This window comes from Paraburkholderia phymatum (assembly GCF_038900715.1).
In the GTDB taxonomy this organism is placed as follows: Bacteria; Pseudomonadota; Gammaproteobacteria; order Burkholderiales; family Burkholderiaceae; genus Paraburkholderia; species Paraburkholderia phymatum_A.
Genome location: NZ_JAYMRZ010000038.1, coordinates 1 through 56,894, shown reverse-complemented (window position 1 = coordinate 56,894; position 56,894 = coordinate 1). Strand labels below are relative to the sequence as shown.

General features: G+C 58.8%; 46 protein-coding genes and 1 pseudogene. 23 read left to right on the top strand and 24 right to left on the bottom strand.

Going from position 1 to position 56,894, the window contains the following annotated elements:
- The 7 genes from VSR68_RS39855 to VSR68_RS39825 form a co-directional block, all read left to right on the top strand.
- On the top strand, window positions 1–244 hold a 244-nt coding region (locus tag VSR68_RS39855; protein WP_342944964.1), incomplete at its 5' end, for a hypothetical protein.
- Between the two features lie 242 nt (window positions 245–486).
- On the top strand, window positions 487–768 hold the full coding sequence (locus tag VSR68_RS39850; protein WP_342933320.1) for a hypothetical protein: 282 nt from the start codon (window positions 487–489) through the stop codon (window positions 766–768).
- Window positions 769–831: 63 nt separating this feature from the next.
- Entirely contained in the window at window positions 832–1,182 is a 351-nt protein-coding gene (locus VSR68_RS39845) for a carboxymuconolactone decarboxylase family protein (RefSeq protein WP_342933319.1), read from the top strand.
- Window positions 1,183–1,256: 74 nt separating this feature from the next.
- Window positions 1,257–1,934, top strand: a complete 678-nt coding sequence (locus VSR68_RS39840) for a cupin domain-containing protein (protein ID WP_342944963.1) — start codon at window positions 1,257–1,259, stop codon at window positions 1,932–1,934.
- A complete protein-coding gene (locus VSR68_RS39835; protein WP_342944962.1) occupies window positions 1,931–3,076 on the top strand; it encodes a flavin monoamine oxidase family protein in 1,146 nt (381 codons plus the stop codon). Before VSR68_RS39840 ends, VSR68_RS39835 begins: the two co-directional genes overlap by 4 nt.
- A 23-nt stretch (window positions 3,077–3,099) precedes the next feature.
- Window positions 3,100–4,122, top strand: coding sequence for an alcohol dehydrogenase (locus VSR68_RS39830; RefSeq protein WP_342944961.1), 1,023 nt, complete (start codon window positions 3,100–3,102; stop codon window positions 4,120–4,122).
- A 165-nt stretch (window positions 4,123–4,287) separates the two neighbouring features.
- Window positions 4,288–5,484, top strand: coding sequence for an MFS transporter (locus VSR68_RS39825; RefSeq protein WP_342933836.1), 1,197 nt, complete (start codon window positions 4,288–4,290; stop codon window positions 5,482–5,484).
- A gap of 28 nt (window positions 5,485–5,512) precedes the next feature.
- Here VSR68_RS39825 and gcvA read toward each other — a convergent pair whose 3' ends face one another.
- Window positions 5,513–6,430, bottom strand: a complete 918-nt coding sequence (gene gcvA / locus VSR68_RS39820) for a transcriptional regulator GcvA (RefSeq protein WP_342933315.1) — start codon at window positions 6,428–6,430, stop codon at window positions 5,513–5,515.
- A gap of 540 nt (window positions 6,431–6,970) precedes the next feature.
- On the opposite strand from gcvA, the gene VSR68_RS39815 reads away from it, so the two are divergent.
- The gene (locus tag VSR68_RS39815) at window positions 6,971–7,744 is read left to right on the top strand and encodes an SDR family oxidoreductase (protein ID WP_342944960.1); all 774 of its coding nucleotides are present in this window, start codon (window positions 6,971–6,973) and stop codon (window positions 7,742–7,744) included.
- Between the two features lie 169 nt (window positions 7,745–7,913).
- Here the strand turns inward: VSR68_RS39815 and VSR68_RS39810 are convergent, their stop codons facing one another.
- A complete protein-coding gene (locus VSR68_RS39810; protein ID WP_342933312.1) occupies window positions 7,914–8,855 on the bottom strand; it encodes a helix-turn-helix domain-containing protein in 942 nt (313 codons plus the stop codon).
- Between the two features lie 491 nt (window positions 8,856–9,346).
- Between VSR68_RS39810 and VSR68_RS39805 the strand changes: the two genes are divergently transcribed.
- Window positions 9,347–10,816, top strand: a complete 1,470-nt coding sequence (locus VSR68_RS39805; protein WP_342944959.1) for an aldehyde dehydrogenase family protein — start codon at window positions 9,347–9,349, stop codon at window positions 10,814–10,816.
- Window positions 10,817–11,090: 274 nt separating this feature from the next.
- Window positions 11,091–12,173: a porin gene (locus VSR68_RS39800; RefSeq protein WP_342944958.1), complete on the top strand. Its 1,083-nt coding sequence runs from the start codon at window positions 11,091–11,093 to the stop codon at window positions 12,171–12,173.
- 112 nt (window positions 12,174–12,285) lie between these two features.
- On the opposite strand, the gene VSR68_RS39795 is transcribed toward VSR68_RS39800, so the two are convergent.
- On the bottom strand, window positions 12,286–13,194 hold the full coding sequence (locus VSR68_RS39795) for a LysR family transcriptional regulator (RefSeq protein ID WP_342944957.1): 909 nt from the start codon (window positions 13,192–13,194) through the stop codon (window positions 12,286–12,288).
- A gap of 188 nt (window positions 13,195–13,382) precedes the next feature.
- Here VSR68_RS39795 and VSR68_RS39790 point away from each other — a divergent pair, with 188 nt between their 5' ends.
- The 3 genes from VSR68_RS39790 to catA all read left to right on the top strand — a co-directional run bounded on the left by VSR68_RS39790 (window position 13,383) and on the right by catA (window position 15,853).
- The gene (locus tag VSR68_RS39790) at window positions 13,383–14,519 is read left to right on the top strand and encodes a muconate/chloromuconate family cycloisomerase (protein WP_342944956.1); all 1,137 of its coding nucleotides are present in this window, start codon (window positions 13,383–13,385) and stop codon (window positions 14,517–14,519) included.
- Between the two features lie 29 nt (window positions 14,520–14,548).
- Window positions 14,549–14,839, top strand: coding sequence for a muconolactone Delta-isomerase (gene catC / locus VSR68_RS39785; RefSeq protein WP_342933307.1), 291 nt, complete (start codon window positions 14,549–14,551; stop codon window positions 14,837–14,839).
- Window positions 14,840–14,917: 78 nt separating this feature from the next.
- Entirely contained in the window at window positions 14,918–15,853 is a 936-nt protein-coding gene (gene catA / locus VSR68_RS39780) for a catechol 1,2-dioxygenase (RefSeq protein ID WP_342933306.1), read from the top strand.
- 100 nt (window positions 15,854–15,953) lie between these two features.
- Here catA and VSR68_RS39775 read toward each other — a convergent pair whose 3' ends face one another.
- Window positions 15,954–16,940, bottom strand: a complete 987-nt coding sequence (locus tag VSR68_RS39775) for an AraC family transcriptional regulator (protein ID WP_342933305.1) — start codon at window positions 16,938–16,940, stop codon at window positions 15,954–15,956.
- A 314-nt stretch (window positions 16,941–17,254) separates the two neighbouring features.
- Here VSR68_RS39775 and antA point away from each other — a divergent pair, with 314 nt between their 5' ends.
- The 6 genes from antA (at window position 17,255) to VSR68_RS39745 (ending at window position 24,542) form a co-directional block, all read left to right on the top strand.
- Window positions 17,255–18,643, top strand: coding sequence for an anthranilate 1,2-dioxygenase large subunit (antA, locus tag VSR68_RS39770; protein WP_342933304.1), 1,389 nt, complete (start codon window positions 17,255–17,257; stop codon window positions 18,641–18,643).
- Window positions 18,644–18,646: 3 nt separating this feature from the next.
- Entirely contained in the window at window positions 18,647–19,135 is a 489-nt protein-coding gene (antB, locus tag VSR68_RS39765) for an anthranilate 1,2-dioxygenase small subunit (protein ID WP_342944955.1), read from the top strand.
- Between the two features lie 15 nt (window positions 19,136–19,150).
- On the top strand, window positions 19,151–20,179 hold the full coding sequence (gene antC / locus VSR68_RS39760) for an anthranilate 1,2-dioxygenase electron transfer component AntC (protein ID WP_342933302.1): 1,029 nt from the start codon (window positions 19,151–19,153) through the stop codon (window positions 20,177–20,179).
- Window positions 20,180–20,336: 157 nt separating this feature from the next.
- Window positions 20,337–21,899 (top strand): methyl-accepting chemotaxis protein, encoded by a 1,563-nt coding sequence (locus VSR68_RS39755; RefSeq protein ID WP_342944954.1) that lies wholly within the window; start codon window positions 20,337–20,339, stop codon window positions 21,897–21,899.
- Between the two features lie 81 nt (window positions 21,900–21,980).
- Complete coding sequence (locus VSR68_RS39750; protein WP_342933300.1) at window positions 21,981–22,673, top strand: sensor histidine kinase; 693 nt, start codon at window positions 21,981–21,983, stop codon at window positions 22,671–22,673.
- A 630-nt stretch (window positions 22,674–23,303) separates the two neighbouring features.
- Window positions 23,304–24,542 (top strand): MalY/PatB family protein, encoded by a 1,239-nt coding sequence (locus tag VSR68_RS39745; protein WP_342933299.1) that lies wholly within the window; start codon window positions 23,304–23,306, stop codon window positions 24,540–24,542.
- 186 nt (window positions 24,543–24,728) lie between these two features.
- Here VSR68_RS39745 and VSR68_RS39740 read toward each other — a convergent pair whose 3' ends face one another.
- From VSR68_RS39740 to VSR68_RS39730, 3 genes are all read right to left on the bottom strand, one after another.
- Window positions 24,729–26,027 (bottom strand): transporter, encoded by a 1,299-nt coding sequence (locus VSR68_RS39740; protein WP_342933298.1) that lies wholly within the window; start codon window positions 26,025–26,027, stop codon window positions 24,729–24,731.
- Between the two features lie 357 nt (window positions 26,028–26,384).
- Window positions 26,385–27,371 carry a D-2-hydroxyacid dehydrogenase gene (locus VSR68_RS39735; protein WP_342944953.1) on the bottom strand — a complete coding sequence of 329 codons (987 nt, stop codon included), beginning with the start codon at window positions 27,369–27,371 and terminating at the stop codon, window positions 26,385–26,387.
- A gap of 18 nt (window positions 27,372–27,389) precedes the next feature.
- Window positions 27,390–28,583, bottom strand: coding sequence for a mandelate racemase/muconate lactonizing enzyme family protein (locus VSR68_RS39730; RefSeq protein WP_342944952.1), 1,194 nt, complete (start codon window positions 28,581–28,583; stop codon window positions 27,390–27,392).
- A 452-nt stretch (window positions 28,584–29,035) separates the two neighbouring features.
- Between VSR68_RS39730 and VSR68_RS39725 the strand changes: the two genes are divergently transcribed.
- Both VSR68_RS39725 and VSR68_RS39720 read left to right on the top strand, forming a co-directional pair.
- Window positions 29,036–29,380 (top strand): carboxymuconolactone decarboxylase family protein, encoded by a 345-nt coding sequence (locus tag VSR68_RS39725; RefSeq protein WP_342933295.1) that lies wholly within the window; start codon window positions 29,036–29,038, stop codon window positions 29,378–29,380.
- Between the two features lie 90 nt (window positions 29,381–29,470).
- Window positions 29,471–31,720, top strand: coding sequence for a molybdopterin-dependent oxidoreductase (locus tag VSR68_RS39720; protein WP_342944951.1), 2,250 nt, complete (start codon window positions 29,471–29,473; stop codon window positions 31,718–31,720).
- A gap of 102 nt (window positions 31,721–31,822) precedes the next feature.
- Here the strand turns inward: VSR68_RS39720 and VSR68_RS39715 are convergent, their stop codons facing one another.
- From VSR68_RS39715 to VSR68_RS39700, 4 genes are all read right to left on the bottom strand, one after another.
- Entirely contained in the window at window positions 31,823–33,430 is a 1,608-nt protein-coding gene (locus VSR68_RS39715) for a tannase/feruloyl esterase family alpha/beta hydrolase (protein ID WP_342933293.1), read from the bottom strand.
- Window positions 33,431–33,701: 271 nt separating this feature from the next.
- Window positions 33,702–34,064 (bottom strand): hypothetical protein, encoded by a 363-nt coding sequence (locus VSR68_RS39710; RefSeq protein WP_342933292.1) that lies wholly within the window; start codon window positions 34,062–34,064, stop codon window positions 33,702–33,704.
- A gap of 16 nt (window positions 34,065–34,080) precedes the next feature.
- Entirely contained in the window at window positions 34,081–35,532 is a 1,452-nt protein-coding gene (locus tag VSR68_RS39705; RefSeq protein ID WP_342944950.1) for a hypothetical protein, read from the bottom strand.
- A gap of 10 nt (window positions 35,533–35,542) precedes the next feature.
- Complete coding sequence (locus VSR68_RS39700) at window positions 35,543–37,006, bottom strand: hypothetical protein (RefSeq protein WP_342944949.1); 1,464 nt, start codon at window positions 37,004–37,006, stop codon at window positions 35,543–35,545.
- A gap of 356 nt (window positions 37,007–37,362) precedes the next feature.
- Between VSR68_RS39700 and VSR68_RS39695 the strand changes: the two genes are divergently transcribed.
- Window positions 37,363–38,403 (top strand): LysR family transcriptional regulator, encoded by a 1,041-nt coding sequence (locus VSR68_RS39695; protein WP_342944948.1) that lies wholly within the window; start codon window positions 37,363–37,365, stop codon window positions 38,401–38,403.
- Window positions 38,404–38,588: 185 nt separating this feature from the next.
- Here VSR68_RS39695 and VSR68_RS39690 read toward each other — a convergent pair whose 3' ends face one another.
- The 10 genes from VSR68_RS39690 to VSR68_RS39645 all read right to left on the bottom strand — a co-directional run bounded on the left by VSR68_RS39690 (window position 38,589) and on the right by VSR68_RS39645 (window position 52,104).
- Window positions 38,589–40,028 carry an FAD-binding oxidoreductase gene (locus VSR68_RS39690; RefSeq protein WP_342933288.1) on the bottom strand — a complete coding sequence of 480 codons (1,440 nt, stop codon included), beginning with the start codon at window positions 40,026–40,028 and terminating at the stop codon, window positions 38,589–38,591.
- A gap of 23 nt (window positions 40,029–40,051) precedes the next feature.
- Window positions 40,052–41,365 carry an MFS transporter gene (locus VSR68_RS39685; protein WP_342933287.1) on the bottom strand — a complete coding sequence of 438 codons (1,314 nt, stop codon included), beginning with the start codon at window positions 41,363–41,365 and terminating at the stop codon, window positions 40,052–40,054.
- Window positions 41,366–41,543: 178 nt separating this feature from the next.
- Window positions 41,544–42,488 carry an electron transfer flavoprotein subunit alpha/FixB family protein gene (locus tag VSR68_RS39680; protein ID WP_342944947.1) on the bottom strand — a complete coding sequence of 315 codons (945 nt, stop codon included), beginning with the start codon at window positions 42,486–42,488 and terminating at the stop codon, window positions 41,544–41,546.
- A 14-nt stretch (window positions 42,489–42,502) separates the two neighbouring features.
- Window positions 42,503–43,252 (bottom strand): electron transfer flavoprotein subunit beta/FixA family protein, encoded by a 750-nt coding sequence (locus tag VSR68_RS39675; RefSeq protein WP_342933285.1) that lies wholly within the window; start codon window positions 43,250–43,252, stop codon window positions 42,503–42,505.
- 72 nt (window positions 43,253–43,324) lie between these two features.
- Window positions 43,325–44,491 carry an enoyl-CoA hydratase/isomerase family protein gene (locus tag VSR68_RS39670; RefSeq protein WP_342944946.1) on the bottom strand — a complete coding sequence of 389 codons (1,167 nt, stop codon included), beginning with the start codon at window positions 44,489–44,491 and terminating at the stop codon, window positions 43,325–43,327.
- A 1-nt stretch (window position 44,492) separates the two neighbouring features.
- On the bottom strand, window positions 44,493–45,284 hold the full coding sequence (locus VSR68_RS39665; protein ID WP_342933283.1) for an enoyl-CoA hydratase: 792 nt from the start codon (window positions 45,282–45,284) through the stop codon (window positions 44,493–44,495).
- Window positions 45,285–45,347: 63 nt separating this feature from the next.
- Window positions 45,348–46,481 (bottom strand): acyl-CoA dehydrogenase family protein, encoded by a 1,134-nt coding sequence (locus VSR68_RS39660; RefSeq protein ID WP_342944945.1) that lies wholly within the window; start codon window positions 46,479–46,481, stop codon window positions 45,348–45,350.
- 86 nt (window positions 46,482–46,567) lie between these two features.
- Complete coding sequence (locus tag VSR68_RS39655) at window positions 46,568–47,755, bottom strand: acetyl-CoA C-acyltransferase (RefSeq protein ID WP_342944944.1); 1,188 nt, start codon at window positions 47,753–47,755, stop codon at window positions 46,568–46,570.
- A 27-nt stretch (window positions 47,756–47,782) separates the two neighbouring features.
- Complete coding sequence (locus VSR68_RS39650; RefSeq protein WP_342933280.1) at window positions 47,783–48,547, bottom strand: 3-hydroxyacyl-CoA dehydrogenase; 765 nt, start codon at window positions 48,545–48,547, stop codon at window positions 47,783–47,785.
- 26 nt (window positions 48,548–48,573) lie between these two features.
- Window positions 48,574–52,104 (bottom strand): indolepyruvate ferredoxin oxidoreductase family protein, encoded by a 3,531-nt coding sequence (locus VSR68_RS39645; protein ID WP_342944965.1) that lies wholly within the window; start codon window positions 52,102–52,104, stop codon window positions 48,574–48,576.
- Between the two features lie 148 nt (window positions 52,105–52,252).
- Here VSR68_RS39645 and VSR68_RS39640 point away from each other — a divergent pair, with 148 nt between their 5' ends.
- Window positions 52,253–52,726 carry an Lrp/AsnC family transcriptional regulator gene (locus VSR68_RS39640; RefSeq protein ID WP_342933279.1) on the top strand — a complete coding sequence of 158 codons (474 nt, stop codon included), beginning with the start codon at window positions 52,253–52,255 and terminating at the stop codon, window positions 52,724–52,726.
- 161 nt (window positions 52,727–52,887) lie between these two features.
- Here the strand turns inward: VSR68_RS39640 and VSR68_RS39635 are convergent.
- From VSR68_RS39635 to VSR68_RS39625, 3 genes and pseudogenes are all read right to left on the bottom strand, one after another.
- Window positions 52,888–53,091, bottom strand: a pseudogene (locus VSR68_RS39635) (c-type cytochrome); the annotation flags it as partial.
- 244 nt (window positions 53,092–53,335) lie between these two features.
- A complete protein-coding gene (locus tag VSR68_RS39630; RefSeq protein WP_342944943.1) occupies window positions 53,336–55,153 on the bottom strand; it encodes a methyl-accepting chemotaxis protein in 1,818 nt (605 codons plus the stop codon).
- A 30-nt stretch (window positions 55,154–55,183) separates the two neighbouring features.
- On the bottom strand, window positions 55,184–56,734 hold the full coding sequence (locus VSR68_RS39625) for a methyl-accepting chemotaxis protein (protein WP_342944942.1): 1,551 nt from the start codon (window positions 56,732–56,734) through the stop codon (window positions 55,184–55,186).
- Window positions 56,735–56,894: the final 160 nt, after the last annotated feature.

Genomic DNA, 56,894 nt, shown 5'->3' with positions numbered 1-56,894 from the left:
TTGTTCATCTTCGGTCAGCACGAGTTCCGCCTTCGGTCGCCCCATCACCATGCTGATATCTCCCGTTCCGTTGATATCAGCATCCTACGTGAACATAGGTCAGTTAACAACGGAACGGGACACTAGCAAGCGTGCGTTCGATTGTAGTCGCGGCTCCAGCGCGGCACACGGCACATTTTCTATCGATCACGACAAGAAAAACTTCAAGTGGCGGCAGCTCATTCCGACACCCGAAGAAATGTGAAGCCTCCCCGCAGAGTTTTTCTTTTCATCCGCCATACTAAATCTCGTTTGCCGGGGCGCGTAAATCGGCGAAGAATTCACATTCCGCCGCAATGCAGCGGCACGGACGAGACCGACAGCCGGCCTCGTATCGGGACGTTTTTTCCGTGCACCGACGCTGCCGGTATCGAGTGACCGATTCATCGCACTGCGATGGCGGAACACCCAGGTCACACATTGCGTAACCAAGACAGGAGCAACGAAATGGTCTATCTGCAGATTACTCTCAAGATCGCTAGCGCCAACCGAGCTGCCGCCGCGGGGGTGTACGAGAAATACAAGGCGCCGTTCCTCAATACCATCGCCGGTGCAAAGTCGAAGGAGCTACTGGTTCGCGATGAGGATGTGCAGGTGCTGCACGGTTTTGATAGCGAAGCGAACGCGAATGCCTACCTGCAAAGCGAGTTGTTCACTGCGGACGTCGTCGGCGGACTTAAGCCCCTGCTGGACGCGGCACCGGACGTGCGCATCTACCGAGTGGCCTGATCTCACATGGCTAGGTGCCACGCCGGCGCCTCGCCATTCAACATTTTTTGAGAGGATATCAACATGATGCATGACTGGAACGAATACCGTGCCTCTTTACTGGCACGCGTCGGTGACTACGCCGAACTCAGCCCGGAAGTGATGAAGGGCCTGCATATGATCGAAAGTTCGCCCGCAAAGAACGGCACGCTGGGCCCCAAGATTCACGAACTGATCTCGCTGGCCGTGGCCGTCACCACGCGCTGCGACGGCTGCATCTCGGTGCATACGAAGAAGGCAGTCGAACAGGGCGCGACGCGCGAGGAAATCGCAGAGGCACTGAGCGTGGCCATCGCGATGAATGCCGGGCCCGCTCTCGTCTATACGGCGCGAGTACTCGAGGCGCACGCGCAACTGCCCAATTCGAATACCTAAATCACCGTTGGACGCGGTCGGCTGCCGATGGCGGTCAAGCCGGCCGCTTACTATCGGTGTGCGATTAGACATCCATGCTCGTAAATGCAGATTTTTCGCGCCCAGTCGTCGTTACACCAGACCGGTACGACTGGGTTACCTCCCCGCAGAACGGCGTTGAACGCGTGATGCTTGATCGAGTTGGCGACGAGCAGGCCCGTGCCACCAGCATTGTTCGGTATGCCGCCGGCTCGCACTTTCCTGACCACGCCCACCCTCGAGGGGAGGAAATCTTCGTACTGTCGGGCACGTTCTCAGAGAGCGATGATCATTATCAGGCCGGCTGGTATATACGCAACCCGCCGGGGTCCGCCCACCAGCCGTCCAGCGCCGAAGGTGCGATCATTTTCGTCAAGCTTCGGCAAATGCACCCCACCGACAGCCAACGTGTGCGCATCGATACCCGCGATCCCGCGGTTTGGCGGCGTCAAGGTCACCGCGAAGTCTGCCCACTATTCTTGTCCGACACCGAACGAGTTTGCCTACAACGTATCTCGCCAGGCGAAGCCTTGCTCGAAGGCCGCATAGGCGGCGCTGAATTGCTGGTACTCGCCGGCAATGTTGTGATCGAGGAGCGGCGGTCCTGCGAGCGGGGCAGTTGGATTCGTCTACCTCAGGGTGAATCCCTCAAGATCGTTGCCGGCCCACGGGGTGCGACCTGCTACCTAAAGACGGGTCACTTGCTCGATCCGCAAGCGGAGACATCGGCATGAAAACCGCGCGTATTGCCATCATCGGTGGGGGCCTAAGCGGACTGTACGCCGCCCTGCTTCTCGAACAACAAGGCATCCGCGACTACGTATTGTTCGAAGCCCGCCCCACGTTTGGCGGACGCATCCTTTCCGTGTTCCCCGTTGGAATGGATCAAACAGCCCGAGATACATCCGATGCGTTCGATCGGTTTGACCTGGGGCCAACGTGGTTCTGGCCGGAGATGCAGCCTCAGCTCGATCGTCTCGTCGACGGTCTAGCTCTCGAGCGGTTCGAGCAGCATGACGCCGGCGGCATGATAATCGAGCGATCGCCGCACGAGGCGCCGTTGCGCATCGATTCGAGCTACGCTGCATCGCCGCCATCGATGCGACTCGTGGGTGGCATGAACTCGCTGGTCGCGACGCTACGAGAAAAGCTGTCACAGGACCGCCTCGCCGTAGGACACAGAGTCAAGTGCGTACGTCATGCCGGTGAGCACATCGAACTCGACGTCGAAGATCCAGACAAACGGCTTATCCCTTACCGCGTGCAATTCGCGTTGCTCGCGGTCCCGCCACGGTTAGCGACTGCGACGATCGACTTTACGCCTGCATTGCCGGACTCAATTTCGCGCGCTTGGCGTGATACAGGCACTTGGATGGCCTCGCACGCCAAATACGTCGCTGTCTATGAAAAGGCATTTTGGCGGGATCGGGGACTTTCCGGCGAAGCCCGGAGTGCCGTGGGGCCGCTCGCCGAAATCCACGACGCCTCAATGCCAGGCGGCAGTGCCGCCCTATTCGGATTTTTTGGCATTCCCGCCCGCACACGCAAGCTTGTGCCGGAACAAAAATTACTGCTGCACTGCCGAGCACAGCTCAAGCGAATGTTCGGCGTGGAAGCTGGGCAGCCCAAAGCAGAGTTACTCAAAGACTGGGCCACCGATCCATTAACCGCGACAGCAGCCGATTTCGACGCTGCGGGCGGACACGGCGCAGCACCGATGGCGACGGTGGCCTCAGGTCCATGGCATGGGCGACTGGCCGGGATCGCCAGCGAGTGGTCTGCGCGTTTTCCGGGCTATGTTGCAGGCGCCATCGATGCAGCAACCACCGGTGTACGCGAGGCAATCCGCGCGGCGCCGCAACCAAGAATTGTCTAACCCCTACTCTTTGCGATACAGACATGAAAAGCACATATCGAGCAATGCAGTTGAGCCGGCCCGGATTCCTTGAGCTGGTCGAGCGGCCGACACCCACACCGGGAGTAGATGAAGTGTTAATCGAAGTGGAGGCATGCGGCATTTGCGGCGCCGACATTGGGCAAATCGATAGAGCTGACCCCACATCGCAGCCACGCGTGCCCGGACACGAAGTAATCGGGCGCATTGCGGCGATCGGGACCGCAGTGCCCGCGATTTGGAAGGTGGGACAGCGCGTCGGCGTTGGCCGCCTCGGCGGCCACTGCAACGAATGCGATCAGTGTCGCCGCGGAGAATTTCAGCTATGCCGCAATCAGCCGGTTGTAGGCGTCACGTGTGACGGCGGCTACGCCGAGGCGATGACCGCTCGCAGCACCGCGTTGGTTTCGATTCCCGACGAACTCGACTCAGAGGAAGCGGCACCCATCCTGTGCGCCGGCCTCGCAACCTTCAATGCACTCAAAAAATCAGGGGCTGAGCCTGGCGATCTAGTGGCCATACTTGGTATCGGTGGGCTTGGACACATGGCGTTGCAATATGCGCGGAAAATGGGCTTCAAGGTGGTGGCCATCGGCCGCGGCCGCGACATTGTCGACGATGCCTTGGCACTGGGGGCTCACCTCTACATCGACACGCATGAGGAAGACATCGTGGCCAAACTGAAGGAGATGGGCGGCGCGCAAGCCATCGTAACCACGATCAGTCACGCGGCCACCGTTTCCGCTTGCATTGGGGGCCTCGCACCTCAGGGCCGATTGATCGTGCTGGGTGTGGGCAAAGATCCATTGCCTATCCCAAGCGGACAGATCGTCTCCGGAGAAAAGAGCGTCGTCGGATCGATGACCGGTACGCCTTACGAGAACGAAAAGGCTATGAATTTCAGCGCGCTGACCGACATCCGGCCGATGATCGAAACAATGCCCCTGGAAAACGCGCTCGCCGCCTATGAGCAAGTAAAGAGCGGTGATGTCAAGTTCCGGATGGTCTTAGTCATGCGAAAGAACTAACGCATGTTAGCGGCATCGCCCACGATTCACGGTATCGGCCGCTGGGCCAACGTATAGCCCTGTGGTCGCCGAAGGACGCCGATGCGACTTGGCTTCGCAACGCGCATCAGCCCGGGCAAATTAAACAAATCCATGTCACACCTCCATTCCCCTGCCCCGACCGCCATGGCATCGTCGTCTCCTTACATTCACGCGAAAAGCAATATCGCAAGGCTCACCGTCGCCCAGGCGTTCGCCGGTGCGAACTCGGCGATCATCTATTCGACTGGAGCGATCGTCGGGAACGAGCTTGCCCCAAGCCACGCGCTAGCGACGCTGCCTATCTCTATCTTCGTGGTGGGGATGGCGGCTTGCTCACTACCCTGCGGTGCCATCGCGCAACGCTACGGCCGCCGAACAGCCTTTCTTGTCGGCACGGGATGCGGTGTCCTTGCTGGACTGCTTGCTGCCCTAGCCGTTGTCCTGACTTCCTTCTGGCTGTTTAACGCAGCAACGTTTCTCGCTGGCGCCTATGCCGCGGTAGTGCTGTCCTTCCGCTTCGCAGCCGCGGATTGCGTCGAGGCGGAGCGACGTCCGCGTGCGCTATCCTTTGTCATGGCGGGTGGCATCTTTGCCGGAGTAATAGGGCCGCAACTCGTCACCTACACAATGAACATATGGGCGTTCCATATGTTTGCGGTGACTTTCTTGGCGCAGGCCGCAGTGGCCGCCATATCAGCACTCATCCTGGTCGGTGTACGTCTCCCCAAGCCCTCAGCGGCCGCGGCGGCGGGAGGTCGCCCGATCGGCATCATCGCCCGCCAGCCCAAATTCATAACCGCAGTTGTCTGCGCAACTGTCTCATACCTGCTGATGAACTTCCTGATGACGGCAGCGCCGCTGGCGATGCAGATGTGCGGCTTACCGCAAACGTCGTCCAACCTTGGGATTCAATGGCACATCATTGCAATGTATGGTCCCAGCTTCTTTACCGGACGTTTGATCACGCGTTTCGGAGCGCAAAGAGTCGTTATGACGGGTCTCACGCTCATCGCACTTTCAGCCGCCGTCGGATTGACCGGTGTGGACGTAGCGCATTTCTGGCTGACGCTGATTCTGCTCGGAGTGGGTTGGAACTTCGGCTTCGTGGGCGCGTCGGCCCTCGTACTCGAATGCCACAAACCAGAGGAAAAGGCCCGGGTGCAGTCACTTAACGACTTCATCGTCTTCGGTACGATGACCTTTGGCTCGCTGCTGTCCGGTGGACTTCTAACCTCGTATGGCTGGAATACGGTGCTGTCGTTGTCCTTCATTCCCCTTGCCTTGGCGGTCCTCGCTTTGATCGTATCGGCAACCGCAAGCCGGCGTGGCATCGCGAATTGATCCGGTTTGCGAGAAAGGCGGTAACGGGTCAATGAGCCGCTTCCGCCTCCTGGATCAACCATTCGCGAAATGCAACAAGCTTCGGCAGCGACGCGCATTCTCCGCGGTAAACGATGTAGTAAGCCAGCTCAGATGTCCATTTCACTTTGGGAAACAATTGGACGAGCCGGCCGGCAGCCAGATCATCGCGGGCCATGACGCTGCGCGCCAGCGCTACGCCGTGGCCGTCCACTGCAGCTTGTAACACAGCAGCTGAATTGTTGATCCGCATGCCGCGCCTGGCATCGACATTCTCTGCCCCAGCCCGCTGGAGCCAATCGTCCCATGATGCAAAACCCAAGTGTGCGTCGACGGACAAATCGTGTATCAGGGCTTTACCGGACAAATCGTTGGGGGTTCTGAGCTTTCCGTTCTTGGCAAGCCATGTGGGCGAGCAAACTGCTGAGATTTCTTCGTCCATCAACTTTTCTGCCACGAGGCCAGGCCATGACCCCCGACCGTACCGCACACCGATATCGACGCCTTGAGCGGTGAAGTCGACGAGCTTCAGATTGGTATCCAACCGTACATCGGTCTCGGGCCACATCTCCTGAAACCGCTCGATCCTCGGCAGCAGCCACTTTGCTGCGAACGCTGGGCTAACCGCGACCGTAAGAACGCCGCTTCTAGAGCCCTCCCGTAGGCGACTCAATCCGAGAGCAATCCGGTCGAACCCCGCACGCAGATCTGGCAGCGCGCGCTCGGCCGAGTCGGTTGGAATGAGGCGGGAACGCCCACTCGTTCCTCGATGAAACAACGGAGTGCCGAGCCACTCCTCTAGCGAGCGAACCAGTTGGCCCACTGCGGCAGGCGTCACATTCAGCTCCGCTGCCGCAGACGAGAAACTTTGGTGGCGCGCGCTCGCTTCAAACGCACGAAGCGCATTAAGATGTACAGGACCTTTCATGCAAAGATAAACTTCGTCAGTAGTTCAGGGCTACGCGGCCAGGGGACAATGTCACAAACGGAATCTCTCGACGTTTTGGCATAGGGCCGATGCCGGCGCTGTCACATATTGAGGCACGACGTGCGTAAAGGCACTACCCAACACCTGCCTTACGCCGCCGGTTCCGGTGCCGATCTCGAAGTCAACGGGATCAGCGAGGGTTCCTTGTTCTCCCCCCACAGAAAGTTTTTCTGTCAACTCGAAACACTTTATCTCATTTGCCCATAAAAGCAAATTGGCGAAGAATTGCCCCTGGGCCGAAGATAGTAAGACTTGCTCCTCGGGCGGCCATTGGTGTGCCCAGGATGTAGTTTTCCTTTTAGTCGTTACTGGCTTCGATGGTGTCCCTGCCACAGCAAGAAAATCGGTTGCGATCGTCCTCATGTGGCGTCGAGCTGCGATATCGACGCAGTTGTCCTCCGCCTTCTTGCATCTGTGAGCTGGACCCTGTTCATTCAACGGAAACAAATGCCTGCCGAGCGGCGGGCGGAGGGATTTTAAATGAGCGATCAATTCAAGGGTAAAAAGCTGCTTGTCGTCGGGGGCACGAGTGGAATGGGCCTCGAGACGGCCCGTATGGTGCTCGCCGAGGGCGGTAGCGTGGTCATCGTCGGGCACCGTGCAGATAAAGCCGAAGAGGCACGTAAGGAGCTCGCCGCGCTCGGCGCAGTAACAGCGTTGACGGCGGACTTATCCAGCAACGACGGCCTGGCTGCGCTGCTCAAGACGATCGACGAGCAGCATGCCGACATCGACCTGCTCGTCAATGCTGCAGGCATCTTCTTTCCCAAGGCCTTCCTCGAGCACCAGGATGCGGACTACGATCAGTACATGAAGCTGAACAAAGCGTTTTTCTTTATCACACAGAAAGTCGCCGCTAATCTAGTCGCCAAGGGCCGCCCCGGCGCGATCGTCAATATCGGCTCGATGTGGGCGAAGCAAGCCATCGCGGCAACGCCGTCGTCGGCATACTCCATGGCGAAGGCGGGTCTGCATTCGCTGACTCAGCACCTCGCGATGGAATTGGCTCCGAAGCACATCCGTGTCAACGGGGTATCCCCAGCAGTAGTCCAAACCCCGATCTACGAAGGGTTCATCCCGAAGGCGGAAGTGCACAACACACTGCAGGGCTTCAATAGCTTCCACCCGATCGGCCGCGTAGGCACGCCGCGGGATGTCGCTGAAGTCGTCACGTTCCTCCTCTCGGACAAGGCGAGCTGGGTTACCGGTGCGATGTGGGATGTCGACGGTGGTGTGATGGCTGGCCGGAACTAATATCCAGCTGCATGGTACTGCCCCGTTTTTGGCGGGCTCCGATGCCGCCGACGAGAACGTTCGGCGGCGGAAGTTCAGCGAGCGGCACCCGCCGCTGTACGAAATTTGCTTGAATCAGTAGCGCCTCTCCGCACTGCCCCCGTTGTCGAACGCCAACGGGGGCATCATCTCACCGCGGGCGATAGCGACGCAACGTCGCTGCTGGCGGTTCCCCAAAAGCCAGCCGATAGTCCGCACTGAACCGGCCGACGTGCGCGAACCCCAGCCGCAAGGCCACGTCAGTGACCGACGTATCCTCGGTTGCGGACGTGAGAATCCGATGTGCGGCATCTAGACGCGCCCTTCGCAGAAAAGCAGAAGGTGTTGTCTGATCGACCTTCTGAAACCCATTCTGCAGCGTTCGAATGCTGACCCCGAGCTCGCGAGCCACAGCCGCAACCGTGGTCCCAGATTCCGCTCGTTCGCTGAACAGTTGCTTGGCCGAAGCGACGACTCTCGGCGTCGCGGCGGGAACTGGGCGCTCGAGTTGCTCCGAAAAATTGTGTCGATGGCCGTGCAGAATCGTCGACAACAAGAAATTGTCTAGCGATTCGGCGGCAGTCGGCGTCAAGGCTATGCCTGACGATGTGATCGTGCATAGCACTCTCAACGCATCTTGCCAGACTGCTTCGAATGCGTTCGGCAGCGGACAAAGTTCGAATGCGATGGGCTTTTCAAGCGGGTACCCGAGCAATGACGCACACGTGCGTTCGAGCTGTTCAACGTTGACGCGCAGCGAATTTTGGGCGAACGCGTGATCGAAACGGAAGATGGTCTCCCGCCCAGGCGACAGTGGAACAGTCTGGCCTGCACGCCAAGAGATGCTATTGCCGTTTTGCTCGGCGCGAGCCGCGCCGGACGATGCAGACATCAAAAGCAGTAGATTCGGAAAACGCCCGGCATTGACGACTACCGGCGCCGAATAACGCAGGTGCACGACTGCTTGTTCCGTCGCCCCCGCGACACGAAATACAGTATTGACCCTCCGATCTGGCGCACTTGGTTCGATCCTGTGAGGACAATAGACCCGTCCCACCAAATCAATGGCCTCATCGAGATCACGGATCGTCACGGAGCTACGGTCATTCCGAGCCGAAACGAGGCGACCCACTTGACCGGTAGAGTCTTCCGGGTGAGGTGTTGGCATCTCGGACACTCCGTAGCAGAAACAGCGTCATTGTGCGTCATTTGCCTGCCATACGGAAAGCACTGGATAAAGAGCCTGCCGGGCCCTGAGATGCAAGCTAGCGTTGGCACCTTTGCGCTAGGGAAATCCCCGAGATCCTGAATGCGCAATTCGGATATCGCTGCGCCTTTCGTCCTTTCGGCCAGCCTCTGCGCCGGTGCAGTATGACGCAGGAGAGTGTTCGGGACCATGCACCAGTCCCCCACTGCCTGAGCGCCTTGGTTTCACATTGTGTCCGCAGCCTATCGGCGCAAAAAAATGCAACCGTTGAAGAAAGCGATCACTGTCGCTCGACCAGCGCATTTAAGAATTCCCGCCGAGCATCGTGCGGGACTGACGAGACCTTTAAATCATCAACGATCACCGAGAAGAAATTTATGGAACTGGGACTGAAGCAATCCTACGGTGCATTTATCGCCGGCGCATTCACCCCTATCAAGGGCGAGACGTTTCCCGCGATCAATGCTTCAACGGGCGCACACCTGGCCGATATCGCACGCTGCGACGCCGGCGATGTCAGATTGGCAGTACAAGCGGCAGAGGCAGTGTTCCCTGCGTGGCGCGCGACCACCTTCGAGGAACGTTCATCGCTGCTGCTGAAGCTGGCCGACGCCCTGGAAGCCGATGTCGAACGGTTGACTGCGATCGACACAGCGGATATCGGCCGTGTTTACAGCGAAGTTATGCACGATTACCGGATCGCGATCGAGCAGTATCGCTACTTCGCTGGAGCTATCCTCACGCATGAAGGCTATGGACGGCCGATCCCGGATGGCTACTTGCTGGCAAAGCGCGAGCCGATCGGCGTCGTTGGGCAAATCATTCCGTGGAACGTACCGGCAATCATGGTCGCGCTGAAGGTTGCGCCGGCGTTGGCGGCGGGCAATACGGTCGTACTGAAGCCGGACGAGAACGCATCGCTTTCGACGCTCGAATTCGCCGAGATCGCCAGTAAGATCTTTCCCCCGGGAGTCGTGAATGTCGTGCCCGGCTTCGGCGAAGAAGTTGGTGCGGCGCTAACAGCACACCCCATGGTGAAAAAAATCGCCTTCACCGGCAGCTCCGAAGTCGGACGCATCGTCGCACGCGCGGGCGCTGATCGGCTCGTACCGGTCTCGCTCGAACTTGGCGGCAAGAGCCCCAATATCGTCTTTCCCGACATCGAGGACATCGATGCGGTCGTCGACAATGTGCTGTTCGGCGGCACGTATTGTAACGGTCAATCTTGCCTCGCCGGTACACGAGTCTTTGTGCACGACGATATTTACGGAGCGTTTTCCGACAAGCTAGCCAACGCCGCGAGCCGCATCAAGGTGGGCGACCCGATGGATGGCCGTACGCGAGTCAGCAATCTCGTGTCGTCGACTCAAGGTCAACGCGTCCTGGACTACATCGACATCGGCAAGGCAGAGGGTGCGAAGCTGATCGCCGGTGGTGCTCGAGTCAAGGTTCAAGGCTGCGAACACGGATATTTCATTCAGCCCAGTGTCTTCGAAGCAACGAACCGTATGCGCGTCGCGCAGGAAGAAATTTTTGGCCCTGTGCTGAGCCTGATTCGCTGGAGCGACTACGAAACGATGATTGGCCAAGCTAATGACGTGAGATACGGTCTGGCGTCGGGCATCTATACGTCGAACTTGGCAAACGCGATGCGGACTGCTGATCGCCTCGAAGCTGGCAACGTCTGGATCAACCACTACTTCAACCTAACTAGCGGCTCGCCATTCGGCGGCTTCAAGGAGAGCGGCATCGGCACCGAACATTGCCGCGAAACGCTCAATATGTATTCGCATGTCAAGGCGATCACCGTGCAAGATACCGTCGTCAAGCCTTGGTTCTCGATTTGAGAGTGGGCTGATCGAATTCTCATAGCGTCTTAGTCACCACTGAAGACCAAGACGTTTCACAACTTTAGGTCTCGCCATGACGTCGCTGCCTGCAGCTCGTCATGGCAGTTACGCCATTCGATCACGCCTTCCCAAGACCCCAGCAACCCCAAATTGCGCTCGAACCCGCCATCGCTGATCGACCGGTGTTTTAAGAGACGAAAGCAACCCGCCATTGGCATATCTGCTGTATCGGCGGACAGAATAACTCGATTAAAATCAAGAAGGAGACTCTATGACGAAGAAGTTTAATTGGCAAGCACTTGCACTTTGCCTATATGCGGCCCAAAACTGTCATGCGCAATCCAGCGTAACACTAAGTGGACTGATCGACGCCGGCGTCTCGTACGTTAGCAACGAGGGCGGAAGCGGAAATCTCAAATTTGACGATGGCATTTTTGTGCCAAACTTGTTGACACTTAGTGGTAGAGAGGACCTCGGAGGCGGCACACAGGCTGTCTTCAATCTCACAAATCAGTTCGTTTTGGGAAATGGATCTACGCTGCCCGGGCAGGGAATTTTCGGCAGGACGGCATACGTTGGCCTGGACGATAATCGACTGGGTCGCCTCACGTTCGGCAATCAGTACGACTTCATGACCGATTCCCTATTCGGCGGGCTGACTGATGCCGCAAGCTTTACATCGGGCCTCTATCAATTTCGCAATGGGCCATTCGATAAATTAGGCTTGCCTGGCAATCCCACCCGAGCGTTCGACTGGGACCGGCTGGCCGGTGAGCGGATCACGAATTCCGTAAAGTATCAAAGCACTTCGTTTCACGGGATATCCGTTGGTGCAATGTACGGCTTCGGGAATGTGGCAGGTTCGATCGGGACGGGCAACGCCTCCAGCTTCGGACTGAGCTATGTGAACGGTGCGTTCGGCGCGAGCGCGGCATACACCCTGGTGAAAGACGCGACGGCGTCCGGGCAGGTCAGCGTTCGTAACTGGGGAGTCGGAAGCCATTACCGTCTTGGCACCGTGACGGCGACAGCATTGTTCACCACAGTACATAACGATGCGAATGGAGCCGCAGTCTGGCAAGCGGAACTCGGGGGACTCTGGGAAATGAATAGCAGTTGGTCGCTAAGCGGCGCATATTCATATATGAAGGGCAATTCGGTGGTCGACGACAACCACGCGCATCAGTTGAGCGCCATGCTGCAATACCTATTGTCGAAACGCACCAGCGTTTATGCATCCGCAGTGTACCAGCGAGCAACCCAGGGGAGCACCGCGCAGATCAACGCCGTATTCGTACCATCCAGTACGCCGTCGCAAGCCATTGTGCGGGTCGGGATGACGACACGGTTCTGATAACGTACGTGCAAGTTCCCAGGCCGTAGCAAAGGCGGATAAGCGCCTTGCTTTCGGCGCACGATCCGCGGCCAAGGTCAGTCGAGCGATTGAGGGACGACTTTGGCCATGCCTACGAGGCGTCCGGCCGCGATCGATCGGAAGTGTAAATTTCCTGCCCCAATCGCTTGATGAGGTCGATATATTCGGAGCGGTCGTTGACGCGATGACTAAGGATCACCGGTGATGTCGCTCGGATACCGTCGATCGGGCGGCAATGCACGTCGTGCCGCATCTGGCACGCCGATAAAGGGATCACGCACATCCCAAATTCAGCCGCGACGAGTCCTAGCGCCGCTTGAATCTCGCCTACTTCCAATACCTCGCCCAGTTGTATCCCATGGCCGTAAAACATGTTCAATACGTGATCGGCAAAGCCGGGGCGTGGCTCCTTCGGGTAAACAATCATGTTTTGCCCGGCCAACGCCTCGATTGGCAACGGCGTCGATTCCCGGGCAATGTCCGAACCGACAGGTGCCGCGATAGCGAGAGGCTCTTCCTCCAACACAATGCTGACTATGTCCGGATCGCTCTGATGCAGACGGCCGAAGCCGATATCGATACGCCCTTCTTTCAGGGCTTGAATTTGACGCGTCGACATCAGTTCGACTATCTGAATATCGAGGTCCGGTGCATGCTGACGTAACTTTCGCATCAGTATCGGCAAACCACCGTACAGCGTCGACGCCACGAAGCCGATCGAAAGAACGCGACGCTGATGTATTCCAACGTGCCTCGCGGCGACCTTCATCTGCTCCGTACGGCCGAGCACTTGTATCGCCTGCTCGTAAAACAACCGGCCGGCGTCCGTGACCTGGACAGGACGGCTGTTGCGAATCAGCAGAGGTACGCCCACTTCATCTTCGAGCAGTTGAATCTGGCGGCTCAATGGCGGCTGCGCAATATTCAGCTGCTCGGCCGCACGCGTGAAGTTGCGCTCGCGGACAACAGCGATGAAGTAGCGGAGTTGACGCAGATCCATACGTTTTCTCAGAGGGGATGGTGTTTTACCGCTGCCGAATAGTGATACAGCCTGCCGAGGACGTCGAAAACACAGCGCCCGCCGTCGATATCCTAAAGGTATCAAAGTCCACAAAAAAGGTCTTGGACAGTGGAGCGGCACTCGACATATAAGACTGCTACGCGAACGTTGAACAAAGAGCCACTGTCATGCCCACCGCAAAGATTGAACGCATTGAAACCAGCCTCATCGATGTACCGACGATTCGGCCACACAAGCTGTCGGTCGCCACGATGCACGGTCAAACCTTGATGCTCGTGAGAGTGTACTGCAGCGACGGCGTCGTCGGCATTGGCGAGGGCAGCACGATCGCCGGCATGGCGTACGGTCCTGAGAGCCCAGAATCTATGAAGCTTGCCATCGACGAATACTTTGCTCCAGCGATGATCGGCAAGGATGCCACTCGCATCCAGGCGCTGATGGCGCATCTGGGTAAACTGGTCAAGGTTAACCACTTTGCAAAGAGCGCGCTCGAAACCGCGTTGCTCGATGCGCAAGGTAAGCGTTTGGACGTATCGGTGGGTGAGCTCATCGGGGGACGTCGGCGTGACCGACTACCCATCGCATGGACGTTAGCTTCAGGCGACACCACCACCGATATTGCCGAGGCCGAGAGGATGCTCGACCTGCGCCGGCATAAGGTGTTCAAGTTGAAGATCGGGGCAAAGGAGCTGAAGACTGACGTCCAACACGTTGCCGAAATCAAAAAGGCACTGGGCGAGCGCGCCTCCGTACGTGTCGACGTCAACATGGCTTGGAGTGAAACGCAGGCGGCGTGGGCGATTCCGGCATTGGCCGACGCGGGCTGCGATCTGGTCGAGCAACCGGTTGCATCGGCCGAAGCGCTGGCACGTCTCCGAGGCCGTTTTCCGGTCGCGTTGATGGCCGATGAAATCCTGCAAGGGCCTGAAAGCGCGTTCGAAATCGCGAAGAATCATGGTGCCGATGTATTCGCGATCAAGATCGAACAGAACGGTGGATTGTTCGCGGCACAACGCGTGGCTGCGATCGCCGAAGCAGCCGGTATCGAGCTATACGGCGGCACGATGCTGGAAGGAGCGATCAGCACTATCGCATCTGCTCATCTTTTTGCCAGCTTCGCCACCCTGCACTGGGGTACGGAGTTGTTCGGACCATTGTTGATCACCGAAGAGATCCTCGCGCAGCCGCTCGATTACAGCGATTTCGAGCTTACTGTACCTGTCGGGCCGGGGCTCGCCATCGAGCTCGACGAAGACCGAATCGGACGTTTCACTCGCAACGGAACGAAAACAGTCACGAAGTGACCCAGGGACTCAGCCAAAGGAGACGAACGATGCTGTTCCACGTACGAATGGATGTCAATCTACCGGCCAACATGCCAGCGGATGTGGCCAACGAAATAAAAGCACGCGAGAAAGCGTACTCACAGGAGCTACAGCGGAGCGGTAAGTGGCGCCACATCTGGCGGCTGGCAGGCGAATACGCAAACTACAGTGTCTTCGATGTCGAGAGCAACGCCGAGCTGCATGACATCTTGAGCGGCCTTCCCCTATTCCCGTATATGAAGATCTCAGTGACGGCCTTGTGTCGCCATCCGTCGTCCATCCATAGCGACGACGCCTGATTTTCAGTAAGGGACGCTCTTTCGAGGGCGAGTGCGTCCTAACGGTTCTTGCCCCCATAAGTAGTGGAGACAATCATCATGAGCACCAAGGTGTTCGATACAAACGAAGTACAAGAGTTGCTGAAGGCTGCGGTCAACCTTGAGGGGGAAAACGGCAACCTCCGTTTCAAGGCGATTCTGCACCGGTTGTTGAGCGATCTGTTCAAGGCTATCGACGATCTCGACATCACGCCCGATGAGGTTTGGGCCGGCGTCAACTACCTGAACGTGCTCGGCCAACAAGGCGAAGCGGCGTTGCTCGCTGCCGGCCTCGGGCTGGAGAAGTACCTCGACATTCGAATGGATGCGGCGGACAGGGACGCTGGCATCAACGGCGGCACGCCCCGTACGATCGAAGGCCCGCTTTACCTCGCGGGCGCGCCGGTGCGCGATGGCGTATCGAAGATCGATATCGACCCGGATCCGGATGCGGGCCCGCTGGTGATCCACGGCACCGTCACAGGCCCCGACGGCAAGCCGGTCGCCAATGCCGTAGTCGAATGCTGGCATGCCAACTCGAAGGGCTTCTATTCGCACTTCGATCCTACATGTTCTCAAAGCCAGTTCAACCTGCGTGGTGCGGTGAAAACCGGGGCCGATGGAAAGTACGAATTCCGCACGCTGATGCCCGTTGGCTACGGATGCCCGCCGCAGGGCCCGACTCAGCAATTGCTTAACGCTGTCGATCGTCACGGCAACCGCCCTGGGCACGTTCATTTCTTCGTCACCGCCCCCAACTTCCGCAAACTGACAACGCAGTTCAATATCGAGGGCGACCCGCTGATCTGGGACGACTTCGCGTACGCGACCCGCGAAGAACTCATTCCGCCTGTCGTCGCAAAGGCAGGTGGCGCGGCGCTGGGATTGAAGGCTGACGGCTACAAAGATATCAAGTTCGATATCGCGCTGACGACCCTGGTCCACGGCAAGGACAATCAGGTAGTCAACCGCAAGCGCGCGTCAGCCGGGAAGTGATTGTCACAGGCGGTGGCGGCCCAACGCCGCCGCTTTGCCTGCTGCAGGAGAGAACCAACGCAGTCGAGTTCTCTTCCAACGTTAGGAAACGCGCACCCGGCTAACGTACGCGAGTGCGCTTCAGCGTCTGAGACGGGGTTTCGCCAAACAGATCCTTATACTCCGAAGAAAACCGCCCTAGGTGCGAGAAACCCCAGCTCATCGCGATCGATGAGACATTGTGTTCGGAGCGATGTTCGAGCAGGTCACGCCGCACGCCCTCGAGCCTAAACCTTCGCACAAATGCCATGGGCGATTGCCCGAAATGCTGCCTGAAGGCTTCGAAAAGCCTGTAACGCGACACGCCAGCCGCCCGTTCTATGTCTTCCAGTGCAATGTCGTTACGCGCGTTGTCGACGATGAACTGACGGGCACGCCGAAGGTAGTGCGGCGGAGCAGACCGCAATGTAGCGAGTTCTTCAAAATAATTGTGAGGCTGAGACAACAAGAGCCCCTTAAGCAGCGCATGCTCGATGTCAGCTGTCAGATACGAGTGGTTCAGTAGCGGAGCCGACTGCTCCATCTCGCCCAGCACAAATTTGACCAACCGCCACCATGCCGCCTGATCTCCATTCGCGGCATCCATATCCGGCTGAAAAACCAACGCCCCATCGAGCGGCCGCTGCAATAGGGTCTCAAGCACTGTGCGTAGCGCGGGACGGGGAATCGAAACGATAATCTTGCGGCAGTTCCCTCCGATCGCCAGTTCTTGGGTTTCCTCGGGGGAAACGATCAGACCTTTTCCCTCATCCGATGACCACAAGCGACCACGCATCGCGAGTTTCTGCTCGCCAGTGAGTGGAAGGCTAATACTGTAGCAATTCAGCGGAGCGCCTTTCCGCACCAGGACCGTTACGTCGGTGCCGTATTCCACGTAGCCAAGCGTGCATGCCGTGGAGCGCAGCACAGTGCCCGAGTGACGAAATCGCACATCGCCGGGGTGACGTACTTCGAGCCCGTGCGGGCCGCAGATCAAGGCCATCCAATCCCGCGCCCCGTCTAAGTCGTGACGCGAGGCTTGAATTCCGTAGCCATCGTTAGCAGCCATAGAAGACATTGCTCGCAATACCTGTACCTGAAGCTTGAAGAATAGACGATTCCACAACCGAAAAGAAGCGCTGCGGCCGATAAGTCAGCTTGGCAAAGGTGGGACGAATAGACGTCTGCGACTAGCGAGCCTGGCCAGTTCCCGCAGCACTTCGGGGCGATCTTCGCCGACGGGTGGATGTCCGCTCGCCAAGAGGCAAAAAAATGGATAAAGGACGCCCACCAAGCGGATAGTGCCGGCCCCTCGTCCGGTGTCCAATCCTGTCTACCAAGCACCCATTCATAAGCCCGAGAAAAGCTGGAGGAGCAACGATCGTGAGCGCAAAGAGAACCACTTTGCAGTGGCAGGAATTTATTCGTGGATGCCTCGACTTCCGCCCCGCGGATGGCGTCTATCGCGTCGCGCGCGAGATGTTCACGCAGCCCGAATTGTTCGACCTGGAGATGGAATTCATCTTCGAGAAGCGCTGGATTTACGCCTGCCACGAAAGCGAAATTTCGAAACCGCACGATTTCATGACGATGCGCGCGGGCCGGCAACCGATGATCATCTCGCGGGACGCCAGCGGCCAACTGAACGCCATGATCAACGCGTGCCAACACCGCGGCGCAACCCTCACGCGCATGAGTAAGGGGAATCAGTCCACTTTCACTTGCCCGTTCCACGCATGGTGCTATAAGAGCGATGGCCGGCTCGTCAAAGTAAAGGCTCCGGGCGAGTACTGCGACGATTTCGACAAGGCAACGCGGGGATTGAAGAAGGCACGCATAGCAAGCTACAAGGGCTTCGTGTTCGTGAGCCTGGACGTTGAAGCTACCGATACGCTCGAGGATTACCTCGGCGATGCTCGCATCTTCTTCGACATGATGGTCGAGCAATCGCCTACGGGGGAACTCGAAGTTCTGCCCGGCAAATCGACCTACACCTATGAAGGGAACTGGAAGCTGCAGAACGAGAACGGGCTCGATGGCTACCACGTCAGTACTGTGCACTACAACTACGTTGCCACGGTTCAGCATCGCCAGGAATCGAACGCGAAGAAGGATGGGAAGCAGAGCACAACCCTCGACTACAGCAAGCTCGGTTCGGGCGACGCGGATACCGACGATGGTTGGTTCGCATTCGAAAACGGCCACAGTGTGCTATTCAGCGACATGCCCAATCCCGAGGTACGTCCGGGCTATGCGAGCGTGACACCGCGCCTCGTTGAAGCTCACGGCCAACAGAAGGCTGAGTGGATGATGCATCGACTGCGCAATCTGAACATCTATCCGAGCCTCTTTTTCATGGATCAAATCAGTTCTCAGCTTCGCATCGTGCGGCCCGTGGCCTGGAACAAAACGGAAGTGATCAGCCAGTGTATCGGTGTAAAGGGCGAATCGGATCAGGACCGCGAGAATCGCATTCGACAGTTCGAGGACTTCTTCAACGTATCCGGGATGGGCACGCCAGACGATCTAGTCGAGTTCCGGGAACAGCAACGTGGCTTTCAGGCGCGGCTCGAACGATGGAGCGATATCTCGCGCGGCCATCATCGTTGGGTGACGGGCGAGACCGAGAACACACGCCTACTCGGCATCAAGCCACGTCTCACTGGAACGGAACTCACACATGAGGGCTTATATGTGAACCAGCATGGAGCGTGGGAAGAGTCGCTGTTGAAAGGACTCTCGCAAAAATCCAGCGATACCGAGGAGGCTTAAACCATGCAAGCGCTGCAACATTCAGTCGAGCAGTTTCTTTATCGCATGGCGGAGCTTTGCGACGCACAACTCTGGGACGAATATCTCGATCTGTTCGACGAGAACAGCGAATTTCACGTACCGCAGTGGGACTCCGAGCACGAATATACGAGCGACCCGAAACGCGGTATGTCGCTGATCTACTATTCGAACCGCACGGGTCTAGAAGACCGCGTCTTTCGCTTGCGAACCGGCAAATCCGCCGCATCGACGCCGCTGCCGCGAACGATGCATCAGATCACCAACGTGCGCATCACTCCGTGCGAAGGCGGTAACTATGAGGTGAAGGTGAACTGGGCAACGTTTTATGCTCGTCAAGGCATAGGCGAGTGCTTCTTGGGGCGGGCTACCTACCACCTGCGCGAACACGGTCAAAGTTGGAAGATCACCAAGAAGCATGTGCTGCTGCTCAACGACACCATCAACGCGGTGCTCGACTTTTACCATCTTTGAGCGGAGTGCCTCCCCATGAGCTACAAAGTTGCTTTTAGTTTTGCCGACGGCAAAACCGTGTTCTTCGACGCCCGGGGCGATGAGCTTTTACTCGACGCTGCGTTGCGCAACGGGGTGAACATTCCCCTTGATTGCCGAGAAGGCGTATGCGGCACCTGCCAGGGACGCTGCGAATCAGGCAGCTACACGCAGGACTATGTTGACGAGGAGACGCTTACCTCGGCTGACCTCGCGCAACGCAAGATTCTTTCTTGCCAGACGCGCTTGCAGTCGGACGCGTCTTTCTATTTCGATTTCGATTCGAGCCTGTGTAACGCCGGAGGCACCTCGCTCCTGTCCGGGCGCGTCGCCGATGTACAGCAGGTTTCCGAAACAACCGCAATTTTGCATCTCGATGCGAGTTCACACACGCGACGGCTCGACTTCCTCCCCGGACAATATGCACGCCTCAAGGTGCCCGAAGCGGACGTCTGGCGGTCCTACTCGTTCGCGAATCGGCCCGATGACAGCAACCAGTTGCAGTTTCTGATCCGGCTTCTTCCTGACGGCGCAATGAGCAATTACATACGCGATCGATGCAAGCCAGGGCAAACGATCGAGTTCGAAGCGCCGTTCGGAGCCTTTTATCTGCGACAGATCGAGCGCCCGCTAGTTCTGGTTGCCGGCGGCACCGGCTTGTCTGCGTTTTTGGGCATGCTTGACGACCTTGCACAGAGGGGCGGCTGCGGGCAGCCGATCCGCCTCTACTACGGCGTGACCAACGCGCGCGATTTGTGCGAGCTTGAGCGCCTTGCACGCTATGAAGACAGTATCGTTAACTTCCAATGCGAGATTGTCGTAATGAACCCCTCGGCAGAATGGCTGGGCAAGACGGGGCTTATTCCACAGCATTTCGACCGCGCGTTCCTGGACGCCATGTCGGTCGACATGTACTTGTGTGGGCCGCCTCCGATGGTGGAGGCGATCAAAGTGTGGCTGGCGACTGAACAGCGCGACAAACATAGGCTCTTCTACGAGAAATTCGCGGAGAGCAACAGCCTTTAACCGCCCCACCTCGAAGCGGTAACGACGCCGACGATTCGTTCGCCGTTGGTGAGAGGAATGCGGGTGCCGGGCAAGCACCGAACCCGCGTTGTGTATCCGCGCCTCATCGATAAAAAACTCAATTCGAGCCCTGCCTGGATTAACGGGGATATAAATAATGAAAAAAAGGACGCTTAGCGTTTCTACACGCCTCCTTATCGCGTTCGGCACCCTATTCATCCTATTCTCGATGGAAGGCGCCGTTTCGTTGGACAAACTTCAAGAAGCCAACACTCGCCTCTCTCGAATCGTCGACGATGGAAACGTCAAATTGGCATTGGCGGAAGATCTCTCTCGTCAGGTTTTTATCGGGATGGACTCCATAAAAACAATATTGCTTATAACCGATGCGAACGCGATCTCATCTTTCACTGCGCGCGGTTATGACGCAAAACGAAAATTCTTGGCTGACCGAGAAGCACTGCGTAAGATCGCGCTCGGGTCTCCTGAGGCCACTGAGCTGATAGACGCAATTTTCGAGACTAACGATAAGCGGACGGTACCGGACTTCGATCACTTCGTGACGTTGGCCCGGAACGGGCAGCGCGACGAAGCTGCGCAGTGGTTGGTCGATCGAGCCGCACCGTCGTTGCAAGCGCTTCAAGATACGATCACGCACTTCACGCAATTCCAGACGGCACGTAACGCGGAACAGAAGCTGCGAGCTGTCACGACGTATGAGAGAGCGAAGGTGACCCTTGTGATCGTTCTGACAGGTTCGACTTTCATACTGTTGGGGGTTGGGCTCGCTCTATCTCGAAGCCTGCTGCATGAGTTGGGCGCGGAACCGGTTACCGCACGAGAAATCGCTTCTACGATCGCGCAGGGTGATCTATCGAGTGAGCCTGCAGTTCTCGGCGCACCTCCAGGCAGCTTGATTGTGGCAATGAGAGAGATGCATATCGGTCTCAGGCGGGTTGTCGAGAGCGTACGCCACTATGCTGAAACAGTCGCGCTTGGGAGTCGAGAGATTGCACAAGGAAACGACGAACTATCAGCACGCACGGAGGAGCAAGCCGCGTCGCTCCAAGAGACTGCAGCCAGCATGACGGAATTGACCGAAGCTGTCAGGCAGAACGCAGACAACGCACGAGAGGCAAACTCTCTTGGCGCGCATGCCTCCGCCATGGCCAAGTCCGGGAACGAAGCGGTCCAGGATTTGGTAAGCACGATCGGGGAGATAAGCGGCAGGTCCACGAAAATTGCCGATATCACTAGCTTGATAGAAGGCATAGCGTTCCAGACGAACATACTTGCACTTAACGCAGCTGTTGAGGCCGCTCGTGCGGGCGATCACGGACGCGGTTTCGCCGTCGTGGCTAACGAGGTCCGTGGGCTCGCCCAACGGTCGGCGTCCGCTGCCAAGGAGATAAAGGAACTTATTGCCTCATCCCTCGCAATAATTCAGGGCGGCGTAGACCAAGCCGGCAAAGTGAACGAAATGATTGGCGATGTCGAGCAGGCCATAGAGCGTGTATCGGTCATCGTGAGCGAAATCGCTACTGCGTCGATGGAACAGAGCCGAGGCATCGAACAGATAAATCAAGCCGTGTCGCAAATGGACGGCGTGACGCAGCAGAACGCTGCACTGGTCGAGCAAGCGGCGGCAGCCGCGCAGTCGCTCGACGAACACGCTTGGAAGTTGAAGGACGCCGTTGCGACATTTAAATTGACTGCGTGACCGGGAATCTCACAAGTCATTTTTTGGGAGATTGCGATAGTCCTATCATCGAAAACGTCTCTTCAACTTGAGGTCGGTCCAATGTGCAAAGACACCAAACGAAGAACACCCGCTTTCTCTCAGCCACAAGGATTGTGCAGGCACTTGGAAGCCGCTCGGGAAGGTGAACGGAAACGAATCGCAATGGAGATCCACGACGAGCTGGGGCAACTGGTCACTGCTCTGAGACTTGAAGTGTCGCTGTTGAGGGAGAACTTGTCGCCCGATTCAATTGCGGTGCAAAAGGCCGAAGAAATGAAAGTGCTCGTCGAGTCGATCATGGGGGCGGCTCGCAGTGTAGTGAACCGGCTGCGGCCCGCTGCGTTGGATTTCGGGATCGTACCAGCACTCGAGTGGCTGGCGAACGACTTCAGACGGCGTTCACAGATTTCATGCCGTCTGTATGTGACGGGTCGTGAACCGCGTTTATCTGAAATCCATGCTACGGGGATTTTTCGTATCGCCCAAGAGTCACTGACGAATATCGCTCGCCACGCCTCCGCCTCGCACGTAGAAATCACATTGACCACATCAAGTTCTAAGATTGAGCTCGTCGTCAGCGACAATGGAAAAGGGTTTGATATGTTGGAGCGGCGCCCTGGCTCGTATGGACTATTGGGGATGGCCGATCGGGCGAGAATGATGGACGCCCGCCTCGAGATCCACAGTCAACCCGGAAACGGCTCGGTGGTCCAGTTGCGCGTTAATGAAGATGATGCTCTCATTACAGAATAGATATAGACGGCTTACGACTTATAAAAATTGAAAATTCGAATTGTCACGCGTATGCGATCAGCATTCGAGCTTGACTAAAGCGCTGTATCAGAGCGGTGGCTAATCTGCTTGATAAAATCAGTACTGTTACGGACTGGACTGAATTAAACCTCGGCGCGCTTGTATCAATTTGCAATTTTAAGTCATCACCTATTCCAGCCACTGGATGCGCCGCGATCGCAAGAACACGAACTCCCTGAAGCGGAATCCGACGGAAGGTTTTTCAAAGCCGATGAGCAGAAGGCGCCCCGCTATCGATGACCTTACCCCTCGGAGCACCACGAGCTGGTAGCCTCAGGTCCGCCACCTGAGCGTTTCCGGCTCTCGCCTTCGTGCCGCGTAGGCATCGCCATCCTTTGAGGGACGCCGGTGCGGCGTTCAAATTGACGGCGTGACCACGTCGTCTCGGCCAACCCATAAGTTCCACTTCAGAAACATACCTTTTCCAAACATTCATAAGCCAGGGAGCGTGGCTTCCAGTCGTTTTGATAAAATCGGTACGGGCATAGTCCGCTCAAACGCAGGCCCTGTCATTCTCGTATTAAGACGAAATTCGAGTCTTATCATCTATTATTTCCCACTGGACACGCCGTGAATCCCTATTCGAAACCAAAGAATTCCGGAGCACCGGTCGAAAACCCCGACTCCATTTTTGACGAAGTGATCAATCGCAAGAATACGAACTCGTTGAAGTGGGAGTCGGGGGACAGATTTCTCAAGACCGATGAACTTGAAGCGAACCCGCTACCGATGTGGGTCGCCGATATGGATTTCAGAGCGCCGCAGCCTGTCATCGATGCCCTTCGCGAGGCCGTCGAGTTTGGCGTTTTCGGGTATCCACGCGGAGCAAGCAGGAGCTACGTCGACGCCGTCGTAGGCTGGCAAGCGAAGCGGTTCGGGTGGGAAGTAGCTCGCGAATGGGTGATACAAACGAGCGGCATCATCACCGTACTCAAGACCGCTATTCAAGCATTTTCGGCACCCGGGGACTCAGTCCTAATCCAGCCCCCCGTTTACTCTCATTTCCACGACGACGTTCTGATGAACGGTCGCCGTCTGGCGTTGGCGCCACTCGAGCGGACAGAGAACGGATACCGCTTCAACGAAAAGATGTTCGAGGCAGCGATCCTCGATAACACCAAAGTGTTCATCCTCAGCAACCCGCACAATCCGACGGGTAACGTATGGTCGGAGGACGAACTGCGAGCCATGGGTGAGATCTGTGATCGGCACGGCGTACTGGTGATTTCGGACGAGATTCATCAAGACTTGATCCTCAATCCGGTCAAACGGCACGTGCCATTTGCCTCGCTCGGAAACAAGTTCGCCCAGGGCAGCATCACCTGCACTGCGCCTAGCAAGACATTCAATTTGCCGGGCCTGCAGAGCGCGAACGTGTTCGTGCCGAATCGACGTCTTCGTGAGGAACTACGCCGTCAGTACGACCGGAATATGTATCCGGCGGTCAACACGCTAGGTATGGTAGCCGCGGAGGCCGCCTATACCCACGGCGAATCGTGGCTGGCACAGTTGCTGGACTACCTCCGCGAAAATCACATTTACTTTCGTAACGCGGTCCACCGCATCACCTCGAAGATTCAGGTCTTGCCGGCCGACTCTCTCTATCTCGCGTGGATGGATTGCCGGGCGCTTGAAATGGATGCTGAAAGGCTCGACAAATTCATGCTCACCAAAGCTCGGCTGTGGCTCGACAAGGGCCAGAAGTTCGGTAGCGCTGGGCACGGCTATATGCGTGCAAATCTCGGGTGCCCCCGCGCTACCATCGTCGAGGCGATCCGGCGACTAAGCGAAGCAGTGGCTGGACTCTAAAGCGAACTCGGCTGGACTCTAAAGCGAACTCGGCCGGCATCGATACGGAACGGATCGCACCGTCAGTAGACGCCGCCGATACGAAGTAGATGCCGCCGATATGAGTTACGTTTGAGGTATGCAGCAAAAACGCCCGCCGGGTTTCATGCCGGCGGGCGTTTTTGGGACCGACTCAGAGCTTCGATATCAGTGTCCCAACAACTTGAAGAGTGGCGTACTGATCAGCATAAGGCCGGTGAATCCGACGAACCACACGCTCGCGGAGCGGAACTTCCTAAGCGCGGGAACACGCCACACCAAGTAGCATGGAATGAGGCATGATACCGTGCCGAACGTCGGGGACGTCCACTGCAGAAGTGCCATCGTAGAAATGTTACTCCAGACCCACACCGTCAGGAGCAGCGTCGACAGCGCAGCGATCCCCACAGGAAGTACGCGGTCAAGACGTGAGCTCCGCGCCATGAACCGGTCGAGAACATTGACGACGATCCCTTTCATCGCGTCATGAAAACCGAGGTAGGCGCCAAAGAAAGCCGACAACATTGCGAGAACGTTCAGCGTCGTGGCAAGAATCTTGACCGTATCGCCAGGAATCACGCGTGCAGAGAGTGCCAGCGCAGAAATGTTCTGCGATACAGCGTATCGTGCATCTTCCGAACTAACCGAGAACAAAAACGAAAAGGCGAAGAAGAGCACGCTCACAACCAGAATGATGTACGCATATCTGCTTGCCCGTAACGCACGGTACGTCGCAATCGCAGGATCAGACTCTGCCTTTCTGAACGCAACGTTCATTGGATTCAAGATCTGTATGTAGACGATCGAGAACACCGCAAACGGGAGGGACACCAGAACGTTTTCGATGAACGAAAAAACGTTTTCGGGTGCAACGAAGCTCACGTTTTTCAGATTCCAGTAGGGCATCATCGACAGCCCAAGGAAGACCACGATCGCGAGCTTGGTTACGATGAGCGGGCCTGAAACTCGGAACAGTACCTTCTCGCCGCATGACGCGATCGCGACCATCGCTCCGATGACACAGAGCGGAAACCAATGAGTGGCCGCCAAAGACGCATGGGTCACACCAAAGACTTGCAAATAGGACGCACCATCATGCGTAAGCGTCGTGGAATATGCCAGCATCGCCTTAGTCAGCGTGATAAAGTACACGACGCTGAGCGCTGCCGCCCAATTCTTCCCGAGATACTCAGTGATGATTCCGGTGTAGTCCTTGCACTGACCGCTGGCAGAAAGTGATCTAATATAAAGATTCGAAAGAAACTGCACCGCCGGATAGGCTATTGCCAATGCCGCTGCGGAAACCCAAAAACCTTTGACTCCCATTTGGAGTGGCATAAATACAATGCCGGATCCGATTGCCATTCCGATGCAAAGGACCACCCACCCTGCATCGTACGCCGTGAACGGAATCCGCTCGACGGAGCCACCTTCGAGTTCAATCGAACTGCTACCGAGAATTCCCATCTTGCGCACCACCTCTCGAACTGAACAACGCTGGAATAAACGCCGATTCTTCGCGCGTCGGATTAAAACACTAATTAAAACGCTAGATTTCCACTAAAATCAAATTCTTTATAAATTTAAAATAAGCGTAAATTCATATGCGATCAGTGTAGATTCCGAGTCTCCGAGGTTCTATCGGTAGTCACCCTACAAATTCATGACCATTAATACAGTCATTTGTGAAATACAGTCAAAACAGATAAAGCGTGCAAAAACCGTCTCTCTGCACTGCGTAACACTTTCTCCCCCGGCGAGTTCGACAGGCCCCGAGCACGGTGAGGCGCCCGCCGCTTGCATGCGGGCGATATCACACGCGGTCTACTGAAGCGTCGACAGGGCAGGCTTGAAATGCGGCTGCGGTGGGATGACGATGCAACGCAACGGCTGCCCCTTCGATTGTCTAGTCGCGTTGTCTGCAATGAGTTCGGCAAGCTTCGTCATGACGAGCTCGCCGCCGCCTGCAACATGCGGAGTGATGATGAGATTGGGAGCTCGCCACAATGGATTCGCCTCTGGCAGTGGTTCAGGAACGGCCACATCAATGCCCGCGCCCCCGATATGACCAGTACGAAGCGCGTCCACTAACGCATCTTGATCGATGACTTCGCCACGCGCGACATTGATCAGGAGACATCCCCGCCTGCACTCGCGAAGTGTCTGCGCATTGATTAGGTTCACGGTGTCCGGATGTGCCGGGACCGCGATAACGGCGACGTCCGCCAACCGGAGGGCGGCGGGCAGTTCGCTCGATGCATACACGTCATCCGCTAGTTCTGACGGTTTCGGCGTGCGCATTACGGCGACGATCTTCATGCCGAAGGCCCGGGCTCTCAGTGCGATTTCTTTCCCAATGGAGCCGAACCCGACCACGACCATCGTACGATCCTGCAGTGAACCCATATAGCTCATCAACTGCCGTTCCCAAGCTCGGCGCTCCTTCTGCCGGACCGCTTCAGGCAGCCGTTTCGTGAGTGCGAGCAGAAGTGCCATCACGTGTTCGGCAACCGAGACCGACCACGCGTCGCCAGCATTGGTCACTGTAACGCCAGGGGGAACCCCAAATCGTTGCAGGTTTTCGTAGCCGGCCGACAGGGTCTGGATCCATCGTAGCTTGCGTGCCCCCGCTAAGACTTCCGCGACGTCAGCCGAATAGGCGGGGCCGGCAAGCACGACACCCTCAGCCTGTCGAAAAGCGGCGGCATGCTGCTTCACGTCATCCGCATAGGTCAGAACAGCACCTGGTACGGCCGCAATGGCCGGTCCTACCGCGTCTCGTCCGAACTTACCCAAGAAAACAATATTCACCTCTTGCCTTTCCGCTGTTCACTTGGCCAGCTTTACGCAGGATTTGACCATGCGCTGTTCCGCCTCGCGCTGCAGTGTCATACCGAAGCCGGGAGTCGTCGGCACGGCAAATTTGCCGCTCTCGGGCTGCAAGTCTTCTTCGAATAGCTCTCTATTGGCACGCCGCAGCGTATAGGCGTGATTCTCGTGGATATTGAAGTTCGGAATGCCGGCCTCGAATTGCAGCGCGATCGCGGTGGCCAACGGCGATCCGCAGACATGCGCCTGCACTCCCACGTCGTAAGCGTGGGCCAGATGCGCGACCCGATACGCTTCACTAATACCCCCGACTAGGCAGGCGTCAGGTTGGATCATGTCGATCGAGCCTGCCTCGAGGTAGGGCAAAAAGCCCCAGCGCGTGTAGAGACGCTCGCCGATAGCAAGCGAGACGGGCGACTTGCGAGCCATTTTCAAGTGCGCATGGTTGCTATTGTTGTGAGTCGGTTCCTCGATAAAAAGGATGTCGAGATCGCGGACGAGTTCAGCGATCTGCAATGCGCCTGCCGTCGAGGTCAACGCGTTGAGCTCGAGAATGATATCCGCATCCGTTCCCAGCCCCTCGCGGACAGCCTCCATCCGTTTGCGGAACAGCTTGCGTTGCGCCGGCGTAAGGACGCCGCGCAGCCCGGTGGCGTACTTACCCTCTTCGTCCATCATGATAGGGTTTACTTTGACGCAGTCGTACCCCAGTTCCCGCACGTGTGCGGCGGCCTCCCGGTACTGTGCCGGCTGCCCGATCCACTGCGCCTGTTCGCCCCAACCGAGGTGAAGCTGGCTCGCGTAACAACGCAACGGTTCCGGCGTGGCGCGTCCGAGCAGTCGGTGCACCGGTTGGCCGAGCGCCCTCCCCTTGATGTCCCACAGCGCGCAATCGATAGCACTGATCGCCGCGAAGACGATTGGTCCGCCGCCATCAGCCCATACCGAACGTCGAAGTAGGCTCTCCCATACGGTATCGGTATTGAAGGGGTCTGCGCCAAGCACGAATCGCTCGCCGAGCGTCAAAATCATGGGCGCAACCGCCGGGCTGCCCGCACCATACGTCACGCCAGCCTCCCCGAGGCCGCTAATGCCTTCGTCCGTATGCACACGAGCGAGTACGACGCGCCAAGATGCCATGCCGTCACGACCCGACAGGTCGGCCTCGAGTACCTCGATTTGCGTAATTTTCATGTCTTTGCTCCTCCATTAGCACCGCCGTGTTTACACAGCGCTCAACGCGTTGGCCCGCGGGCATTGCAAATGCAACGTGTCTTCCTCCGGGATACGCGCAAACGCTCCCACCCGTGGAAACGCCCCCATCCTGCATAAAGCGCCTCGCGCTGACAAACGAGTTCTACTTTTCTGGAAAGAAAGAAATTCTTGCTTTCATGACGCCCCGCCTCGCTCCGCCGCGCCAGGCTTAGCGCCGCGCTCGGCCAAATAGCATCGAGCCCATTCGTGAACAATTTTCACCACTGCTTTTCCCAATTCGCGCTTCAAGTGGAAGCGTGAGCACGAACACAATGTGCTAATGGGCTGCCCTAGGCACGCCCAGCGTGCGTAGTGATTAGGCGACCCAATCCACCGAGCCTGCCGCCTACGTGGCGCTTGCGCTTTTAGCCACTCATCAAGGAGACATCCACATGATGCAAGACTGGAACAACTACCGCGCCTCTTTGCAGGCGCGCGTCGCTGACTATGCCGAACTGAGCCCGGAGGTGATGAAGGGCCTCGCCGCCATTCAAAATGCCCCTGTGAAAAACGGCACACTGGGCCCGAAGATTCACGAACTGATCTCGCTGGCCGTCGCTGTAACCACGCGCTGCGACGGCTGCATTGCGTCGCATACCAAGAAAGCCGTCGAACATGGCGCAACGCGGGAGGAAATCGTGGAAGCGCTGAGCGTCGCGATCGCAATGAACGCCGGCCCCGCGCTGGTCTACTCGGCACGCGTTCTGGAAGCACACTCGCAGCTGCCTAACACCTAAGTCGCCCTCCGATGCGGCCGGTTGCCGAGCTATTCGGCAAGCCGGCCGCTTATCTTTTTTGAAAATGACCGAAGTCGGGGAGATGTAGTCGTGGCATTGCAACGCTTTAGTCACTGCAGTCACTGGGGCGCCTATTCGGTCCTGGTGGATGACGGCCATGTCGTCGGAATTGAACCCTTTGCCGGTGATCCAGCGCCATCGCCGATCATTCACTCGGTAAAACACTGGGCTGATTCCAAACACCGGATTGCCCAACCGATGGCGCGCGAGCGTTGGCTCGAGAACAAGGGGCCCAACGAGCGCAGACCGGATGATCGTTTCGTGCCGTTGTCATGGGACGAAGCGCTGCAACTCGTCGCCGACGAAATCGAGCGCGTGCGCCAAACGTTCGGCAATTCTTCGATCTTTGCGGGTTCCTACGGCTGGACGAGCTGCGGCCGTTTTCATCACGCGTCGTCACAGCTCAAACGGCTTCTCAATTTAGTCGGCGGCTATACCGGTCACGTCGACACCTACAGCACCGCAGCAGGTCCCGTGATCTTGCGACACACGCTCGGCGATGCCGAAGCGTGCAACGGCGGAGCCACAACACTGGACGCTGTCGCCGAGCATGCGCAGACCGTCGTCGTGTTCGGCGGACTCTCGCCGCGCACCGCCCAAAGCGAAGCCGGCGGCATCGCCCGCCACCAGTTGGAAGACTATCTGCGCGCGATGGTCGCGCGTGGCGTGCATTTCGTCCTCATCTCTCCGCTACGCGACGATCTTCCCGATTGGGTACCCGCGGAGTGGTGGCCCATTCGGCCGAACACCGACACGGCCGTGATGCTCGGGCTAGCAGGCGAGATCGTCGCTGCCGGGCGACATGACCGTGATTTCCTCGCCACGTACTGCAGTGGCGCAGATCGCTTCGTCGACTACTTGTCCGGCAACGCGGATGACACTCCGAAGAATGCGGCGTGGGCGGCGGCGATCGCAGATCTCGACGCATCGCGTCTAAGGCAACTCGCTCTACGCCTCGTCGAAACGCGGTCGATGCTGACGGTGGGCTGGAGCCTCCAACGCGCCCATCACGGCGAGCAGCCCTATTGGGCAGCGTTAGGTCTCGCCGCCGTCATTGGCCAGATAGGGTTGCCCGGAACGGGCGTCGGCTATGGATATGGATCGCTCGGTGGTATGGGTCCTCCTCTGGCTGCGTCGAATTCGCCAGCGTTTCCGCAAGGATCAAAGCCGATTCGCGATTTCATCCCGTGCGCGCGGATCGCCGATCTACTGTTGAATCCCGGAACGACGTTTACCTACGAAGGCGGGACCCATGTGTATCCCGACATTCGTCTTGTCTACTGGGCAGGCGGAAACCCCTATCACCATCATCAAGACCTAAACCGGCTGCGCCGCGCGTGGACGCGGCCGGAGACCATCATCGTTCAAGACCCCATGTGGACGGCGACCGCACGCCGTGCCGATATCGTTCTTCCCGCCAGCACATCGATCGAGCGCAACGATATCGCCGGCGCGAGGCGCTCGGGCCATCTGGTCGCCATGCATCAGGCCATCGCCCCGGTGGGTCAGGCGCGCAGCGACTACGACATCATGCGAGGGCTCGCGGAACGGCTAGGTGTGGAACCGGCGTTCAGCGAAGGACGAGACGAAATGGGATGGATTCGGCATCTGTACGAGATCGCTCGCAAAGACGCCCGCGAGCGTTTCGATCATCTGCTTCCTGAATTCGAGGATTTCTGGGAACAGGGCGTCGTCGAGGTTCCCACGCGGGCGAACTTCACCTATCTTGAGGATTTTCGAAAGGATCCCGAAGCGCATCCGTTGCCGACCGAGACGGGCCGTATCTTGCTATGGAGCGAGACCCTCGAGCGAAGCGGCCTCGACGATTGCCTCCCTCATCCGGCCTGGATCGAGCCAGCCGAGTGGTTGGGACGCGCCACGACGACCGAGATGCATTTGATCTCTCGGCAGCCGGTCGGAAAGCTGCATAGCCAGCTGGACGAAGCACCGGCAAGCAAAGCCACCAAACACAACGGGCACGAACAAGTGTGGCTTCATCCCGCCGATGCGAGCCGTTTCGGGATTGCCGACGGCGATACCGTTCGCTTATGGAATGGCCGCGGTCAATGTCTCGCCAGCGCGAAGGTAGTCGATGAAATTCGCCAACACGTTGTCATGCTTCCGACGGGCGCATGGTATGACCCGCAGGATAATACCGACGATGCGCTGGATCGCGCCGGTAATCCTAACGTACTCACCCTGGATAAGGGGAGTTCCGGGTTCGGACAGGGATGTGCGGCGCACACCTGCCTCGTGAACATCGAGCCGTATAGCGGTTAGCCGCAGGGCAGTGCACGTTGTCGCGCAATCGACTGGTTGGCATTCAGGTGTCCCGTACGCGAATTGCTCGCGGAGCTCCGCGAGCAATTCGCCCCTGTAGTCTTATTGCGTTGAACAGGAATAGCTCGCGGCATCGTCGGGACTGCCGCTGCCGTTGTAATGGGGATAGGCGGGGTATTTGCATAGCGGGCGCGTCAATACTGATTTGCCGGTGCCATCCAGCTTCGTCAACGTCAAGCGTTGCTGTGACGGAGGCGGGCCGCCTTCCGCCCAAGTCGACACCGCTTTGAGCAAGTCGACCTGGTCAGGACCTGGGCCGCCGAAGCAGTGCCCCACACCAGGTTCGAGAAATAGCTCGAGCGTGTCGTCCGTACTTGCACTGCCCATTTTAGTGACGACGGAGTCATAGTAGCGAGCGCTATCGCGCGGGCTGACTGACGTATCGTTGGTGCCGTTCATCATCACCATTTTGGCGCCGTGCGAATGCAGGCCGCTCAAATCCGGGTCGAACGCCTCGAACATCCCGCCAATCACAGCGAGTCGCGCACTCCACTGGTTTGGATCGAACTGCGACGTGTCGTAGTTCTGATCGCCCGTTACGAAAGACCGTATGAAGCCATCCGAGAAGAGTCCTTGCAACGAGTTCCCACCGTAAGCCCCCTGTGGCCAGATATAGGAGCCCCAGCCGTTAGCGGAATTCTCAAGACCAAAGTTGTAACCCGGATGCGTGATCGCATTGTCGGTAGTCGCGAAAGATGTCGTAATGGCCTGCACCGTCCCGATTTGCGTGTCGGACAAGCAACTGTCGCCAGTGTCGCCGCCCCCCGGACAACGCAGCACTGTCGGGTCGAATTTACATGCGGCCGGGTTTGAAATGATGCCGTCCTTTACACCGTCGAGTTCGTCGCATTGTGACAGCACCGCGTTGGCTAGCAGTGTTTGTTTCGCGGTATTCAGCGTGCCGGCGGGCACCCGCACCGCTTTGGCAACGCGATTGAACTGCATGAATAGTCCCATGACGTTTCCTGCCGGAGCTCGCGCCACGATCCCGTCGAAATCGTCTGGGTAGCGCTGCGCTTCGATCATCGCATCGTGCCCGCCCATCGAACACCCTTCAAAATAGCTCTTGGACGGTTGTGCGCCGTAAAAGCGCTGGATCAGCTCCTTTCCGAAAGGCAGCGAACGATGATCCCCAAGATGCGTGTAGTCGGCCAGTTGTTGAGGATCTGTGGCAAACTCGGCCTTGAAATAGTCCGGGTATTTGGCCGCCTCGGTGTAGTCATATCCACCGTTGGTCCCCATCGTTGCATAGTGCTCGCTTTGGATCGATGCGCTGTTGTAGCTCGCATTGAACGCGGCCATCGTACCGTCGAACCCGCCTCCGCCCAAAAACGCAAGTTTGCCGTTCCATCCGTCTGTAGGAAGGTTCAACTGCATCTTCAACTGCGATCCGATAATTTGCGCGTTGACCGCGCAGTATTCGGGCGACGTGCCCGATGCAGGGACGACTGTTGCCGTGCTCACTTGCGCTTCGTTGGCGCCGAGCATCGCGTTGACGAGCGTCGAGCAACGGCTGCGCAAGGTTTGCACATCGTTACTGGCTACATCGTGGTTGCCGCCACAACCGGCCAGCATACTAGCCACTGTTCCAAATAGCAGCGAGGCGAACAATTCCGACCTCGTCACACGAGCGGAAGATCTACGTTTCATGCCGGGCTCCGTCTCCGATTATTTTGTCGATATATGGCCGCTGCGCGGACCTCCGAAGAGACCTTCAAGCGTATTTATGCCCGCAGCGAATTTCCATGATCGGGGCGCCGTGATAAAAAGAAAAATACCGTTTGGAGACCTCGTCATCTGCAATCGAGATGGGCCGCATCGAGGGTGTCGAGATGAATATCGTGTGGCCGCAAAACGGAGACGTGACAGCGCACAAGCCCTACGTTGGCTGGCCTTGCATCTATGACCGCGCGTACCGAACTTACCGTGCTAATACGTCCAACTCTCCAAGGCTCACGTGTTGGCCGCGAGGGTCATGGAAATGAATCGGGAAATGGCCAACGGCTGCCGCCTCTACCGTCAGCGACGCTGCGTGCTCCGGCCCGACAGGCGTTTCCTGTTCGGTGAGCCCGTGCACCATGACCTCACCAGGCGTCGCAGAGTGGACGACGAGTACTGCGCGATCGCCCAGCCGCAGTTGTAGGCGCGCAGCGGTCGACGCCCCGACGGTGAGTTCGAGGCGATGCGTCACTGCGCTTGCATTGCGCGCCGGCAATAGCGCCGCATACATCCCGCCAAGCACCACAGCGACGACGAGCAGCAAGCAGGCGGATTTTCGTTTCATCGCTTACCCCAGGTGGTCAGAGTAACCGGCTAGGGCTGACGGGTTGTGCGAGCACCCACAAGCCGGAGGCAGTCAACAGCATCATCAGGAGCAACATGGGGACCTGCGCCAGCGGGCCGCGCGCCGCATCGTTAGCCTCGCGACTCGCGCGTCTGTGCCAGGCGATCATGCTAAGGACGTGACCACCCACAATCAGCCCAACGTCGATATGCCACGCTACCGTAGGGCTAGGTAGCGCAACGCGCATCGCCGTTGCACCCAGTCGCCAGCCGAAAGGGTCCGCCAGCAACGGCGCCAGTTGCGGACCTTGACCCAGCAGCAATGTGAAGTAATGCGCCGCGTTGTAGGCGATCGCGATGGGAATGAGACTGGGTACGAACGCGAGTATCGCCGCACCAAGCGAGGGGCGGTAACGATGCGGCCGCCCTTCTAACCGTAGGCTCAATTTCAATGCGATCGAGCACGCCGCTAGATACACCAGAGGCGAGAACAGCAAGGCAACTGCATTGAGCACGGTCTGCAGCGCACTAAGCGTGGGATACGCCCGCGCGATATTCGAACCGACGAGCGGCGCCATCAAGGGCGCCAGCTTCTGCCAGTACAGGGCGTTCCAAGCGACCGTTTCTTTCAGTCCGTCAAATGTGGTCGACGCAATCATAAACAAGATGAAAAGCGCCACGCCGAAATCGGGTGCTTCGGCAGATACGAGCGACGCAATGGAAGAACGCCATGCAAAGCCACGTCGCCCCGTCGAACTGCTCCGCCACTCCAGCGGCGACATACGGGCCGCGATCCGAAACAATAGGCTGAAGAACTCTCCGTGTTCCAACCAGCGCTCGGCGCCGACAAGCAGCGAGCCAGCCATCGTGATGCCGGTATAGCCGAGCAGCGCCCACGCCAGCGAGTGGGGCGTGCCGGGCCCGAACAGCTCGAACGCGATGAATCCCATATACAGCGCCAACGCCGGAGCGTGAAAGAGCGACGTCGTATCGAATGCTCTTCGCGAGCTAGGCCAGCGCGTCAGTAAGGCGTGCCACGGGTTCAGCGCCATCGCCACATCGCCGAAGACCGCGCAAAGATAGTAGCCGCCAAGCACGAACGCGACCCAGAAGAAGGTCATGCTGAAGTTGCGATAAGGATTCGGCGTCCCCAACATTCCAGCTACCACCGCTAATGTGAACGCAGCGCCGATAGCCGCTTGAACGACGAGCGGCGCAGCGTTCGGCTGCACGCCGGAATTCATGCCGCCGATATTCGCGGCAGCACGCCAACGGCTCTCGGGTGACATTGCCAGTACGGCAAACGAGAGCACCAGCGCAGCAGTCGAGCCATAGATATACAGCCACAATGGCATCGGCAACGCGAGAACACGACCGAACGAATGCGCTTGTGCGCCAGCAGGAACGAGTAGCATCAGTGCGAGCGCGTATCCGGAAAGGTGAACCCGGGCAGATGGGAGCGTGTTCATTGCGTCGCGATTACAGCGCACTCGTATCGACTGGCCCTTGGGTCGGCAGCGGCCCCGTGTACTCGACGATGTCCATCGACCCGCTGGCGAAATCCAGCACGTACATGATCCGATCGCTGACCCAGCGCACATCCACGGTCGACGCGAAACCGGCGGCGCCGTTGGACACGAAGTACCCGAGTTGATCGATGCGACCATTGCTCTCGACATTAAGCAAGCGCACGCCATGGGAGAACGTGGCCATTGCGATCAGGCCGCCGTTATGGAAACTCGGGTGCGGGTCGAACCAATGCGTCGAGCAGCCCTCCACCCCAGGCTCCACTGCCGACGGGTTACCGTGACTGTCCACCTGCGCAACGCCGCCCGACGCTCCTGTATCGCCGTTTCCGGTCACGAGCGTGTATTGCGATAGCGGCGTGAACGTGTTGTTCTGCTGCCAACCCGTCGTATCGTAGAGATACAACGTCCGGCCTTCGTTCGGATAGAGTTCGCATACACCGTCATATACCCCTTCCGACAACCCGAGGAAAAATCGATCCTTGCCCTGCTCCGGCCACAGGCTGTTGTGGCCGATACGGCCGGGCTGCGCGGGTCCCGGTTCCCCCAACGTATTGCTGGGCGGCGGCGAGGGAGGCAGCGAGAAAAGCACCTTCGGATTGGCCGGGTCGGTGGTGTCGATCACCTTTGCTGGATCGCTCGCCGTGATCACCATTCCAGGGCGAACCTCACTGAGTGCGTGAACCTTGTAGATGCCGGCAGCGTCCGGAGTAAAGCCGACCATGTCCGTCCACTTCTGCGGTAACAGCACAGGGTGAGCCGGATCACGCAGGTCCATGATGGTGCCGGTCGTCGAGCCGTAGACCCATTGGCAGTCATACAGGCAGACCTGAACGTGGGCATCACCGCCGGGCACCGCCACGCCCTTCATGTTGGCGGGATCGCTAATGTTCAGTACGAGTGCATCCTTGTAAGCCGTGCGCGACAGCACCGCCACTTGCCCGTTCACAGCCGGATCTTCGTTCTCGACCTGCGATTGAACGGTACTGCCCGTGCCGCCGTCTAACAGCACGTTTCCCAGCAGCGTCGGATTATCCGGCGTGGTTACGTCGAACACGTAAAAACCACTCGTCCAGTTTGTCACGTAAAAGCGGTTGCCGACGAGTTTGCCGCCGATCGTCTGTCCCGGAATCGGGTAACGTCCGAGCCACAGCAAGTTGCATGACGACCGCCCGCCCGGAGACACAACTTGCGATGGCGCGCAGCTGAGCGGGAGGGCATCCGCCGAAGTCGTAGACGAATACGTAGAGGCCAGGGCGTCATGCGCTACGGATTTCGCACCGTGCGCGGCGGTGGCTACGCTCTGCGGCGAGCCGCCGCCGTTATTGCAGCCGACCAATCCTGCGACAAGAATGAGAGCGAGAACGAATCGCCCCATCGATGGGGCGGGGTGGTTCACGGAAGGAACAGCGCTCATGCCATCGTCTCCTTTGACCGCACGATGCTCGTGACTTCACATCCGCATGCGCAGCCTGCTTTAAAAAAATTCTAGGCAATGCTCTCAGATTCGATCTACTCCGAGAATATGTGAAATTGCGATGCCGCCATCGCTTGCTGCGATAGCTGTTTTTCTGCATTTTTGTATTACCAATCAGCCGTATTACCCCAGTTTCTTACAGCTTCGCCCTATGGGTGCAACGAGAAGGCACGGCCAGGCCGGTGACTGGGGTTGCCCGCAATACGTTTTGGAGCCGTGGCGGTGTATCGTCTGTCGATCAACACATCGGAGGTGCGCCCGGATGCATACGCACATACCGTATCAAGGGCAAGCAAATGGAAATCCGGCAACTGAAGTACTACGTGGGGATCGTCGATTGCGGTAGCGTGTCACGTGCAGCACAGCATCTGTTCGTCGCGCAGTCAGCGCTAAGCAAGCAGATCAGTGATCTCGAGCAGGAGCTGGGAACCCAACTGCTGGTTCGAGCCTACAGCGGCGTGCGGGTGACCGAGTCCGGCAAAATATTCTACGAATACGCACAAGCGATTTTGAAGCAACTCAACGATGCTCGGGCCGCCGTCCACTGCGCACCGGAATCGATCGTCGGCTCCGTGGTGCTCGGCGTACCGCAAAGCGCGTCCGCGGCGCTGGCCTTGCCACTGTTGCAAGCCGCGCGTGAACAACTGCCGCAAGTCTCACTGCATTTGAACGAGGAGCTGACGGGCAATCTGCTGGCCCAACTCAAGCAAGGCCGTGTGGATCTCGCCATCTTTACGTCGAACGTGCCGCTTGCTGATTTCGAGTTCCAGCCCCTCGCCACCGAAGCGTTTTTTTGGATTCGCGGCAAGCACCATACCGCCAGTAGCGAGACCGGCGACGTTACGCTCGAGGAGATAGCGTCTCAGCCGCTCATTCTGTCGGCCGCACAGCATGCGCACTGCATTCGCGAGATCATCGAGCGGGTTTTCGGTGAAAGCGGTCTTCCTCTGCCACCGCTCGCAGCCGAAATCAACTCGGTGCATGTTCTCAAGAGCGCCGTGCAGGCCGGTATCGCGCCGACGATCTTGCCCCTTGCGCTCGTTGCACAGGAGGTTGATGAAGGTCGACTCATTGCGCACCGTATCCGGCATGCAGGAATGTGCCGTACGCTCGGCATCTGCTGGTCGCGCGAGCTACCGGTCACCAACGCAAAGCATGCCGTTTGCGACCTCCTGAGCAACATCGTCAAGACACTGTGTGAGAGTGGCCGCTGGCGCGGTGCGTCTACGCTTGAAACAGCTCCAGCAGGCCTCTACTCCAATGGCATCGCGCAATCTATGGCCCGCGATGCCGACATGCCCCTACCCCATTGTCGAGACACGAGCGCAACCCGGTAGCTCCGGCGGCCGTAGGTCGCATTGCCCTCGCCCTCGCTCTGCGCCTCGGCCAGCTGCACCGCCTGGCCTTCGTCCCTCGCCGGGCCTTGTCATCCCACGCGGCGCGCTGATTCGATCGATTCATGATCGGCCCTCCCATACCCACGAGCCCCCAAGCAAACCGGGGCTCGAAACGAGATTTGCGCTCACGCGCCGACAGAGATCACTTTGCCGGGATTTAGGATGTTCAACGGATCGAGCGCATGCTTGATCGAACGCATCACGGCGACCGCAGCCTCGCCGTGCTCCTCGACCAAATAGCCGATCTTGTGAAGGCCCACGCCGTGCTCTCCGGTCGAAGTGCCGCCATAGCGCAATGCACGTCGGACAAGTCGCTGGCTGAAGGCTTCCGCCGCCTCGACTTCGATTGCGTTGCCCGGGTCCACTAGCACGAGACAGTGAAAATTTCCGTCGCCGACGTGTCCGAAGACGGGAGCCAACAATCCATGCTGGGCGATATCCGCCTCTGTTTCCTCAATGCAAGCGGCCAGTGCCGAGATAGGCACACAGGCGTCCGTGGTCACGCATCGGCTTCCTGCTCTGAGTTGTAGTACGGCGAAATAGGCGTGATGACGAGGCGTCCAAAGGCGAGAACGATCCTCCGGGCGCGCCGCCCACTGGAATTCGCCGCCGCCGCATTCTTGCGCGATCTGCCTGACCCAGTCGGCCTGCTCATCGACCTGAGCCTGGCCACCATTGAACTCAAGGAATAGTGTCGGCTGCTCGTTCAACGCCAGGCGGTTGTGCGCGTTGATGGCGCGGATGGTAAGGGCGTCGAGCATCTCGGCACGCGCCAGCGCGACGCCGCCTTGCACTGATTGGATGACGCAATCGACCGCCGCGCGCACCGTCGGGAAACTCACTACCGCTGCCGCGGTGACCTCCGGGCGCGGATGAAGCCGAACCGTTGCCTCGGTGATCAACCCCAACGTGCCCTCCGAGCCGCAATAGAGCTGCGTCAAGTTGTAGCCCGCCGACGACTTGCTGGCATCCGATGCTGTACGCAGGACCTCGCCGCCAGCCGTCACGACCGTCAAACTCCGCACGTTGTCGCGCATGGTGCCATAACGGACGGTGTTCGTGCCGGAAGCCGCGGTCGCGACCATGCCGCCGATGGTGGCATCCGCGCCCGGGTCAACAGAGAAGAAGAAGCCGCTGTCGGCTAGCGCGGCATTAAGCGCGTTGCGCGTAACGCCAGCTTGCACGGTCGCAGTCATATCCTCAGTTCGAATGTCCAACACGGCGTTCATCTGCGAGAAGTCGATGCAAACGCCACCCTGTACCGCGAGCAGGTGGCCTTCGACGGAGGAACCGGCCCCGAAGGCGATTACCGGTACCCGCTCCGCGGCGCAAGCCCGTACGACAAAAGCCACTTCATCGGTGTTGGTCACGAAGACGACGGCGTCAGGCGGTGCCGGGGGGTAAGCCGATTCGTCCGTGCCGTGCTGGAGCAACACTGCGGCGCTACGCGAAAAGCGCTCTCCGAACATTCTTTCCAGTGCGGCAAGGAGCGCGGGCGACGGCGAACGGCGCGGCGCAGTGTGGCCGACCGTGGCGGCCGGATGAGACTCGAGAAGCGTTGTCATGATGTCTGGCAGAGGATAGGAGTTCAACGGTGCGGCGACTGCATAGGTCGCACGAACAGTACGAGCACGGCGCCAAGCACCAACCATCCGGCGAGCATGTAGAGGCCGGCGTTGGTGCTGTGCGTGGCGTCGCGCATGAGCCCCACGAGAAAAGGTGCGCTGAAGCCCGACAGATTGCCGAACGAATTGATGAGCGCGATGCCCGCAGCAGCCCCGGCACCGCCCAATAGCATCGTAGGCAGCCCCCAGAACACCGGAAGCGTCGCCATGATGCCCATCGTCGCCAGCGTAAGACTCGCCAGCGCCATCCACTGATTGCCATGCAGCACCACGCTAAGTACCAGCCCCGCAGCGCCTCCCAATGCAGCGAGCGCGGCATGCCAGCGCTGCTCGAGGTGGCGATCGGCGCTCGCGGCAACCAAATGCATCGCCAACATGCCGAAGACCCATGGCACCGCACTCAGCAGCCCGATCTGGAGCGGGTCGGCCACGCCCATACCGCGGATGATGCTGGGCAACCAGAAGCTGACACCGTAAAGGCCGGAGACGAACGCGAAGTACACAAGTGCCAGCATCCAGACCCGGCCGCTCATCAGCGTGGAGCCGACGTTCGCCTCGCCTTTGCTTGCCAACTCAGTGGCGAGATCTGCCTCGATGCGATTGCGCTCGCGCTGCGCCAACCACGGTGCCGTGGCCGGGCCGTCATACAGGTACTTCAGCACGAGCAGCCCTACCAGTACAGTCGGAAGCCCTTGCAGCAAGAACAGCCACTGCCATCCGGACATGCCGCCAGCACCGCTCATGTACCTCAGGATCCAGCCGGACAGCGGCCCGCCAATGATTCCTGACACGGGGATCGCAGCGATGAACATTGACGTCACGCGCCCGCGCCTCTGCGCGGGAAACCAGTAAGTCAGGTACAAAATAATGCCGGGGAAGAACCCGGCTTCGGCAGCGCCGAGCAGAAAGCGCAGCAGGTAAAAGGACCCAGGCGACTTGACCAGCAACATCATTGCGGAAAGCAGGCCCCAGGTAATCATGATCCGCGCAATCCAGCGACGCGCGCCGACACGATGCAAGATGAGATTGCTTGGCACTTCGAATACGAAGTAGCCGAGGAAAAAAATGCCCGCGCCCAGCCCATAGACCGTTTCGCTAAACTTCAAGTTCGCCAACATCTCGAGCTTGGCGAACCCAACGTTCACGCGGTCGAGGTAGGCGACGACGTAGCAGAGGAACAACAAGGGCAGGAGGCGCCAGGCGACTTTCCGATAGACGGGATCGCTCTCCGCTTTGCCGTGTCCGGCGAGCGCCGGTGCAGTGGTTTGAATGGTCATGCTTGTCTCCGTGACTTTCTTATTGCGTCGTCAGGTCGCGTTAGCAGTGCCTAACGGCTGACGTAGGGATATCGTCCTCCCAATTTGCACAAAAGGAAAATATGGATTGCAGAACCGGCCATCTGCCAACGAGATGACACACGCCGTCAGCTTGCCGACGGCGTGCAGCCGTCGAGAACTACAGTGCCGACACCACCTCTGGTACGAGCGTGAACAGATCGCCGACGAGGCCATAATCCGCCACGCTGAAGATTGGCGCTTCAGGGTCCTTGTTGATGGCGACGATGACCTTGCTGTCCTTCATACCCGCTAGGTGCTGGATAGCCCCGGAAATGCCCACAGCCACGTATAGCTGCGGCGCCACGATCTTACCGGTCTGGCCTACCTGATAATCGTTCGGAACATAGCCTGCGTCCACCGCCGCACGCGAGGCGCCCAATGCGGCGCCGAGCTTGTCCGCCAACGGCGCCAGCACCGCTGCATAGTTTTCGCCGCTGCCCAGACCGCGTCCGCCCGAGACGACGATGTTCGCGCTCGTGAGCTCGGGACGTTCCAGCTTGGTGAGCTCGCGGCTTATGAACCGCGAAATGCCGCGATCGGCCGCCGCTTCGATCTGCTCGATCGACGCCGCACCGCCTTCAGCCAGCACAGGTTCGAAGGCCGTAGCGCGTACAGTGATCACTTTGACGGGGTCCTCCGAGCGCACCGTCGCAATCGCGTTGCCCGCGTAGATGGGCCGTTCGAACGTATCCTGCGATACGATCGCTGTGATCTCGCTGATCTGCGCCACATCGAGCATGGCAGCGATGCGCGGGGCCAAATTCTTGCCATGAGCCGTCGCCGCGATCAGCAGGTGCGAGTATTCCCGAGCGATGCGCAGCACGGTCGCCTCGACATTTTCCACGAGGCCTTCGGCCAGTTGCGGCGCAGCTGCCGCCAGCACCTTAGACACGCCGGAGATGTTTGCCGCGGCATCGGCTGCCGCGCGCACGTCATGCCCTGCCACCAGCATATGGATCGGGTCGTTAGTCAATGAGGCTAACACTGCGGCCGCTCTCACCGCGCTCAGCGTGGCGCCCTTGATGGACGCGCCATCGTGTTCCGCAATTACAAGAATCGTCATTTCGTTCGCTCCCCTCACAGCACCTTGGCTTCGGTCTTCAGCTTCTCGACCAGCGTCTGAACGTCCCTCACCATCACGCCGGCACTGCGCTTCGGCGGCTCGGCCACCTTCAGCGTCTTCAAACGGGGAGCGACGTCCACACCGAGGTCTTCGGGCTTGATCGTTTCGAGCGGCTTCTTCTTCGCCTTCATGATGTTGGGCAGCGTCACGTAGCGCGGCTCGTTCAGGCGCAGATCCGTCGTCACGACGGCGGGCAGCGTCAACGTCAACGTTTCGGCGCCGCCGTCCACTTCGCGTGCAACGGTAGCCTTGCCATCCGCAATCGTCACCTTCGAAGCGAACGTCGCTTGCGGCAGGCCCGCCAGCGCGGCCAGCATCTGGCCCGTCTGGTTCGAGTCGTCGTCGATCGCCTGCTTGCCCAGAATCACGAGCTGCGGCTGCTCCTTATCGATGAGCGCCTTCAAAAGCTTGGCCACCGCCAACGGCTGCAGCTCCTCGTTCGATTCGATCAAGATCGCGCGATCCGCGCCGATTGCCAACGCCGTGCGCAACGTCTCCTGACACTGCGCGGGGCCGCAGGAAACGACAATGATCTCGACCGCGACACCCGCTTGCTTCAGACGCACGGCCTCTTCCACTGCAATCTCGTCGAACGGATTCATCGACATCTTGACACTGGCAATGTCGACGCCTGTGCCGTCCGATTTCACCGCAACTTTAACGTTCGCGTCCACCACGCGCTTCACCGCTACCAAAATCTTCACTTCCGCTCTCCTGAATTCGACTTACATAAGATTACGGGTACACATCATCCAGACTGCGCATTAGATGCGAGATCAGCGGCGCCCAAGATCCGCGAGCGGATGGGCGTCCGATCGCCATAGCGCGGTGCTGAAATGGCGAACGCGATCGTCTTTCACATCGGCCAGCGTCGGCGGCAGCCAGCAGGGCTTTCTATCTTTGACGATCACGTGAGCGCGCACGCCTTCGAGGAAATCGCCATCGGGCACGGCACGGCTCACCATATCGAGTTCCATCCTGAAGCATTCGGCAAGCGACCTCCCACGTCCACGCAATAGTGCGTCCCGGGTCACCTTCAACATCGTGGGTGAGTGGGTGGAAAGCGCCCCGAACGTCGATCGACACCACTGCAATACTCCCTGCGATGTTTCGCGCTCACATGCATCGCTCAACGAAGTACCGATTTCGTCGACCGTCCACCGCTCATTGAAGTGCCTCGTCACGAGCGGCAGCACGTCACTCAACGCAGCGTGCGGTATGACGTTGGCGGGCGGCTCGAAGACCGTGCGCAAAGCGAGCATCAATTTCTCTTGGCCAACATAGATGGGCATCCGCTGGAGCCGCTCCTCGAACGTTGCAAGCCATTCGAAAGGCACGCAGATATCCGCCAGATTGCAAAACAAGGCGTCCGGTCCTGACAGCGTGACGCCCGTCAACCCAAAATACAGTTCGAGTCTCACCGGCATAGCAGATAGAAAAGACGTCGCGCCGACATCGGGAAAGAGCCCGATACGCGTCTCCGGCATGGCCATCCTCGTGCGGTGGGTCACCACTCGTAGCTTTGCTCCCTGCCCTAGTCCCATTCCGCCGCCCATGATGATGCCGTCAAGCAAGGCGACCACAGGCTTAGGGAATGTGTGAATGGTGTAATCGAGCCGATATTCGTCGACGAAAAACTGCAGCCAGGCCGAGTCGCCGCTTTTTACCTGTCCATATAGCGCGCGAACGTCACCGCCCGCACAAAATGCCTTCTCCCCGTTGGCGCGCAGGACAACTGCGACGATTTGGTCATCGAAGCGGCACCGCTCAAAGAGCCTCGCCAATTCGATGACCATCTCATGCGACAACGCGTTTAGCGCCGTCGGGCGATTCAGCGAGATGACAGCCACGCGGTTGACGATGCGCAATAGCACGTCCGCTTCGGCTTCCGTCCGCACTGTCTTGTCTGTTGCGGGTCGCTCCTTGAGCAGCACCTCGGTCATCTCAACCTCCCGTCCGATGCCAACGCGGAGACCGCTTTTCGAGGAACGCATTCACGCCCTCTCGTTGATCCGGATCATCGAAGAGATCGACGAAGCGTTCACGCTCGATGGTCAAGGCTGCCCGGCGCGGGATACCGTTGCGCGCTTCGTGGATCAACTGCTTGCTTAAAGTCACGGCGAGCGGACTCAGGCGCGCCACACGCTTTCCCATCGCAATGCCCGCCTCGCGTGCAGCGCCTTGCTCGACCACTTCCTCCACGAGCCCGATCCGCAAAGCCGTCGCGGCGTCGATGCGCTCGCCGGTCAGCATCATTCTCTTGGCCCATCCCTCACCCACGAGCCAAGGCAACGTCTGTGTTCCGCAACCGCAAGGGAGCAGCCCGACCGCCGTTTCCGGCAAAGCCAATTGCGCGTGCGCCTCGGCAATGCGGATGTCGCAGGCGAGCGCGCATTCGAGTCCGCCGCCCATTGCATACCCGTTGATCGCTGCAATGACGACAGGCCGTGCCTCTTGAAGCGTCTCGAACGCCGAGCCGAACAAGGAAGCAGCGACGCGCGCCACATCCTTCCTGCCATCGGAGAACGTGTTCAGATCTGCGCCCGCGCTAAAGAACCTCGGCCCACCGCCAGTAATCACGATGGCGCGAATATCGCGCTCGCCATTCAGGCGCTCTATCGTCTGCTTCAACCGCAGCAACCCATCTTGCGTAAACGCATTGACCGGGGGCCGTTGCAGCGTAATCAGTGCAACGTCCTGCCGGGCGCCTTGTTGAACATATTCAAGCTCGATCATTCCAGCGACCCCGCTATCAGTACGGTTGGGTTCATGTCTCCTCCTATTCCGACGATCGCGGAGCTACAGGTGACGCGCAATCACCATCCTCTGTACTTCGCTCGTTCCTTCGTAGATTTGAGTAATGCGTGCATCGCGGTAATGGCGCTCGACCGCGTAGTCCTGCAGATACCCATATCCACCGTGTATTTGAATCGCCCTCGAGCAAACTTCTTCGGCGATCTCTGATGCAAAGAGCTTGGCTTGCGATGCCTCGGAGAGGCACGGTTTGCCCGAACTACGGAGCCGAGCGGCATGGTGAACGAGCAAACGCGCAGCGTTGAGCTTCGTTGCCATGTCTGCCAGCATGTTGGCGATCGCTTGATGGTCTCTGAGCCGCTGGCCGAACTGAATGCGTTCGCGTGCATAAGCGCGTGCCGCGTCCAATGCCGCGCGCGCAATACCCACGGCCTGCGCCGCAATGCCGATACGGCCGCCCTCGAGATTCGATAACGCGATTTTCAAACCGTCGCCGGGTTGGCCCAGTAGGTTCGCTTCCGATATCGCGCAGTCATCGAGCGTGATCGGACACGTTTCGGATGCCCGGATGCCGAGTTTGTGCTCCGGCGGCCCAACGTTGAAGCCGCGCGTGCCAGTTGGGACGATGAAGGCCGACAATCCACGCTTACCCGCCCCCGGGTCGGTGACGGCGAAGACCACGGCGAGGTCGGCGCATGCACCGTTCGTGATAAATTGCTTGCTGCCGCTCAGCCTCCAATATCCGTCACTGAGAACGGCACGCGTCCGCAGGTTGTGTGCCTCGGACCCCGCTTGCGGCTCGGTCAGGCAAAACGCCCCGATCTTGCGCCCCGTCGCGAGCTCGGCCAAGTAACGATCTTTTTGCGCGTCATTGCCGAAGTTGAGGATGGGCCCGCAGCCGACTGAGTTATGCACGCTCATCAACGTTGCACATGATGCACAGCCGGCTGCCACCTCTTCGAGAGCGAGCGCATAGGCCACATAATCCGTGTACGTGCCGCCGTATTGTGCAGGCACGATCATGCCGAGCAACCCGACCTCACCCATCTGCATGACGATTTCGTCAGGTAGACGGCATTCCCTGTCCCATTGAGCAGCAAGCGGCGCAAGACGTTCTCGCGAGAAATCGCGCGCCGCATCGCGTATCATCCGTTGTTCGTCGGTGTAGAAATCATCCATCCCGTTCACCATGGGTTTTCAATTCTTCGACAGCAACAGCCGATCATGTCGCCTGAGACTTGCTCGGCAAACCGGCGTTACCGCGGTCAACACATCTGGATGGCCACGGCGGTGGCTTCGCCACCGCCAATGCATAGGCTAGCGATACCTCGCTTGCCGCCGGTCTTTCGAAGCGCGCCAATCAGGGTGACAAGAATTCGCGCGCCGGACGCGCCGATCGGGTGACCAAGCGCACATGAGCCGCCGTGAATATTGACCCTCGAAAGGTCCAGGGCAAGGTCCTTGGCGCACGCCATCGGCACCACGGCGAACGCTTCATTCACCTCCCAAAGATCGACGTGAGCCGTTGACCAACCGGATTGCGCGAGCAACTTCTTCACCGCTCCGATCGGAGCCGTAGGAAACAGGCGCGGTTCGGCGGCGTACGTAGCATGGCCGACCACCACAGCAATCGGCGTAGCCCCCAACCCGGCCGCAGCGGAACGGCGCATCATGACGAGCGCGGCCGCTCCGTCCGAAATGGAGCTCGAGCTCGCTGCGGTGATCGTCCCATCCTTACGGAACGCTGGCTTTAACGACGGGAGTTTGTCGATTCTGGCCTTCGGCGGCTGCTCGTCCTGCACGATTTGGCGCTCGCCAGTCTTCGTCGCGATCGTTACCGGCGCTAGCTCCCAGTCAAACGAGCCATCAGAAGCGGCTTGCTGCGCCCGCTCGGTGGATGCAATCGCGTACGCATCTTGGTCGCCACGAGTGAACTGATATGCCGAGGCACAATCTTCGGCGAAAGTGCCCATGAGCCTACCGCGATCGAAATAGGCATCCTCAAGGCCGTCTAGGAACATATGGTCGAGGACCTGACCGTGCCCCATCCGAAAACCGCCTCTCGCCTTGGGCAGAAGATACGGTGCGTTGCTCATCGATTCCATGCCGCCCGCGACGATCACATCATTACTGCCAGCAAGAATCGCGTCGTGCGCGTTCATTACGGCCTTCATGCCCGAACCGCAGACTTTGCTGACCGTCGAGCACTGAACCGAAAGGGGCAAGCCGGCGTGTATTGCTGCCTGGCGCGCCGGAGCCTGGCCGACGCCGGCTGGCAGAACACAACCTAGGGTTACCTCGCCGACCGCGTTTGTGTCGATTCCAGAACGCTCGAGTGCCGCCTTGATGGCGACGCCGCCAAGTTGCGGCGCGGACAGCGACGCGAAATCGCCTTGGAATCCGCCCAGCGGCGTACGAACCGCCGAAACGATAACAATGGGATCGTTGTTCATAGAGGTCTCACTGATACTTGCGCACGTCTAGCGTGCCGCCATACGAATCGCACCATCCAGACGAATGACTTCGCCGTTCAGGTAGCGGTTGCTCAGAATGTGCTCCACGAGCGCGGCGAATTCGGCCGGCTTTCCCAGCCGGGAAGGAAACGGAACCATCTTGCCGAGGGACTCCCGGACCTCGGCGGGCATGCCCAGCAGCATCGGGGTTTCCATGATTCCCGGTGCGATGGTCATGACGCGAATCCCGAAGCGCGATAACTCCCTGGCAATCGGTAGCGTCATTGCCACGACCGCTCCTTTCGACGCGGCATACGCCGCTTGACCGATCTGCCCGTCGAACGCAGCCACGGATGCGGTGTTGATAATGACCCCGCGCTCTCCGTCGCCATCGGGCTCGTTCGAAGACATGGCGGCGGCGCATAGCCGAACGACGTTGAACGTGCCGACGAGATTGATGTTCACGGTGTGAGAAAATGAATCGAGCCGATGGGGCCCTTCCCTGCCCACGACTTTTTCCGCGGGAGCAACCCCGGCGCAACTGACGAGTCCTCGCAAGCTCCCCATCGACTTGGCAGCGGCAACGGCATTCGCTACGCTTTGTTCATTCGTGACATCGGTCGCAACAAACTTGGCGTGCGGGCCAATGGCTTGCGCGACCGCCGAGCCTGCACGCTCGTCGACGTCGGCCAAAACCACTCGGCCACCGCGGTCGACCAGAACGCGAGCAGTTTCGGCGCCGAGGCCCGAACCGCCTCCAGTTACAACAAAGACCTGATCCTCGATCAACATAACTATTCCTCGATGGGGGTTCGCGTTCAGGCGCGACACAGATTGTTCAGCAATTCCTTTCGATATTTTTGGCGAAGCGGTTGAACCGCCTTGTAATTCGCTTCTTTGATCGCACCGAAGCCGCGTACGGACATGGGCAGCGAAACCAGCTCGACGGCTGCCTGATGGTTTTGCGATGACAGGTTCGAAATTGCGAGTTCCACGTCGTCTTCGAACTCTCGAATCAGTGCGCGCTCCACTTTGCGGTCGGTCTGGCGGCCGAACGGGTCGATCACTGTTCCGCGCAGCACTTTGCCGCGCTTCAAGACATGCAGGATGGGCGTCATCCACCAGCCATCAAGAGCCAACTTCGCTCTGCGTCCTGTCTTCTCGTCTCGGCGCGAGAGAACTGGAGGCGCCATGTGATACGTGAACTTGCCATCCCCTTCGAAATTTTCGGTCAATCTGCGTCGGAAACTTCCGTCTGTATGAAGGCGCGCCACCTCGTACTCGTCCTTGTAAGCGAGCACCTTGTAGTAGCTTCTTGCGACCGACTCGGTAAGTTCGCCGCGCGCCCCCTGGACCCGACGCTCCGCCACTTTTACCTTTTCCACAAACTCCATATAGCGCTTAGCGTAGCCAGCATTCTGATAGGCCACTAGGTCATTCATACGCGCCTGCACGAATCGATCGATATCGAACTGTTCCTTGTGTGGATCCCGCATCGAGATGAGCTTGTCGACCGCGCGCGCGTCTTGAGCAATGAGCCGCCCCCAGAGGAACGCACGCTTGTTCATGTCCAGAGCAGCACCATTGAGTTCGATCGCCCTTGCGATTGCCTCCTCCGATAAAGGAATCAAGCCTTTCTGATAAGCGAACCCAACCATCATCATGTTCGATGCAATGGAATCACCGAAGATAGTTTCCGCGGCGGCAGTGCAATTCCAGAATGACGATGTAGTCTCACCCACGGCCGCCTCGATTACCCTTTTGTGAGCTGCTTCGCTTAGAGCCAGATCCCCGTTCTTCACAAAATCGACAGTAGGCGTGATGTGTGTGTTGATCACCGCGTGCGTCGACTCGTGCATGACACGCGAAAGGGCGTCATTCGAAGCTGCGACAACGGCATCGCAGCCGATCAGAACGTTCGCGCTCCGCGATTCGATCCGCGAAGTCAAAATCTCGTCTCTGCTGCTCGCGATTTGCACATGACTCAAGACCGCGCCGTTTTTCTGCGCCAGTCCGGTGAAGTCGAGCGTCGATGCTCCCCGCCCTTCGAGATGCGCTGCCATCGCCAAAACCGCGCCAATCGTCACGACCCCTGTGCCACCAATACCGGTCACTACGATGCGTGCGTGACGATCAATCTCCGGAGAAACGGAACTTGGTTGCTTGAGGCTCTTACGAAGCTCGGCCTCGATCGCTTCTATCCGCGTCCGGTCAGGCTTGCGAGGCTGGAGACCTTCTACCGTGACAAAGCTTGGACAGAACCCTTTCGTGCACGACAGGTCCTTGTTGCAAGACGATTGATTGACCTCGCGCTTGCGCCCATGGTCAGTGTCGAGCGGCTCGATAGCGATGCAGTTGGATTGAACCGAACAATCCCCGCACCCCTCGCAAATGTCCGTGTTGATGACTACACGAGCGGGCGGTATCGCCATCGTCCCTCGCTTGCGGCGACGTCGCTTTTCGGCAGCACATGTCTGTTCATAGACGATGACGGAAACGCCCTTCTTTTCCCGCAATCTGCGCTGCAGCCCATCCATCTCGTCTCGGTGCAGCACTGGGACGTTCGCCGGCACAGAATCAGGTGCTGCGTATCTGGCAAGATCGTCGGTGACGATAGTCACACTGGACACACCTTCCGCGAGTACTTGGTCGACCACTCGCCGCACCGTCAGACCGCCTTCCGTAGGCTGGCCGCCCGTCATGGCTACTGCATCATTGAACAGGATTTTGTAGGTGACGTTGGTATTTGCGGCGACCGCCTGACGAATGGCGAGACTGCCCGAGTGCTGATAGGTACCGTCACCGAGGTTCACGAACATATGCGGCATTTCCGTGAAGGTCGACATCCCGACCCACTGGGTGCCCTCACCGCCCATCTGACAGAACGTAGCTGTCGCGCCGGCTTCACCGAGCGCCATGATGTGACAGCCGATGCCGGCCGCCGCGTGGGAGCCGTCAGGAAGCTTCGTCGACGTATTGTGCGGGCAGCCTGCGCAGAAGAACGGCTTGCGGGTCAGCAGCGTCGCTTCCTTGATGCCCAGAATAGGAATCGATTTTCCAGCGGCAGGAGGTTGACGATCCGGCGCGGCCTGTGGGAGTTCGATACCAATGTAAGCCAGAAACTTCGTCACGGCTTGCGTCACCTGTGCAGACGAAAGCTCCAGCGTGGCCGGAACAAGGGTGCTCCCATCGCGTAATTGCTTCCCGAAGACTTCCGGCCGCTCGGCTGCGCTAAGGTTGAACAATGCTTCCTTGAGCTGGCGTTCGACGAACGAGCGCTTTTCCTCCACGACCATCAACGCGGACATTCCATTCGCAAACGCTCGCACACCGCGGCACTCGAGCGGCCATGTCATCCCCACCTTGTAGATGCCGATGCCAAGGCGCTCGAGCTCCGCAGTGTCCAGCCCGAGCTTCGAAAGCGCAGCCAGCAGGTCACCGTGGGCCTTACCCACCGTTACAATCCCCACCCGGGCATTGCGGGGGCGCGAGATTGCCTTGTCGAAGGGATTCGCGCGAGCGAAGGCGAGTGCAGCCGGGAGTCGCTCCTCTAGAAGCCGTCGCTCCAGTTCCGCCCGCTCGGTGGGCCACCGCAATTTCGGGTCATAGTTGAAGCCGCGACCGTAGGGAATCTCGATGTCCAAAGGTTCGGCGAATCCGCCGACCGGAGAAGCGCTCTCGCCTACCCGCATCGAGCGCCCGCTCTCCACTGTCTCGGTAATCGCTTTATACGCGACCCACAGCCCCGAAAACCGCGACATCGCATAGCCAGCCAAACCGAATTCAATGTATTCATCGACCGACGCTGGAAAGATGATGGGCATCATCGCGCCTTCAAAGACATGGTCGGTTTGGTGCGGGAACATCGACGACTGCGCGGCATGATCGTCGCCTGCCACGGCCAACACGCCACCCTGTCGGGACGTACCGAGAATGTTTGCGTTACGGAACACGTCACCCGTTCTGTCGACGCCTGGTCCTTTCCCGTACCACATTGAGAAGACGCCATCTACGCGCTTTCCCGGAAACGCATCGAGCTGTTGAGCACCCCAGCTCATCGTCGCGGCAAGGTCCTCGTTGAGCCCCGGTTCGAAGCGGATGTCCATGCGGGTCAGCAGCTCCTTCTGCCGCCAAAGCTCTTGGTCCAAGCCGCCAAGGGGGGAGCCCCGATAACCGGAAACCAGCCCGGCCGAGCGGATGCCCGCACGGGAGTCCCTGCGCGCCTGCTCGATCAAAATGCGGACGAGCGCCTGAGTCCCCGTGAGAAAGACTGTTCCATTCTCCCGAAGATAGCGGTCTTCCAATTCGTACCCGCGGTCAATCTCCCGCCCGAGTTCCGGTACTCGCATGTTCACGCGATGTCTCCACATGTTTTTGTCGTGCGGTTGATTCTAGGTACGCTATGCGGGCGATATGTGCTAACCTCGGGCCGCAAACGCACGCTTCTTAGCAAACTTTCCCAACCCCACCTCCTCTTTGTATTCGAGGGCCTGGTCAATGAAGCTGGACCGGATCGACGTTCGTATTCTTCAAGCCTTGCAGCAAAATGCGCACGTCAAGGCAGCCGACCTTGCCGAATCGCTCGGCCTTTCACTGTCGCCGTTTTATCGACGGATACGTTTGCTGGAGGAAGGCGGCATCATCAGCCGCCACGTGACACTTCTCGATCAGGAAAAGGCAGGGTTCCCGGTCAGCGCTTACGTGTCTGTCGCCGTCGACAAGAAACGCGCGCCGCTGCTCAAAGGGTTCGAGCAAGAGGTCGCGACCTTCGATGAAGTGATGGAGTGTTATTTGATGACTGGGGCTTTCGACTATATGCTTCGAGTCGTCGTGCCCGATATCGCTAGTCTTGAGAAATTCGTCGTGGAAAAGCTCTCGAAAATCGATAGCGTGAGAGATATCAATACATCTGTGGCACTGAGGCGCGTCTATTACAAGACGGCCTTGCCGGTTAAGCCTCGCGACGATTAGTCAATTGCGCCAGGCGGTCTCTACTATACGTCCGAGAGCGGCCGGTCAAATGATAGGGATCTCTGGACGCGGTTTCCGCGCTGCGCCTCATACGTCAGCGGCCCCAGTCCGATCGCCTCCTGACCATTGAAATCAAGCTCGGTGCTGTCTTGCAAACAGAGTACGACCTGATGCGTTTGCATCCAACCGAATCCCGGCATCGCGAAATGCGCTGGAGCCGCCTTCGTCCAAGGCATTTCATCTCCCGCCAGAACGATATGTATCAGCGACGTAGGATCACGCGAGTTGACAACGCTGGACAATGCAAGCGTTGGGAAGGTACCGTCGTAGCCGCTACCGCTCGTGCGGTGGCAGGCCGCGCAATCCGGGTTCGGACAGGGATGTGCGGCGCACACCTGCCTCGTGAACATCGAACCGTATCGCGGTTAGCCGCGGGACACTGCACGTTGTCGCGCAATCGAACCTTTATTGTTCGGTGCGCGACTCGCTCGCGGAACAACACGAGCAATTCGCAGTTGCTGTCTCTTCGTGGCGCAAGCGGGAGCGAAGTCGCGGAGGCGATGCTACATCTGGCACGCTTGCCGCACCTCCAGCTCGGCCACAACGCGTTCACCATTGCGTGCGCTCGGCCAAGCGGAACTCCCCTACCACTCCGGCGAGATTGGACGACTGTTCCCTGAGGAAATCGGCCGCGGCCGACGATTGCTCGACGAGCGCCGCATTCTGCTGCGTGACTTCATCGAGCTGGGCGACGGCGCGATTGACTTGACCGACGCCGTCGCTTTGCTCGTTGGCGGCGACGGAGATCTCGACGATGATCTGACTCACGCGCTGCACGCTGTCGACGATCTCGCGCATCGTCGCACCGGCTTTGGTGACTTGCTCCGTGCCGGCTTCGACTTTACCGACCGAGTCGGTGATGAGCTGCTTGATTTCCTTCGCTGCTTGCGCGCTGCGCTGTGCCAACGTGCGCACTTCGCCGGCGACCACGGCGAAGCCACGCCCCTGTTCGCCGGCGCGCGCCGCTTCGACGGCAGCATTCAAGGCCAGGATGTTCGTCTGAAACGCTATACCGTCGATAACACCGATGATATCGGCGATCTTGCGAGACGAATTGGAAATCGCGAGCATCGTGCTCACAACCTCGGACACCACATCGCCACCGCGCGTTGCGGTCTGCGAAGCGTCGTTGGCGAGCCGAGCCGCTTGCTGCGCCGAGTCAGCCGACTGCTTGACGGTGCCATGGATCTGCTCCATGGACGCCGCCGTTTCCTGCAGCGACGAAGCGGCGTGCTCGGTGCGCGCCGACAGGTCGCGATTGCCCTGTGAGATTTCCTCCGCCGCGGTCTTGACCGATACGCTGCTCTCGCGAATCTCAAGCATCACCGAGTTCATCTTTTCGACGAACAGATTGAACGAGCGCGCAATCGCGGCCACTTCGTCCTGCGCGTTGACCGGCAGGCGTTTGGTCAAATCGCCACTGCCCGACCCGATATCCTCCATGGCCGCGCGCGCTTGCGATAGGCGCTTGAACGGCGGCGCGGTCAGCATGCCGACCAAGGCCAAGGCGATGGCCGCGACGATCACGAGCGCGAGCGCATCGGCGCCGGCCAGCGCGCGCATGCCCGCCGTCGCGTCGTGGCGGTCGAGGGCGATTACCAGCATCCAGTCAGTGCCGGACACACGCACCGCGTGCAACAACTTGGCGGCGCCGTCGATCTCGACATCGAGCGGAGCCGGGACCGAAGAGAGTTTCGACAGCGCATCGGCGGTCAATGATGGTGCGAGATCCGTCGCCGGCTTCAGGTTGTGCTGGGCGTCCGGGTGGGCGACGACGGCGCCCCGTTGATCGACCAGGAAGGCGAAGCTGTTCGGCGTCGGATGAATCGCATTGACAGTTTCGACGACCTTGTCGAGAAAGATGTCGGCCGCCAACACGCCCTTGAGGGTGCCGCTCATGTCATACACCGGCCGAGCAAAGGTGACGACGAGCTTGTTCGTCGTGTGATCGACATAGGGCTTGGTTACGATCAGTTTGCCGGTAGCCACAGCCTGCTTATACCAAGGTCGTGCCGTCGGGTCGTAGCCCGGCTTGGAGGGATGCCCCTCACTGGATACCGAACGCTTGTCAGGATAGCCAACATAGGCCGACGAGAATTGGCCGCCGGCCTTGAGCTGAGTCACGATGGGCGCTACATCGCCGTCGAGCTGCTCGGGCGCGATGCCCGCCACCATCGCGGATTTTTCCGCAATCCACTCGCCGATCGCGCGGCCCTGTCCTTCCGCAATAGCGGCGAGGTTCTGGCTGATCGCGCCTTCGTTGAAAGAGCGGGCGACCAGATAATTAATGAGGCCGGTCACCGCGAGGGCCGCGACGACGATGGCGACACATGTGACAAGGATCCGGACGCGTATGGACGTGAACATAGTGAAGGGCTCGCGCTATGAAAATGAGGCTCAGGCTCGCTCAGACACCTGGAACTTCGCCGCAGTATCCGCGAGCATTTGCGCCTGTTCTTGCAACGATTGTGCAGCTGCCGCCGCTTCCTCCACCAAAGCTGCATTTTGCTGCACCGCCCGGTCCATATGGTTCACGGCAATGCTGACCTGACTCAAGCCGTTGCTTTGCTCCTTGGATGCATCCGAAATCTCGCCCATGATCGTATGAGCACGAGAAGCCGCCTCAATGAGTTCGGCCATGGTTCGGCCAGCCTCGTCGACTAGTTTCGAGCCCGTCTCTACGCGTGCGCTCGAATTGGCGATCAGGTCTTTGATCTCCTTGGCCGCTGCCGACGAGCGCTGCGCTAGCGTCCGCACTTCCGCTGCGACCACCGAAAATCCGCGCCCCTGCTCACCGGCCCTGGCCGCCTCCACGGCAGCATTCAGTGCAAGAATGTTGGTCTGGAACGCAATGCCTTCGATGATCGATGTGATGTCTTCGACCGCGCCGGAACTTTCGCTGATCTCATTCATGGTACCGACAACTCGCGCGACGACTTCATGCCCCCGTTGAGCGATCTGCGATGCGGATAATGACAGCTCTCGTGCGCGCAGTGCATTCTCCGAGTTCTGTTTGACGGTCGCTGACAGCTCCTCGGTGCTGGCCGCGGTCTCTTGAAGCGACGCTGCCTGAGATTCAGTGCGCGTCGACAAGTCAGCGTTACCCGAGGCGATTTCGCGGGTCGCCGTTGCAATCGATCGACTACTGTCCCGCATCGATACAACAGTGTCGGTAAGACGGTCCTGCATGGTCACGAGCGCACGTAGCATCCGCCCCATTTCGTCATCGGATCGAATCTTGATATTGCGACTCAAGTCCCCGCCCGCGATGTGTTCGAAGTGGATGACGGCCTCGTTCACCGGTCCAAGAATCGCGCGGCGCAAGTAATACCAGCTACCGAACGCGCCAAGCATACCCGCCATGATCGCGAGCAAACTTCCGGCCCGGAATAGTCCGTCGCGACGTTCTGTCACCTCATAGGCTCGCTTCGATTCCTGGTACTGGTAATCCTTCAAGCTCGTCGCGGCGTTTTGCATCTTCGTGTAGGCTGTGCCGACGACGACCATCTGCTTGAGAATATCATCGCGGTCACCCCGAACTGTTGCATCTCGGAACGTGCCCAACTCCCGCTCTACCACCTCGTATTTGGACGTCACGTCGGACGCGAGCCGATCTTCAACCGCATCGCGCGGCAAAGCGAGGTACTGCCTCCATGCCTCGCTCGCAGCAGCACCCACTTCGCGATCTTTTCCGTACATGTTCTTGGCATCAACGGAGCCTGGGTTGATGGCTGCGCGATCGAGCGATGTCCGCTGACGTCCGACATTGATTACCATTTCGCCGACGGCAATCGATTTCGGAAGCTGGACGGAGTATGTATAGCGGTTGGCCGCATTGCTGACCGCCATTCCGGACAAGCCGATCACACCGACGCCTATCAGCAAGACGCCGAGAAATGCCATCGTCACCGCGAGGCGAGCGTTGATACTAAGACGCCAATGAGACACTTCGACTCCCCGAATTTGACTATGCCTAGGCGGCGCTAGTGTCCCGTTCCGTTGTTAACTGACCTATGTTCACGTAGGATGCTGATATCAACGGAACGGGAGATATCAGCATGGTGATGGGGCGACCGAAGGCGGAACTCGTGCTGACCGAAGATGAACA

What these genes read in the sequence shown, in the direction of transcription:
- VSR68_RS39850 (WP_342933320.1), top strand. Translation starts at nt 487, where the DNA reads ATGGTCTATCTGCAGATTACTCTCAAGATCGCTAGCGCCAACCGAGCT.
- VSR68_RS39845 (WP_342933319.1), top strand. Translation starts at nt 832, where the DNA reads ATGATGCATGACTGGAACGAATACCGTGCCTCTTTACTGGCACGCGTC.
- VSR68_RS39840 (WP_342944963.1), top strand. Translation starts at nt 1,257, where the DNA reads ATGCTCGTAAATGCAGATTTTTCGCGCCCAGTCGTCGTTACACCAGAC.
- VSR68_RS39835 (WP_342944962.1), top strand. Translation starts at nt 1,931, where the DNA reads ATGAAAACCGCGCGTATTGCCATCATCGGTGGGGGCCTAAGCGGACTG.
- VSR68_RS39830 (WP_342944961.1), top strand. Translation starts at nt 3,100, where the DNA reads ATGAAAAGCACATATCGAGCAATGCAGTTGAGCCGGCCCGGATTCCTT.
- VSR68_RS39825 (WP_342933836.1), top strand. Translation starts at nt 4,288, where the DNA reads ATGGCATCGTCGTCTCCTTACATTCACGCGAAAAGCAATATCGCAAGG.
- gcvA (WP_342933315.1), bottom strand. Translation starts at nt 6,430, where the DNA reads ATGAAAGGTCCTGTACATCTTAATGCGCTTCGTGCGTTTGAAGCGAGC.
- VSR68_RS39815 (WP_342944960.1), top strand. Translation starts at nt 6,971, where the DNA reads ATGAGCGATCAATTCAAGGGTAAAAAGCTGCTTGTCGTCGGGGGCACG.
- VSR68_RS39805 (WP_342944959.1), top strand. Translation starts at nt 9,347, where the DNA reads ATGGAACTGGGACTGAAGCAATCCTACGGTGCATTTATCGCCGGCGCA.
- VSR68_RS39800 (WP_342944958.1), top strand. Translation starts at nt 11,091, where the DNA reads ATGACGAAGAAGTTTAATTGGCAAGCACTTGCACTTTGCCTATATGCG.
- VSR68_RS39795 (WP_342944957.1), bottom strand. Translation starts at nt 13,194, where the DNA reads ATGGATCTGCGTCAACTCCGCTACTTCATCGCTGTTGTCCGCGAGCGC.
- VSR68_RS39790 (WP_342944956.1), top strand. Translation starts at nt 13,383, where the DNA reads ATGCCCACCGCAAAGATTGAACGCATTGAAACCAGCCTCATCGATGTA.
- catC (WP_342933307.1), top strand. Translation starts at nt 14,549, where the DNA reads ATGCTGTTCCACGTACGAATGGATGTCAATCTACCGGCCAACATGCCA.
- catA (WP_342933306.1), top strand. Translation starts at nt 14,918, where the DNA reads ATGAGCACCAAGGTGTTCGATACAAACGAAGTACAAGAGTTGCTGAAG.
- VSR68_RS39775 (WP_342933305.1), bottom strand. Translation starts at nt 16,940, where the DNA reads ATGGCTGCTAACGATGGCTACGGAATTCAAGCCTCGCGTCACGACTTA.
- antB (WP_342944955.1), top strand. Translation starts at nt 18,647, where the DNA reads ATGCAAGCGCTGCAACATTCAGTCGAGCAGTTTCTTTATCGCATGGCG.
- antC (WP_342933302.1), top strand. Translation starts at nt 19,151, where the DNA reads ATGAGCTACAAAGTTGCTTTTAGTTTTGCCGACGGCAAAACCGTGTTC.
- VSR68_RS39755 (WP_342944954.1), top strand. Translation starts at nt 20,337, where the DNA reads ATGAAAAAAAGGACGCTTAGCGTTTCTACACGCCTCCTTATCGCGTTC.
- VSR68_RS39750 (WP_342933300.1), top strand. Translation starts at nt 21,981, where the DNA reads ATGTGCAAAGACACCAAACGAAGAACACCCGCTTTCTCTCAGCCACAA.
- VSR68_RS39740 (WP_342933298.1), bottom strand. Translation starts at nt 26,027, where the DNA reads ATGGGAATTCTCGGTAGCAGTTCGATTGAACTCGAAGGTGGCTCCGTC.
- VSR68_RS39730 (WP_342944952.1), bottom strand. Translation starts at nt 28,583, where the DNA reads ATGAAAATTACGCAAATCGAGGTACTCGAGGCCGACCTGTCGGGTCGT.
- VSR68_RS39725 (WP_342933295.1), top strand. Translation starts at nt 29,036, where the DNA reads ATGATGCAAGACTGGAACAACTACCGCGCCTCTTTGCAGGCGCGCGTC.
- VSR68_RS39715 (WP_342933293.1), bottom strand. Translation starts at nt 33,430, where the DNA reads ATGAAACGTAGATCTTCCGCTCGTGTGACGAGGTCGGAATTGTTCGCC.
- VSR68_RS39710 (WP_342933292.1), bottom strand. Translation starts at nt 34,064, where the DNA reads ATGAAACGAAAATCCGCCTGCTTGCTGCTCGTCGTCGCTGTGGTGCTT.
- VSR68_RS39705 (WP_342944950.1), bottom strand. Translation starts at nt 35,532, where the DNA reads ATGAACACGCTCCCATCTGCCCGGGTTCACCTTTCCGGATACGCGCTC.
- VSR68_RS39700 (WP_342944949.1), bottom strand. Translation starts at nt 37,006, where the DNA reads ATGAGCGCTGTTCCTTCCGTGAACCACCCCGCCCCATCGATGGGGCGA.
- VSR68_RS39695 (WP_342944948.1), top strand. Translation starts at nt 37,363, where the DNA reads ATGGAAATCCGGCAACTGAAGTACTACGTGGGGATCGTCGATTGCGGT.
- VSR68_RS39690 (WP_342933288.1), bottom strand. Translation starts at nt 40,028, where the DNA reads ATGACAACGCTTCTCGAGTCTCATCCGGCCGCCACGGTCGGCCACACT.
- VSR68_RS39685 (WP_342933287.1), bottom strand. Translation starts at nt 41,365, where the DNA reads ATGACCATTCAAACCACTGCACCGGCGCTCGCCGGACACGGCAAAGCG.
- VSR68_RS39680 (WP_342944947.1), bottom strand. Translation starts at nt 42,488, where the DNA reads ATGACGATTCTTGTAATTGCGGAACACGATGGCGCGTCCATCAAGGGC.
- VSR68_RS39670 (WP_342944946.1), bottom strand. Translation starts at nt 44,491, where the DNA reads ATGACCGAGGTGCTGCTCAAGGAGCGACCCGCAACAGACAAGACAGTG.
- VSR68_RS39665 (WP_342933283.1), bottom strand. Translation starts at nt 45,284, where the DNA reads ATGATCGAGCTTGAATATGTTCAACAAGGCGCCCGGCAGGACGTTGCA.
- VSR68_RS39660 (WP_342944945.1), bottom strand. Translation starts at nt 46,481, where the DNA reads ATGGATGATTTCTACACCGACGAACAACGGATGATACGCGATGCGGCG.
- VSR68_RS39655 (WP_342944944.1), bottom strand. Translation starts at nt 47,755, where the DNA reads ATGAACAACGATCCCATTGTTATCGTTTCGGCGGTTCGTACGCCGCTG.
- VSR68_RS39650 (WP_342933280.1), bottom strand. Translation starts at nt 48,547, where the DNA reads ATGTTGATCGAGGATCAGGTCTTTGTTGTAACTGGAGGCGGTTCGGGC.
- VSR68_RS39645 (WP_342944965.1), bottom strand. Translation starts at nt 52,104, where the DNA reads ATGCGAGTACCGGAACTCGGGCGGGAGATTGACCGCGGGTACGAATTG.
- VSR68_RS39640 (WP_342933279.1), top strand. Translation starts at nt 52,253, where the DNA reads ATGAAGCTGGACCGGATCGACGTTCGTATTCTTCAAGCCTTGCAGCAA.
- VSR68_RS39630 (WP_342944943.1), bottom strand. Translation starts at nt 55,153, where the DNA reads ATGTTCACGTCCATACGCGTCCGGATCCTTGTCACATGTGTCGCCATC.